Origin of the sequence: Priestia sp. YIM B13551 (assembly GCF_042787905.1) — a bacterium.
Lineage (GTDB): Bacteria > Bacillota > Bacilli > Bacillales > Bacillaceae_H > Priestia.
In genome coordinates, this window is record NZ_JBHZOX010000008.1 from 1 (window position 1) to 57,671 (window position 57,671).

The 57,671-nt window shown below is 38.0% G+C and carries 59 protein-coding genes and 1 pseudogene (1 of these 60 running past the window's edge); 23 read left to right on the forward strand and 37 right to left on the reverse strand.

Features of this window, described 5'->3' with window-relative positions; genetic code table 11:
* Positions 1 to 392 precede the first annotated feature (392 nt).
* The 4 genes from ACFX4N_RS25655 to ACFX4N_RS25670 all read right to left on the reverse strand — a co-directional run bounded on the left by ACFX4N_RS25655 (position 393) and on the right by ACFX4N_RS25670 (position 4,643).
* A complete protein-coding gene (locus ACFX4N_RS25655) occupies positions 393 to 1,169 on the reverse strand; it encodes an enoyl-CoA hydratase-related protein (RefSeq protein WP_013055341.1) in 777 nt (258 codons plus the stop codon).
* A gap of 35 nt (positions 1,170 to 1,204) precedes the next feature.
* Entirely contained in the window at positions 1,205 to 2,737 is a 1,533-nt protein-coding gene (locus ACFX4N_RS25660) for a fatty acid--CoA ligase family protein (protein WP_013055340.1), read from the reverse strand.
* A gap of 169 nt (positions 2,738 to 2,906) precedes the next feature.
* A complete protein-coding gene (gene lplA, locus ACFX4N_RS25665; protein ID WP_013055339.1) occupies positions 2,907 to 3,896 on the reverse strand; it encodes a lipoate--protein ligase in 990 nt (329 codons plus the stop codon).
* A 15-nt stretch (positions 3,897 to 3,911) separates the two neighbouring features.
* The gene (locus tag ACFX4N_RS25670) at positions 3,912 to 4,643 is read right to left on the reverse strand and encodes an MBL fold metallo-hydrolase (RefSeq protein WP_013055338.1); all 732 of its coding nucleotides are present in this window, start codon (positions 4,641 to 4,643) and stop codon (positions 3,912 to 3,914) included.
* 228 nt (positions 4,644 to 4,871) lie between these two features.
* Between ACFX4N_RS25670 and yhfH the strand changes: the two genes are divergently transcribed.
* Positions 4,872 to 5,003, forward strand: coding sequence for a protein YhfH (gene yhfH, locus ACFX4N_RS25675; protein WP_013055337.1), 132 nt, complete (start codon positions 4,872 to 4,874; stop codon positions 5,001 to 5,003).
* A 39-nt stretch (positions 5,004 to 5,042) separates the two neighbouring features.
* Here yhfH and ACFX4N_RS25680 read toward each other — a convergent pair whose 3' ends face one another.
* The 3 genes from ACFX4N_RS25680 to ACFX4N_RS25690 form a co-directional block, all read right to left on the reverse strand.
* Entirely contained in the window at positions 5,043 to 6,626 is a 1,584-nt protein-coding gene (locus ACFX4N_RS25680; RefSeq protein ID WP_029320813.1) for a response regulator, read from the reverse strand.
* Complete coding sequence (locus ACFX4N_RS25685; RefSeq protein ID WP_055991721.1) at positions 6,604 to 8,424, reverse strand: cache domain-containing sensor histidine kinase; 1,821 nt, start codon at positions 8,422 to 8,424, stop codon at positions 6,604 to 6,606. The genes ACFX4N_RS25680 and ACFX4N_RS25685 overlap by 23 nt, the downstream gene beginning before the upstream one ends.
* 149 nt (positions 8,425 to 8,573) lie before the next feature.
* A complete protein-coding gene (locus ACFX4N_RS25690) occupies positions 8,574 to 9,863 on the reverse strand; it encodes an ABC transporter substrate-binding protein (RefSeq protein ID WP_377263287.1) in 1,290 nt (429 codons plus the stop codon).
* Between the two features lie 281 nt (positions 9,864 to 10,144).
* Between ACFX4N_RS25690 and ACFX4N_RS25695 the strand changes: the two genes are divergently transcribed.
* Entirely contained in the window at positions 10,145 to 12,316 is a 2,172-nt protein-coding gene (locus ACFX4N_RS25695; RefSeq protein ID WP_192101069.1) for a peptidoglycan D,D-transpeptidase FtsI family protein, read from the forward strand.
* 52 nt (positions 12,317 to 12,368) lie between these two features.
* On the opposite strand, the gene ACFX4N_RS25700 is transcribed toward ACFX4N_RS25695, so the two are convergent.
* The 5 genes from ACFX4N_RS25700 to ACFX4N_RS25720 form a co-directional block, all read right to left on the reverse strand.
* Entirely contained in the window at positions 12,369 to 12,938 is a 570-nt protein-coding gene (locus tag ACFX4N_RS25700; RefSeq protein ID WP_013081690.1) for a TetR/AcrR family transcriptional regulator, read from the reverse strand.
* Between the two features lie 162 nt (positions 12,939 to 13,100).
* Complete coding sequence (gene hemY, locus ACFX4N_RS25705; protein ID WP_013055331.1) at positions 13,101 to 14,522, reverse strand: protoporphyrinogen oxidase; 1,422 nt, start codon at positions 14,520 to 14,522, stop codon at positions 13,101 to 13,103.
* 137 nt (positions 14,523 to 14,659) lie between these two features.
* Positions 14,660 to 15,592 carry a ferrochelatase gene (gene hemH, locus ACFX4N_RS25710; RefSeq protein WP_013055330.1) on the reverse strand — a complete coding sequence of 311 codons (933 nt, stop codon included), beginning with the start codon at positions 15,590 to 15,592 and terminating at the stop codon, positions 14,660 to 14,662.
* Positions 15,593 to 15,689: 97 nt separating this feature from the next.
* Positions 15,690 to 16,733: a uroporphyrinogen decarboxylase gene (hemE, locus tag ACFX4N_RS25715; protein WP_013055329.1), complete on the reverse strand. Its 1,044-nt coding sequence runs from the start codon at positions 16,731 to 16,733 to the stop codon at positions 15,690 to 15,692.
* 196 nt (positions 16,734 to 16,929) lie between these two features.
* The gene (locus ACFX4N_RS25720; protein WP_192101068.1) at positions 16,930 to 19,059 is read right to left on the reverse strand and encodes a transglycosylase domain-containing protein; all 2,130 of its coding nucleotides are present in this window, start codon (positions 19,057 to 19,059) and stop codon (positions 16,930 to 16,932) included.
* A gap of 185 nt (positions 19,060 to 19,244) precedes the next feature.
* On the opposite strand from ACFX4N_RS25720, the gene ACFX4N_RS25725 reads away from it, so the two are divergent.
* Together ACFX4N_RS25725 and ACFX4N_RS25730 are read left to right on the forward strand one after the other, a co-directional pair.
* The gene (locus ACFX4N_RS25725; protein ID WP_013055327.1) at positions 19,245 to 19,751 is read left to right on the forward strand and encodes an antibiotic biosynthesis monooxygenase family protein; all 507 of its coding nucleotides are present in this window, start codon (positions 19,245 to 19,247) and stop codon (positions 19,749 to 19,751) included.
* An 83-nt stretch (positions 19,752 to 19,834) separates the two neighbouring features.
* Complete coding sequence (locus tag ACFX4N_RS25730) at positions 19,835 to 21,223, forward strand: hypothetical protein (RefSeq protein ID WP_053486805.1); 1,389 nt, start codon at positions 19,835 to 19,837, stop codon at positions 21,221 to 21,223.
* Here ACFX4N_RS25730 and ACFX4N_RS25735 read toward each other — a convergent pair.
* Positions 21,192 to 21,368 carry a hypothetical protein gene (locus ACFX4N_RS25735; protein WP_179863816.1) on the reverse strand — a complete coding sequence of 59 codons (177 nt, stop codon included), beginning with the start codon at positions 21,366 to 21,368 and terminating at the stop codon, positions 21,192 to 21,194. The genes ACFX4N_RS25730 and ACFX4N_RS25735 overlap by 32 nt on opposite strands.
* 140 nt (positions 21,369 to 21,508) lie before the next feature.
* Positions 21,509 to 22,174, reverse strand: coding sequence for a phosphatase PAP2 family protein (locus tag ACFX4N_RS25740; RefSeq protein WP_013055325.1), 666 nt, complete (start codon positions 22,172 to 22,174; stop codon positions 21,509 to 21,511).
* A gap of 224 nt (positions 22,175 to 22,398) precedes the next feature.
* Here ACFX4N_RS25740 and ACFX4N_RS25745 point away from each other — a divergent pair, with 224 nt between their 5' ends.
* Together ACFX4N_RS25745 and ACFX4N_RS25750 are read left to right on the forward strand one after the other, a co-directional pair.
* Positions 22,399 to 23,607, forward strand: coding sequence for a M20 family metallopeptidase (locus tag ACFX4N_RS25745; protein WP_340643119.1), 1,209 nt, complete (start codon positions 22,399 to 22,401; stop codon positions 23,605 to 23,607).
* Positions 23,608 to 23,720: 113 nt separating this feature from the next.
* On the forward strand, positions 23,721 to 24,440 hold the full coding sequence (locus ACFX4N_RS25750) for an EcsC family protein (RefSeq protein ID WP_013055323.1): 720 nt from the start codon (positions 23,721 to 23,723) through the stop codon (positions 24,438 to 24,440).
* A 36-nt stretch (positions 24,441 to 24,476) separates the two neighbouring features.
* On the opposite strand, the gene ACFX4N_RS25755 is transcribed toward ACFX4N_RS25750, so the two are convergent.
* Both ACFX4N_RS25755 and ACFX4N_RS25760 read right to left on the reverse strand, forming a co-directional pair.
* A complete protein-coding gene (locus ACFX4N_RS25755; protein ID WP_057275192.1) occupies positions 24,477 to 25,682 on the reverse strand; it encodes an ABC transporter permease in 1,206 nt (401 codons plus the stop codon).
* A complete protein-coding gene (locus ACFX4N_RS25760; RefSeq protein ID WP_192101067.1) occupies positions 25,675 to 26,418 on the reverse strand; it encodes an ABC transporter ATP-binding protein in 744 nt (247 codons plus the stop codon). The genes ACFX4N_RS25755 and ACFX4N_RS25760 overlap by 8 nt, the downstream gene beginning before the upstream one ends.
* A 689-nt stretch (positions 26,419 to 27,107) precedes the next feature.
* Here ACFX4N_RS25760 and ACFX4N_RS25765 point away from each other — a divergent pair.
* Positions 27,108 to 27,542, forward strand: coding sequence for an HIT family protein (locus ACFX4N_RS25765; protein ID WP_192101066.1), 435 nt, complete (start codon positions 27,108 to 27,110; stop codon positions 27,540 to 27,542).
* A gap of 102 nt (positions 27,543 to 27,644) precedes the next feature.
* Here ACFX4N_RS25765 and ACFX4N_RS25770 read toward each other — a convergent pair whose 3' ends face one another.
* The 3 genes from ACFX4N_RS25770 to ACFX4N_RS25780 all read right to left on the reverse strand — a co-directional run bounded on the left by ACFX4N_RS25770 (position 27,645) and on the right by ACFX4N_RS25780 (position 30,859).
* The gene (locus tag ACFX4N_RS25770; RefSeq protein WP_057274994.1) at positions 27,645 to 29,540 is read right to left on the reverse strand and encodes an acyltransferase family protein; all 1,896 of its coding nucleotides are present in this window, start codon (positions 29,538 to 29,540) and stop codon (positions 27,645 to 27,647) included.
* Between the two features lie 303 nt (positions 29,541 to 29,843).
* The gene (locus ACFX4N_RS25775; RefSeq protein ID WP_013055318.1) at positions 29,844 to 30,287 is read right to left on the reverse strand and encodes a GNAT family N-acetyltransferase; all 444 of its coding nucleotides are present in this window, start codon (positions 30,285 to 30,287) and stop codon (positions 29,844 to 29,846) included.
* 17 nt (positions 30,288 to 30,304) lie between these two features.
* On the reverse strand, positions 30,305 to 30,859 hold the full coding sequence (locus tag ACFX4N_RS25780; RefSeq protein WP_025752934.1) for a PadR family transcriptional regulator: 555 nt from the start codon (positions 30,857 to 30,859) through the stop codon (positions 30,305 to 30,307).
* Between the two features lie 253 nt (positions 30,860 to 31,112).
* Between ACFX4N_RS25780 and serC the strand changes: the two genes are divergently transcribed.
* Both serC and ACFX4N_RS25790 read left to right on the forward strand, forming a co-directional pair.
* Entirely contained in the window at positions 31,113 to 32,210 is a 1,098-nt protein-coding gene (gene serC / locus ACFX4N_RS25785; RefSeq protein ID WP_013055316.1) for a 3-phosphoserine/phosphohydroxythreonine transaminase, read from the forward strand.
* Positions 32,211 to 32,334: 124 nt separating this feature from the next.
* Positions 32,335 to 32,865, forward strand: coding sequence for a tryptophan transporter (locus ACFX4N_RS25790; RefSeq protein WP_029320787.1), 531 nt, complete (start codon positions 32,335 to 32,337; stop codon positions 32,863 to 32,865).
* A gap of 257 nt (positions 32,866 to 33,122) precedes the next feature.
* On the opposite strand, the gene yhzF is transcribed toward ACFX4N_RS25790, so the two are convergent.
* Entirely contained in the window at positions 33,123 to 33,341 is a 219-nt protein-coding gene (yhzF, locus tag ACFX4N_RS31115; protein ID WP_473964686.1) for a membrane protein YhzF, read from the reverse strand.
* A 73-nt stretch (positions 33,342 to 33,414) separates the two neighbouring features.
* Between yhzF and ACFX4N_RS25795 the strand changes: the two genes are divergently transcribed.
* Positions 33,415 to 33,810 carry a YtxH domain-containing protein gene (locus tag ACFX4N_RS25795; RefSeq protein ID WP_013055314.1) on the forward strand — a complete coding sequence of 132 codons (396 nt, stop codon included), beginning with the start codon at positions 33,415 to 33,417 and terminating at the stop codon, positions 33,808 to 33,810.
* 113 nt (positions 33,811 to 33,923) lie between these two features.
* A complete protein-coding gene (locus ACFX4N_RS25800; RefSeq protein ID WP_014461677.1) occupies positions 33,924 to 34,520 on the forward strand; it encodes an HTH-type transcriptional regulator Hpr in 597 nt (198 codons plus the stop codon).
* 3 nt (positions 34,521 to 34,523) lie between these two features.
* Here the strand turns inward: ACFX4N_RS25800 and ACFX4N_RS25805 are convergent, their stop codons facing one another.
* The gene (locus tag ACFX4N_RS25805) at positions 34,524 to 34,868 is read right to left on the reverse strand and encodes a DUF1878 family protein (protein WP_013055313.1); all 345 of its coding nucleotides are present in this window, start codon (positions 34,866 to 34,868) and stop codon (positions 34,524 to 34,526) included.
* A gap of 476 nt (positions 34,869 to 35,344) precedes the next feature.
* Between ACFX4N_RS25805 and ACFX4N_RS25810 the strand changes: the two genes are divergently transcribed.
* Positions 35,345 to 35,524, forward strand: a complete 180-nt coding sequence (locus ACFX4N_RS25810; RefSeq protein WP_013055312.1) for a hypothetical protein — start codon at positions 35,345 to 35,347, stop codon at positions 35,522 to 35,524.
* Between the two features lie 35 nt (positions 35,525 to 35,559).
* Here ACFX4N_RS25810 and ACFX4N_RS25815 read toward each other — a convergent pair whose 3' ends face one another.
* Together ACFX4N_RS25815 and ACFX4N_RS25820 are read right to left on the reverse strand one after the other, a co-directional pair.
* The gene (locus tag ACFX4N_RS25815) at positions 35,560 to 35,655 is read right to left on the reverse strand and encodes a YjcZ family sporulation protein (RefSeq protein WP_016762974.1); all 96 of its coding nucleotides are present in this window, start codon (positions 35,653 to 35,655) and stop codon (positions 35,560 to 35,562) included.
* Positions 35,656 to 35,691: 36 nt separating this feature from the next.
* Positions 35,692 to 35,781, reverse strand: coding sequence for a YjcZ family sporulation protein (locus ACFX4N_RS25820; protein ID WP_078081447.1), 90 nt, complete (start codon positions 35,779 to 35,781; stop codon positions 35,692 to 35,694).
* A 307-nt stretch (positions 35,782 to 36,088) separates the two neighbouring features.
* Here ACFX4N_RS25820 and ACFX4N_RS25825 point away from each other — a divergent pair, with 307 nt between their 5' ends.
* Complete coding sequence (locus tag ACFX4N_RS25825) at positions 36,089 to 37,012, forward strand: peptidylprolyl isomerase (protein ID WP_057274992.1); 924 nt, start codon at positions 36,089 to 36,091, stop codon at positions 37,010 to 37,012.
* 42 nt (positions 37,013 to 37,054) lie between these two features.
* Here ACFX4N_RS25825 and ACFX4N_RS25830 read toward each other — a convergent pair whose 3' ends face one another.
* The 5 genes and pseudogenes from ACFX4N_RS25830 to ACFX4N_RS25850 form a co-directional block, all read right to left on the reverse strand.
* Entirely contained in the window at positions 37,055 to 37,237 is a 183-nt protein-coding gene (locus tag ACFX4N_RS25830; protein WP_013055310.1) for a sporulation YhaL family protein, read from the reverse strand.
* A gap of 65 nt (positions 37,238 to 37,302) precedes the next feature.
* Positions 37,303 to 38,244: a 3'-5' exoribonuclease YhaM gene (gene yhaM / locus ACFX4N_RS25835; RefSeq protein WP_013055309.1), complete on the reverse strand. Its 942-nt coding sequence runs from the start codon at positions 38,242 to 38,244 to the stop codon at positions 37,303 to 37,305.
* Positions 38,245 to 38,375: 131 nt separating this feature from the next.
* Positions 38,376 to 38,589: pseudogene (locus tag ACFX4N_RS25840) on the reverse strand (hypothetical protein).
* Positions 38,590 to 38,737: 148 nt separating this feature from the next.
* Positions 38,738 to 39,991 (reverse strand): ABC transporter permease, encoded by a 1,254-nt coding sequence (locus ACFX4N_RS25845; protein ID WP_192101064.1) that lies wholly within the window; start codon positions 39,989 to 39,991, stop codon positions 38,738 to 38,740.
* Positions 39,984 to 40,883 (reverse strand): ABC transporter ATP-binding protein, encoded by a 900-nt coding sequence (locus ACFX4N_RS25850; RefSeq protein ID WP_029320779.1) that lies wholly within the window; start codon positions 40,881 to 40,883, stop codon positions 39,984 to 39,986. The genes ACFX4N_RS25845 and ACFX4N_RS25850 overlap by 8 nt, the downstream gene beginning before the upstream one ends.
* Positions 40,884 to 41,024: 141 nt before the next feature.
* On the opposite strand from ACFX4N_RS25850, the gene ACFX4N_RS25855 reads away from it, so the two are divergent.
* Complete coding sequence (locus tag ACFX4N_RS25855; RefSeq protein ID WP_192101063.1) at positions 41,025 to 41,210, forward strand: YhzD family protein; 186 nt, start codon at positions 41,025 to 41,027, stop codon at positions 41,208 to 41,210.
* Between the two features lie 40 nt (positions 41,211 to 41,250).
* Here ACFX4N_RS25855 and ACFX4N_RS25860 read toward each other — a convergent pair whose 3' ends face one another.
* From ACFX4N_RS25860 to ACFX4N_RS25890, 7 genes are all read right to left on the reverse strand, one after another.
* Complete coding sequence (locus ACFX4N_RS25860; protein WP_013055305.1) at positions 41,251 to 41,523, reverse strand: HU family DNA-binding protein; 273 nt, start codon at positions 41,521 to 41,523, stop codon at positions 41,251 to 41,253.
* A 112-nt stretch (positions 41,524 to 41,635) separates the two neighbouring features.
* On the reverse strand, positions 41,636 to 42,439 hold the full coding sequence (locus tag ACFX4N_RS25865; protein WP_057274991.1) for an enoyl-CoA hydratase: 804 nt from the start codon (positions 42,437 to 42,439) through the stop codon (positions 41,636 to 41,638).
* 5 nt (positions 42,440 to 42,444) lie between these two features.
* Entirely contained in the window at positions 42,445 to 44,058 is a 1,614-nt protein-coding gene (locus ACFX4N_RS25870; RefSeq protein WP_377263295.1) for a long-chain fatty acid--CoA ligase, read from the reverse strand.
* Between the two features lie 115 nt (positions 44,059 to 44,173).
* The gene (locus ACFX4N_RS25875; protein WP_170943847.1) at positions 44,174 to 45,676 is read right to left on the reverse strand and encodes a coproporphyrinogen III oxidase; all 1,503 of its coding nucleotides are present in this window, start codon (positions 45,674 to 45,676) and stop codon (positions 44,174 to 44,176) included.
* A 130-nt stretch (positions 45,677 to 45,806) separates the two neighbouring features.
* Positions 45,807 to 45,965, reverse strand: a complete 159-nt coding sequence (locus tag ACFX4N_RS25880; protein WP_013055301.1) for a hypothetical protein — start codon at positions 45,963 to 45,965, stop codon at positions 45,807 to 45,809.
* Positions 45,966 to 46,115: 150 nt separating this feature from the next.
* A complete protein-coding gene (locus ACFX4N_RS25885) occupies positions 46,116 to 46,994 on the reverse strand; it encodes a Cof-type HAD-IIB family hydrolase (protein ID WP_013055300.1) in 879 nt (292 codons plus the stop codon).
* Positions 46,995 to 47,174: 180 nt separating this feature from the next.
* Positions 47,175 to 47,525 carry a YlbF/YmcA family competence regulator gene (locus ACFX4N_RS25890; protein WP_013055299.1) on the reverse strand — a complete coding sequence of 117 codons (351 nt, stop codon included), beginning with the start codon at positions 47,523 to 47,525 and terminating at the stop codon, positions 47,175 to 47,177.
* Between the two features lie 187 nt (positions 47,526 to 47,712).
* On the opposite strand from ACFX4N_RS25890, the gene ACFX4N_RS25895 reads away from it, so the two are divergent.
* The 7 genes from ACFX4N_RS25895 to ACFX4N_RS25925 all read left to right on the forward strand — a co-directional run bounded on the left by ACFX4N_RS25895 (position 47,713) and on the right by ACFX4N_RS25925 (position 55,103).
* On the forward strand, positions 47,713 to 49,059 hold the full coding sequence (locus ACFX4N_RS25895; RefSeq protein WP_057274988.1) for a YheC/YheD family endospore coat-associated protein: 1,347 nt from the start codon (positions 47,713 to 47,715) through the stop codon (positions 49,057 to 49,059).
* Positions 49,056 to 50,135 carry a YheC/YheD family endospore coat-associated protein gene (locus ACFX4N_RS25900; RefSeq protein ID WP_057274987.1) on the forward strand — a complete coding sequence of 360 codons (1,080 nt, stop codon included), beginning with the start codon at positions 49,056 to 49,058 and terminating at the stop codon, positions 50,133 to 50,135. The genes ACFX4N_RS25895 and ACFX4N_RS25900 overlap by 4 nt, the downstream gene beginning before the upstream one ends.
* A gap of 4 nt (positions 50,136 to 50,139) precedes the next feature.
* On the forward strand, positions 50,140 to 51,489 hold the full coding sequence (locus ACFX4N_RS25905) for a YheC/YheD family endospore coat-associated protein (protein WP_057274986.1): 1,350 nt from the start codon (positions 50,140 to 50,142) through the stop codon (positions 51,487 to 51,489).
* Positions 51,486 to 52,646, forward strand: a complete 1,161-nt coding sequence (locus ACFX4N_RS25910) for a YheC/YheD family endospore coat-associated protein (protein ID WP_057274985.1) — start codon at positions 51,486 to 51,488, stop codon at positions 52,644 to 52,646. The genes ACFX4N_RS25905 and ACFX4N_RS25910 overlap by 4 nt, the downstream gene beginning before the upstream one ends.
* A gap of 66 nt (positions 52,647 to 52,712) precedes the next feature.
* A complete protein-coding gene (locus ACFX4N_RS25915; protein ID WP_013055294.1) occupies positions 52,713 to 52,922 on the forward strand; it encodes a YheE family protein in 210 nt (69 codons plus the stop codon).
* Between the two features lie 29 nt (positions 52,923 to 52,951).
* Positions 52,952 to 53,854: a PucR family transcriptional regulator gene (locus ACFX4N_RS25920; protein ID WP_057274984.1), complete on the forward strand. Its 903-nt coding sequence runs from the start codon at positions 52,952 to 52,954 to the stop codon at positions 53,852 to 53,854.
* Positions 53,855 to 53,993: 139 nt separating this feature from the next.
* Complete coding sequence (locus ACFX4N_RS25925) at positions 53,994 to 55,103, forward strand: ABC transporter ATP-binding protein (protein WP_013055292.1); 1,110 nt, start codon at positions 53,994 to 53,996, stop codon at positions 55,101 to 55,103.
* Positions 55,104 to 55,127: 24 nt separating this feature from the next.
* Here ACFX4N_RS25925 and ACFX4N_RS25930 read toward each other — a convergent pair whose 3' ends face one another.
* Entirely contained in the window at positions 55,128 to 55,292 is a 165-nt protein-coding gene (locus tag ACFX4N_RS25930) for a hypothetical protein (RefSeq protein ID WP_013055291.1), read from the reverse strand.
* A gap of 371 nt (positions 55,293 to 55,663) precedes the next feature.
* Here ACFX4N_RS25930 and ACFX4N_RS25935 point away from each other — a divergent pair, with 371 nt between their 5' ends.
* A complete protein-coding gene (locus tag ACFX4N_RS25935; RefSeq protein WP_013055290.1) occupies positions 55,664 to 55,882 on the forward strand; it encodes an alpha/beta-type small acid-soluble spore protein in 219 nt (72 codons plus the stop codon).
* A 65-nt stretch (positions 55,883 to 55,947) separates the two neighbouring features.
* On the opposite strand, the gene ACFX4N_RS25940 is transcribed toward ACFX4N_RS25935, so the two are convergent.
* A complete protein-coding gene (locus ACFX4N_RS25940; RefSeq protein ID WP_057274983.1) occupies positions 55,948 to 57,213 on the reverse strand; it encodes a hemolysin family protein in 1,266 nt (421 codons plus the stop codon).
* A gap of 184 nt (positions 57,214 to 57,397) precedes the next feature.
* Between ACFX4N_RS25940 and ACFX4N_RS25945 the strand changes: the two genes are divergently transcribed.
* A protein-coding gene (locus ACFX4N_RS25945; protein ID WP_192101062.1) for an NAD(P)-dependent oxidoreductase crosses the window boundary here: on the forward strand, positions 57,398 to 57,671 show its 5' end (the start). 347 nt of this gene lie beyond the right edge of the window; 274 of the gene's 621 nt are visible here — the first part of the coding sequence; its start codon is at positions 57,398 to 57,400; its stop codon lies beyond the right edge, outside the window.

Below are 57,671 nucleotides of genomic sequence, written 5' to 3' on the forward strand. Positions count from 1 at the left end.
TAAAAAATAAAAATTAACGTTGACGTTTGTCGCTTTGTTCAGTTTTCAAAGTTCAACCGCCGCTCTTAAGCGACTTTATCATCTTATCAAGTTATCAACGTAATGTCAACAACTTTTAAAAATTCTTTTTTCAGCTTCGTTGTTAACGGTATGTCTCAACGACGCTTTATAATAATAAAATATATTTCAACTAAAGTCAACGGTTTTTAAAGAAAAAATTAAAAACTATTATTTATAGATTTGAACAACGACTACTGCAACGTATTATAGTAAATATTATAGACAAAAGCCAGCTGTAACTTTGCCTTCTTTGTTCCTGCGCTTTTACATATTCTTTTTTATTATTCTTATAGAAGAAACTAAAAAAGAGCTGTCCATTAGACAGCCCTTTCTTATTTCCCTTTAAAACTAGGTCTTCTCTTCTCAGCAAATGCTTGAAGCGCCTCGAGACGATCTTCTGTCGGAATCGTTAACTCATATGCTTTTCGTTCAATTTGCAAACCAGTCTGCAAATCGGCCTTCATTCCTTCTTTGATAGCAAATTTTGCTTGCTGAAGTGCAATTGGCCCATTTTTCAATAAAAGAGAGATAAAAATATCTATTGTTTCTTCTATTTCATATCCGGGAGCCACCTTCGTTACTAGACCACATTCTTTCGCTTCTGATGCTGAGAGACGCTGAGCTGTTAAAATTAGTTCCATTGCTTTTGCTTCCCCAACTAACCGAGGGAGACGCTGTGTTCCTCCTGCGCCTGGTATGATCGCTAAGCTTGTTTCCGTTAAACCCATAAGCGCTTCGGTTGAAGCAATCCGGAAATCACATGCTAAAGCCAGCTCCATTCCTCCACCAAATGCATATCCATTGATGATTGCTATCGTTGGCTGAGGAAGCTGCTCTATCTTCGAAAACACTTCTCCTATTTTGTAAATATTGCGCTTTACTTCTTGATCAGAGAGGGTTTTACGTTCTTTTAAATCGGCCCCTACGCTAAAAGACTTTTCACCTGCCCCTTTAAACGTCACAACTCGAATATCTTTTTGAATACGAATTCCTTCAATTACTTCTTCCAATTCTTTAAGCATATCGTAATTAAAAGCATTCATCGCTTCCGGACGGTTCAGTATCAAATGGGCGACGTGTCCCTTCATTTCATAAGAAATAGATGACATCCTTTTACCACCTCCAACTTGGAATCGCTTTCATTTTATCGCTCCTGAGATACTTGTTGCTTCAGTGCACGCCGTAAAATTTTTCCCGTTGTATTTTTAGGGAGTTCTTTTAAAAATTCAATTTCACTTGGCACTTTATATTTAGCAAGGTGCTCTTTGCAGTAGGCAATAAGCTTCTCTTCCGTTATCTCTTGATTATTGCAAACCACGTAACACTTAACACATTCACCTAAAGAAGGATCAGGGACTCCGATAACAGCCACTTCTACAATATCTGGATGCGCATATAGCACTTCTTCTACTTCGCGAGGATAAACATTATATCCTCCTACAATAATTAAATCTTTTTTACGGTCAACGATATAAAAATAACCTTCCTTATCCATTCTTGCTAAGTCACCTGTATACAGCCAACCATCTCGGAGAGCATATTCCGTGTCTTCAGAAAGCTTATAATACCCTTTCATCACGTTAGGGCCTTTGACGATAAGTTCGCCAACTTGTCCTACTTCTACTTCTTCTCCTAGTTCGTTTACCACTTTATTTTCAACATTCATAATAGATGTGCCTATAGAACCGGCTTTTCTCTCTCGGTCAATCGGATTGAAACACGTCACAGGAGAAGCCTCAGATAAGCCATACCCTTCTGCTACCATTACCCCAAACTTACGTTCAAAATTGGTTAGAAGTGCCACCGGCATTGATGCCCCGCCTGATATACAAAGCCTTACCGTGTGAAAGTGCTCTTTTTTCCCTTTGTCATGCTGAAGTAAGAAATTATACATTGTGGGAACGCCGGCAAAAATAGTCGCTTGTCGATTTTGAATTAATTTAAATATAGAAGATGGACTGAATTTTGGTTCAATTAATATCGTTCCTCCATTCATTAAAGGCGCATTCAATGAAACAGTTAAACAAAATACGTGAAACATCGGCAAAGCAGCTACGACTCGGTCATTCCCATTTATACTTAAATAATCTGCTACGTCTTGGGCATTTGAATAAATATTCTTATGTGTAAGCATAGCTCCTTTTGGTTTTCCAGTCGTTCCTGACGTATACAGAATGATGGCCACATCTTCTTCTTTTAACTCAAGAAAATCATATGTAGCTTCCCCTCTGTTTACAACTTGGGAAAACGTGTGAAAATAAGAAGGTATATTTTCCACTGTATCTGTCGTTTCACATAAGATAACGTGTTCCAAAAATGGAGTGTTTCCAATGATTTTCTTTAAAATAGGGAGAAGTAAATCAACCGCAATAACTGCTTTTACATCTCCATCCTGAAGCATGTAGTTAATTTCATCCGCTGTGTAAATAGGATTAATGGGTATAACAGTAGCTCCTACTCGAAGAGCACCGTACAATCCAATAACAAAATGAGGCGAGTTGCCGACAATCAAAGCGATATGATCTCCTTTTTTTACACCTAATTGCTTCAGACCATTAGCAAACTTAGATACCGATGCATCAAGATTTGCATAAGATGTTTCTTGGTCCATAAAAACATATGCCGATTTTTGTGGAAATTGCTCAGCTGTTTTATGAAGCTGTGCTGACAAATTCATCTCATAACTTCCTCCTTTTAATAACGAATGAATGAACAACCATTCATTATTAAGTCATAATAATGTAAAAATTCTAACTTCTTCTATTCTATTATAATGTTACTGCTGTTCTATTGACAAGACTCATCTGTTTAAAAAGAAAAAAAGCCTGATGTAGCAGACTTTTTTCTTAATAGATTAATTCAACAAACTCTTCTTTTGTAATATTACCAAAATAATGTGGAATATCGATGTCTTCTAAGGCTTGTTCAATAGAAGCTTTTTCATAGCGAACACCTGTTAATTTTTCCTGTACTTCCTGGACATCCCCCACTCCAAAGAAATCTCCATAAATGGTGCAAGCATCGATTTTTCCTTTATTCACTTCTAAACGAACGTCAATTTGTCCCACAGGAAAGCGGTGAGAGTGCTGTAAGTTAAATTTAGGTGATTTTCCATAGTTCCAATCCCATGACTGATAGCGCTCTTTAGAAATTTGATGAATCGTTTCCCAATCTTTTTCCGTTAGTTTATATTCTGTTATATTTTCTTCTCCGTCAAAGATATACCGAAGCAGCATTTCTCTAAATTCTTCCACCGTTACTTTCTGTTCTAAAAATTCGCTGATATTTGCTACTCTATTTCGAATAGACTTAATGCCTTTGGATTCAATTTTATCTTTTTTTACTTTTAACGCTGATACGACGTTTTCAATCTCTGAATCAAAAAGAAGAGTTCCATGGCTGAACATTCTCCCTTTCGTTGAAAACTGAGCATTTCCAGAAATTTTCCGTCCTTCGGCCATTAAATCATTTCGTCCGCTTAACTCAGCATTAACTCCCAATTTCTTTAACGCTTCCACGACCGGCTCGGTAAACTTTTTAAAATTATGAAAGCTATTTCCATCGTCTTTCGTAATAAAGCTGAAGTTTAAATTTCCTTTATCATGATAAACGGCTCCGCCTCCAGATAGACGTCTCACTACATGAATTTGCTGATCTTCAACATATTTTGTATTAATCTCCTCAATGGTGTTCTGGTTTTTTCCAATAATAATAGAAGGTTCATTAATATAAAACAGCAGATATGTCTCATTAATGTCTAGATGCTTGAGCGCATATTCTTCAATTGCTAAGTTAATTCGGGGATCATAATTTTTTTGATTATCAATAAATAACATTCATTTTCCTCCTTGTTATTCCCATACATATCCTGATTCAGCTAACGTAAGCGTACCTCTATAATGAGCAGCGGCTTCCTCTACTAGCTGTTGATGTTCTCCGTAGTGCGGAAGGTGAGTAAGCATGAGGTGTTTGACACTTGCTTTTGAAGCAAGTGTACCGGCTTCTGTACTTGTCATGTGTCCAGCGCCTCTTCCATCTTGATTGGCATAAAAATTACATTCACAAATAAGAAGATCTGCTTCTTCTGAGAAGGAAACAAACTCTTCTAAATAACTAGAGTCCGCTGTGTACACGACAGTTTGATTGCCGGCGCTTATTCTCATGGCATAACAAACGACTGGATGTTTCGTTTTCATAAATTCGATGGTAAAAGGCCCAATTTCAAGTTTTTGACTCGGATCATACTCTACCCCTTTAGTAATTCCTTTATGAGTAAGTTTGTTGAAGCTTTCCTGATCATATGTATGTCCGTAAATAGAAAGTTCCTTAACAGCGTTTCCTAGATGAGTCTGAATGAGGCGTGCATATTGAAATACTCCGACATCAGCCACGTGATCATGATGATAATGAGATAAAATCATAGCATCTATTTCTTCTGGCTTTGCATATTTTTGCAGCTGAGCCAATGCACCGCTTCCACAATCAACAAGTAGCTGAAATCCATCGTGCTCCACTAAATAGCTAGAAGTAGCTTCTGAAACAGCGGGATATCCTCCCCAAAAACCAATAACAGTTATTTTCATTTCAATCACCCTTTCGTACTATTTTTATTAGGTTCAGTATACCCTACTTTTTTTTGAAAACTAACTGAAAGGCACTCGTTTCGGCCATTTTATCGAAATAACTCATTGTTATACAACAAATAACCACTTAGAATAGCAAAATAGGCTAAATTGTTATAAAACATAATTGACATTTTATCATCTGTTATAATACAATGTTAGTAACAAAAACAACGGAGGGGATTTAAAATGTTAGAAAAAATGACTGAATTTTTCAAAAGATTACCCAATAAAAAGTGCGTAGAATGCGGAAACGACATCGAGGAACAGCATGAATGCTACGGAAACAAATGTGATCACTGTCTAGATATCATGAAATAAAAAAAAGCTGAAACTGTTATAAAACAGTTTCAGCTTTTTTTATACGGTCAAACTGCGATACTCGTTTGGCGTAATGCCTTCTACTTTTTTAAACACTTTTCGAAAGTATTTATCATCATGATATCCAATCATATTCGCAATTTCATAGATTTTTAGTTCTTCATTTAGTAAAAGTGATTTGGCTTTATTCATTCTGACTTTCACCATATAATCTGAAATGTTTTCTTGAAATTCTTGCTTAAACTTTCTCGAAATGTATTCACGGCTTAGATAGAAACGTTCCGATATTTCTTGAAGCTTCACATCTCGATGAAAATTTTGCTGCAAATATTGTTCGATTTCATAAATAACGTCGCGATTGTTTTGCTTGCTATACCTTTTTACTACTTTTAAAAAGCGCTTTACTTCACGCTTCTTTCTCTCTACATACTTTGCTAGCTGAAACTGCCCATCTTGGTTATAGAAAAAAGAAAGAACATATTCAGGACCGTTATTTATCGTATAAGGAATGTGATATCTTTTTAACCAATGCTGGCTTAACAGCTGATATTCCTGCTCAAAATGCAGAATTTGCTTTAATGAGAGATAATTTTGCGCTTCAAAAGCTGTGATAATTTCGTTGAATACCGGCAAAAAGGCTTCAAACTTCCCGACTTGCAGCGCTTCTTCAATTTTACTGTTATAGTCCATCATATTTATTAATAAAGCACTTGCTAAAACGTCTTGCTTGCCGTAGACCTTCACTTTATTTCGATCAAGAACATTGCTTAATAAAAGCGAGTTTTTCGCATCTTCATAGGAGTTCATTAGCTGATCAATAGAAGAGACTTTGCACCCTCTTGCAATCCGACAGCTCACGTCTAACGTACGGCGAATTGCTGTATGTAAAGCCGTCAGCAAAGAGGTTATACGTTCAAAATCATTCCAAAATATAATGATAATTTCCCACTTATTTGATAAATAACGGAAGGCTACCCCATTTTCTTCTGCCATCAGCATTTCATTGATTACATTTAAAATTGAAAAATAGGCTAAATCCCGGTCACCGCCAAAAGAACGAATGATGGATTCATCTACACGTACAATCCCCACTTCATACTCTCTAGTCAGATGGAAACCAAACTCTTCATAGATTGATTGATTTAGCAAATAATTGTTCATTAACTGCGTCAGTTTTCGATCTCGATAAATCGGCTTCATTTCATTGATTAAACGATAGCTGCTATTATGGACTTTTCTGGACTCTTCTTCTTTCTTCCATTGGGTTACAGCTCGTACAAGGGTATCGTTTAAAATCGAAGGATCCACTGGCTTTAGAATATAATCCGTACTTCCAAAATGAATAGCTTTACGCATATAGTGGTAATCATCATACCCTGTTACCACAATCGTTTTACTAGAAGGCGAATTCTCTTTAATCCACTCCAACAAAGCAATTCCATCGATATTAGGCATCTTCATATCAGTAAAAATGATTTCCGGTCCTTGATCCTCGATAAGCGCAATCGCTTGCTCACCGCTATCAGCTTCTATCACATCTGTAATTTCATGCTCTTCCCACTGTCCAAGCAGCTTTATTCCTTCTCTTACATGCTCTTCATCATCCACGATTAATACTTTCATCACTATCCCTCTTTTCTTCAATTGTTGTTAGCTTTATGACAACGGTAAAATCGTGATTTTCTTGACTGCTAATTTGCATTGAAGCATGATCTCCATAGTAGATGCGAAGTCGTTCATAAATGTTTTGCAACCCAATATGCTCATCTGTTTGATTATACGATTGCTGAAGTCTCGTTTTTAATTGATTCAACTCTTGTTGCCCTATCCCTTTTCCGTTATCAGAAACAGTTAGAATCAGTTCTTCGCCGTTCAAACCCGCTGAAATCAACAGCTTTCCGCTTCCTGTGCGGGTTTCGAATCCATGCTTAAAAGAATTCTCAACAAGAGGCTGCAAAATCATTTTCGGTATTCGCATAAGCTCTGCCTCTTTTTCAATATTTAACTCATACTCAAACTTTGAACCAAACCGCTGCTTTTGCAGACTTAAAAAAGCTTTTACGTGATCGACTTCTTGCTTTAAGCTAACGATATCCTCTTTCATATTCATGCTGTAACGCATAATGTGCGAAAGTGAGGTTAATAAAGAATATACTTCAACTGCTTTATGCTTAAGAGCAAGAGTTCCAATCGATTGAAATGCGTTGTATAAAAAATGCGGATTAATTTGTGACTGCAGCACTTTTAGCTGCGTTGATTTATTTTCTAATTCCAATCGAAATTTACGTTCAATCAAGTCATTAATTGTTTCTACCATAGAGGTAAAATGCCTTCCTAAAACACCAAATTCATCGTTTCCAAGCGATTTAAACCGCACCTCAAATGATCCTTTTTCCACTTCTTTCATATTGCGAATCAATACGTTAATCGGCTGTGTAAAACGTACTGATATAAAAAGCGTAGCGATAACGAGCATACACAGAAATGGCAGGCCAATTAATACATTCATAAGTGCTGTCTTTCTTGCATCCTCATATAAAACACTGTAAGGAATTCGTTTCACAATGTACAAGTCCTCAAAGGGCTGTTTAAGCTTTTCATACATTAATACGCCTGAGAAGCTTTTATCCTCCCATTCCATGCTATGGTCTTTTTGAGAAGTGAGCGCCTTCACCCACGCGTAGTTTTCATTTTTTCCAATAACCTTTGAATCAGAGGAATACAAAACCTTCCCTTTATTGTTCATTAAATAAAAATCTTCTGACTCTTCATTATATAGACGCTGCGATATAGATTGAATTTGTGTCATATTAATGTCTAAAGATAGATAAGCTAACAACTTGTCTGATGGAATCTCATCAATCCGCTGATGAAAGCTAATAACTTGATTCGGCAGTGAATCAATTAACGTTGATAAATTATTGTAGCTATAAATTTCATGGGTAGGCTCAATCACAAGAAATTTATGATTTTTATTTAAATAAGAATAGTAAGGCTGAGTGTAAATATCATCGTACTTCCCTCTGCTGCTCACTTTCGAATTATAAGCTGTATATGAGTCATGCCCGTTTTCAATGTAAAGATGGAGTTGTTCAATCTCTGGACGAGTATTATATAAATAAAGAAGAGTTCGTGATATTTCCAGTTGATTGGCTCCTAAGTCACTTGATACACCTTCATCTAACACTTTAATAAATGGGTGGTAGCCGTACAGCCTTTTTGTAATATTAGCAATTTCATTTAAGTAATCGCTCAAATCATTGCTTCCATTTTTAATAACTTGATAGTTGGTAGAAATAAATCGGTTCTTAACCGTTTCTTTTGTGTATTGATACGTAAAAATCGTCGAAATTAAAAATGGAATAACCGTTGCGAATAAGAAAAACAAAATTAATTTCTTGCGTATGCTCCAGCCTTTCACAAATAACCTCCTTTGACTAATGTCATACATTATGACTATTATTATACATTAAAAGCGCTTTCAATTGACTATTATTTTTTCATAACTATGAATCTAACCAGCTATTTTTTCACACCAAAAAGTCCGCGTTTTCCACGCGGACTTTTTGGTTATTTTTTCATTTTTGCCCAAATTGTATCTAATTTCTTCATAAACTCTTCTTCTGTCATTTGCTTGCCTGCGTAAGACTGCATTGCTGCGCCGACTTCTTGAACCGTTCCTTCCGGATACTTAAACCAGTTCCAAGATAATGTTTTACCTTCTTCAGAGTATTTTAAGATATCATCAGATAAAGAATCGATTCCTTTTCCATCGATGTTTTTGAACGCTGGAATGAACTTGAACTTTTCAACTAAGAATTTTTGACCCTCTTTAGAAGAAACCATCCAATTTAAGAATTCCTTCGCTGCTTTTTTATCTGCATCTGGCGCATTTTTGTTCACTACCCAGTTATTTGGAACTCCGATTGCTAGTTTATCATTTTTCTTTGCATCGTTGCTGATTGGCATTGGAATAAAGCCCATTTTCATGTCCGGATTGATTTTCGTAATCATATTTACCGTCCAGTTACCTTGTTGCATCATTGCTGTTTCCCCAGAAGCAAATTGAGTAACTTGTGTATTGTAGTCTGTCGTTAGTGGATTTTTATTTCCATACTTTAACGTTAAATCGAACAGATTCATAAATTGCTTAAACGTTTCATTGCCTTCAAATTTTGCTTTTCCTTCGTTTAGACCTTTAATAAACGCATCTGGATCGTCTTGCTGTGCCATTGGAATATTAAATAAGTGGTTGCCTAGCACCCACCACTCGCCGTATCCATTAGAAAATGGCGTAATGCCTTTTGCTTTAAGCTTTTTAGTAGCTGCTTCTAATTCTGACAGCGTTTTAGGTAATTCTTTAATGCCTGCTTTTTCAAATAAATCTTTATTATAAATAAAACCATAACCTTCTAAGTTTAGCGGCTGACCATAAATTTTCCCGTCCATTGTCATCGGTTCTTTGGCGATATCATACAGATTATCTACCCACGGCTGATCAGATAAATCTTCTAATTTATCCTTCCACGTTTGCGCTTCTTGGAACCCTCCATTGTTAAAGATATCAGGTTCATTTCCAGAGGCAAACTGTGCTTTTAATGCTGCACCATAGTCCGCGCCTCCGCCGACTGTTTGGATGTTAAACTTTACGTTTGGATGTTCTTTTGTATATTCATCCGTTAATTCTTTCAGCTGATCTGCAATTTCCACTTTGAACTGGAACATATCAATAACAACTTGATCACCTGAGCCTGTTGATTTACTTGCTTTTGAATCCGTACCTGAGTTTGAACATGCTGTCGCAAATAAAAGTGATGTTGCTAGCACGCCAGACATTATTGAAAGCCTTTTCATTTTCATTCGTTTTGCCCCCCTTGATATCTATCTCTCTTTATTTTACCGATTCTAGGACATTTGAACAGGTAACAATATTGAACAACCGAGTGGAAAATATTGAACACCCCCCTTCAGCACCCTTCGACAGGTCTCTCTTCTTCCGCAAAAATTTCTATAAATTTTTTGTCTGTTTTATTCCACCTAATAACATTTATAGACAAAATTATGTTAATATGTAGAGTGATAGATTCATAAGAAAATTTATGAATTTTTTTAACTTGTATAAACAAAGTGAAGGGGTTTACATGAAAACTAAAAAGCGCAAAAAAACACATGTCTCATTTCGAATTAACTGGCTGTTTATTGTGGTTTTCCTGCTTTTTTCTGCACTCATTTTACGATTAGGCTTCGTACAGATCGTGTACGGAGAGAACTATAAACGAGAAGTTGAAAAAACAGAAGATGAAACGGTAGATTCACCGGTTCCTCGCGGAAAGATGCTAGACCGCTATGACCGCGTTATCGTGGATAATAAACCGTTGAACGCTGTCACGTACACGCGTTTGAAAGGCGTCACTCAAGAAGACAAGCTAAAAGTAGCTAAAAAGCTTGCCACTCTTATTGATGTTCCTGTTATAACAGACGTGTTTGGCAAATCGGATAAAAAGAAAGATAAAAATACGATTAAGCTAACAGAACGCGACTTAAAAGATTATTGGATTGCAACTCATCCAAAAGCAGCAGCGAAAAAAATTACCGCAGCGGATAAGCAAAAAGTAAAAGAAGGTCAACTTTCTGAAGATGATTTATATCCTCTTCAGCTGAAGCGCATCACAAAAAATGAACTTTTATCGGTGAAAGATGACCTTGAAGTGATTGCCATTAAAAGCAAGATGGAAGGCGGGTACGCGTTAACTGCTCAAATTATTAAAAGCGGCTTAACCGATAAAGAGCTTGCCGTTATTAGTGAGCAGCTGGGTGACTTACCGGGCGTCGATACGACAACTTACTGGGACCGTATGTATACATACGATGACTTACTTAGCACGCTGCTTGGTAAAATCACATCAGCAGATGAAGGATTGCCAAGCGAAAACTTGCAGTACTATTTATCACACGGCTACAGCCGTAACGACCGAGTTGGAAAAAGTTATTTAGAAAAGCAGTACGAAGACGTTCTTCGCGGTCAAAAAGCTCGCGTGCAAAACGTAACGGACCGCTCGGGCAACTTAGTGAGTCAAGAGACCGTTACAGAAGGTCAGCGCGGCAGTGACTTAATTTTAACAATTGATATGGAACTTCAAAAACAAGTCGAAGATGTTTTAACAAAAGCTGTGACATCCGGTGCTGCTGGTTCGCGATTAATGGATCGCGCGTTTGCTATTATGATGGACCCTCACACGGGAGACATTTTAGCGATGGGCGGAAAACAGCTTGTTACCGATAAGCAAACCGGAGCACGTAAAGTACAAGACTTTGCTCTTGGTAACATGACCACTTCTTATGAAGTGGGTTCCGCAGTTAAAGGAGCCACAGTTCTAGCAGGACTTGATTCAGGTGCTATTCAGCCTGGTACGGTTTTTTACGATGCGCCGCTGAAGTTTGCTGGAGGAACAATTAAAAAATCGTCTCACCCAATTGGAGCAACCGGGATTCAAAATGCTTTGGAACAATCATCAAACGTATTCATGTACCGTACGGTTATGAGCATGGCTGGTGAAACGTACCGTCCTGGCGGTAAACTTAACATTCCACCGTCTATCTTTAATAAGCTGCGCTCATACTATAGCCAGTTCGGGCTTGGAATTTCAACGGGCATCGACTTAGAAAACGAATCAACGGGTATTCGTAACAGCGTCACAAATGAACCAGGTAAAGCGCTGGATTTTGGTATTGGACAGTATGATACGTACACACCGCTTCAGCTTGTTCAGTACATCTCAACGATTGCTAACGGTGGATATCGCATGAAGCCACACTTAGTAAAAGAAATCCGCGAACCTGAGCTTGATAGCGAACTAAAAGGAAGTATTCAAAGTTCTGTTGAACCAGAAGTGTTAAACCGTATTACGATGGGCCAATCAGAAATTAACCTTGTCAAACAAGGATTTCGCCAAGTAGTTACAGGGTCACATGGTACAGGGCGTTTACTTAATACAGGAAAATACCGTCAGTATAATATTGCTGGTAAGTCTGGTACCGCGGAAACCTTTAATAAAGGCGTAAGCGTTCGTAACTCTACATTCGTTTCATACGCGCCTTATGATAACCCGGAAGTAGCAGTAGCGGTTGTTATTCCTTCTGCTTATGTAGCCGGTACATCTAACACGTTAAGTAAAACTGTTACCGGTGACGTGATAAAAGCTTACTTCGATCTTAAAAAAGAAGGCGAAAAAGAAGTAGAGCAAAAAGAAGAAGATGCAAAAACAGGAAATACAGAATTAACTGGCGTAAAAAAAGATGATAATGAACAATAAAAAAGGTCTCGTCATGAGACCTTTTTTGTTTTTTCTATGAAAAAAGCCCATCTCACTGAGACAGACCGCGTAAAAAGTATAGTTCAATTAATTCAGCAATTTTTTCTTCTGAAAGCGGCTCATGCCGTTTTTCCCAATCATAGACGAGTGCAATGTACATTTTAAATAGTAAAAAAGCTGTGAGCTCCGGGTTGCACGGTTTGATTTCTTTTTTAGAAATCGCAATTTCGATTTTGTTTTTTATATAAGTCAAAATCTCTTCTTCTACTCGCACCAGCACTTCTTGCACTGCTGTAGTGCCTAACTGCTGTTCCTGTACCAGCTTCAGCATGAGCTGATGCTCAGTGCGGAATTCTAAGATTCGAAAAATGGCTGCTTGGGCATTTTCAAAAAAAGGACGGTTGCTATCAATGACAGTTTCAGCTGCATCTGTCATTTCTCGAATCATTCGTGTAACAATTTCATCGAATAACTCTTCTTTGTTTTTAAAAAAAGTATAAATCGTTCCTTTTCCGACATTTGCAAGCTTCGCCACTTGCTCCATAGTCGTTGCTTTATATCCAAACAGCGCAAATGATTTTGACGCTGCATCCACAACTGATTGCTTTCGGTCTATAGCCACGTTATCCCCTTCTTTCTGACCAAATGAATATTTCAGTCAACAAGTACGGTTTTACTATAGCATAAGTTTCTTTTGCTTTTCAACCACAATCTCTTCTCTTAGTATAACCTTTCTCTACAGGTAGTAGACAAAAAAGCGGAGCATTGATTCACCGCTCCACTTCTACAGTTGCTGCACATATTTAACTGCTTTTTTAGCCACATCTTCTCCTTGCTCTACACATTCTGGTATACCCAGACCTTCGTATGAGCTTCCCGCTACATAAAGACCGGCCAGCTCTTTTTCAAGCTGTTCGTTCATCGTATCTAGCATATCGTGATGTCCGACCGTATATTGAGGCATTGACTGCTTCCATCTCGTTACCGCGTAAAATTCAGGCTCAGCAGAAATGGTGATGAGCTTCTTCAAATCCTCCAGGACAATTTTGAAAATTTCATCGTCAGGCTGATCCACCACAGCTTCATCCCCGGTTCGTCCAACTAAACATCTCAGCAGCACTTTTCCTTCCGGAACCGCATGCGGCCACTTTTTATTTAGCCATGTGCACGCCGTAATCGTGTAATCGCTATTTCTTGAAACGGCGATGTTCATTGCATCTAGATTGTCTTGCAGCGCTTCTTGTGCAAAGGCTATCACAACAGTAGCTACTGAAGTGGAAGGCATATGCTTCAACGGCTCGAATATTTTATATTCCGAAAGCATAGACTGAGCAGCTGCATGAGGAGAAGTTACAATAACGCTGTCTGCTTTTATGACTTTCCCGCTATTTAACGATAATTCATATGTGGTATCTTCTTTATAAATTTTCTCTACTTTTATTCCTTTTGTAATAATATCAGGATCTATTGCTTTTTCTACCCCATCTACTAGCGATTGAAGACCTTCTTTTAATGTTAAAAAGACACTATTTTTTTTAAACTCCGAATCATCACCGTGCTGTGGGTGAATTTCTTTTAGCTTTTTCATTCCAACAATTAAGCTTCTGTACTTATGTTCAGCATGCAAAAACTGTGGAAATGTTGATCTTAAACTCAAACGATCAACGTCTCCTGCGTAAATTCCTGATAATAGAGGCTCAATTAAATTTTCAACAACTTCATCACCAAACCGTCTTCTAAAAAATACGCCTAGCGAACGGTCATCCTGATTTTTTGTCTTCGGTATAAAAAAATCAGCTGCTGCGCGCAGCTTGCCAACAGGTGAAAATAACCCTGTTGTGATAAAAGGAGATAACTTGGTTGGTATCCCCATTACAGCACCATCAGGCAGCGCATGCGGTGTATCTTTTACTAGAATATAGGATTTTCCCTTTTCATTTCCGACTAGCTCCCTACCTAACCCTACTTCTTTTGCAAGTTTTGTAGCAGCTAGCTTACGCGCTAAAAATGAATCAGGACCTTTTTCAAATAAATACCCGTCTCGTTTGACCGTTTGAATTTTTCCACCAAGCCGATGCGTCGCTTCTATTAGTTGAAGATCAATTGGCAGCTGATGATCCTTTATTTTTTTTTGCAAATAATAGGCAGCTGAAAGACCTGTTATTCCTCCACCGATGATGACAACCTTTTTTCGTCTATCCGTCATGTTATCATCGCCTTTTCTGTAAAATTCAATATAAAGAGAAGCGATTATGGAAATCCATAGCTCGCTTCTTACTTTTCTTTATATTGATTATAAGTTACTTTTCGTCCCTATTCAATGTACAAAGAATCTATACTGACTTAACGGGCAATCTGTTTTAACACAACTGTAGCTAATCCATCAATAAATTCAGGCTGTGCATTGGGCATTTCAGGGCGGTAATAATCAGCCCCAATTTCATCCGTCACCACTTTACATTCATAGTCGTTATCATAAAGAACTTCTAAGTGGTCTGCGATAAATCCAACCGGAGTATACACGAACGATGTATAACCTTTTTCTTCATGCAATTCTCTTGTTAAATCTTGGACATCAGGACCTATCCATGGCTCAGGCGTATTTCCAGCACTTTGCCAGCCAATTTCGTAATGTTCAATACCAGCTGCTTGTGCAATTAAATCCGCTGTTTCTTGAAGCTGATTTGGATATGGATCTCCTGCTGCAATAATTTTTTCCGGCAAGCTATGCGCAGAAACAATCAACACGGCTTTTTGGCGTTTCTCTTCGTCTATTAAATCAAACGTTTGTTTAACACGTGTAGCCCAGTACTGAATGAACTTTGGCTCACTGTACCAGCTTTCTACTGAATGAATGATTGGTCCTCCTAATTTTTCAGCCGTTTCTTTGGCGCGCCCATTATAGGATTTTACGCTAAACGTTGAAAAATGAGGTGCAAGCACAATGCTGACCGCTTCTTTAATTCCGTCTTTATGCATGGCTTCTACTGCATCTTCAACAAACGGTTCAATATGTTTTAAGCCAAGATACGCTTTAAATTCAATTTCATCCTGCACTTCATTCAAGCGCTTTTCCAGACTTTCCATTTGCTGTTGCGTAATTTTTGCAAGAGGTGAAATGCCCCCGATTGCTTCGTAGCGGTTTTGTAAATCTTCTAAGGCTTCCGGTGAAGGTTTACGTCCGCGGCGGATATGTGTATAGTAACGTTCAATATCTTCTTCTTTATATGGCGTTCCATATGCCATTACAAGTAATCCCATTACTTTTTTACTCATGTGTTCGACACCTCTTTGTTAGATTCAATACTTGTCTTCATTTTGCCATGAATAAAAAGAAAAATTCAAAGTTTAGCGCTCCAAATTATTTGACAATTTATTGTCTATTCGCAGAATATTCATGAATAAAGGTTGTTAAACGCTTCAACGTTTCCGGCTGAACCTGTGGAAAAACGCCGTGCCCCAAGTTAAAGATGTAACCAGGACTGGCCATCCCTTTATCTAATATTTCTGTTACACGTTCTTCAATAACTTCCCATGGAGCTAACAAAATAGCAGGATCTAAGTTTCCTTGCAGTGTTTTTGTTAAGCCTAATGCACGTGCTTCATCCAGCTGTGTTCTCCAATCTAAACCCACTACATCCAGCGGCAGATCATGCCATTCTTTTGCCAAATGACTTGCCCCTACTCCAAACATAATGAGCGGTACATTTTTTTCACGTAAAGAGGTGAAAATTCGCTCCATAACAGGTTTTATAAAGTAACGATAATCCGCTACATTTAAAGCACCTACCCATGAATCAAAGATTTGAATGGCTTTTGCCCCAGCGTCAATTTGCGCTTTTACATATGTAATCGTCATATCTGCTAACTTATCCATTAGTGCAAACCATGCTTTAGGTTCCGTATACATAAATGCTTTTGTTTTATTGTAATTTTTTGAAGGTCCTCCTTCAATCATATAGCTTGCCACTGTAAAAGGAGCACCCGCAAAGCCAATTAGAGGTACGTTTAACTGTTCTGTTGTTAACAGCTTAATGGTATCTAATACATACGGAACATCTTCTTCCGGCGTAATTTCTCCTAGTTTTTCTACATCGCTTAAAGATTGAATTGGATTAGAAATTACGGGACCAATTCCTGACTTGATTTCAACATCCACTCCAATTGAAGGAAGCGGTGACATTATATCTTTATATAAAATAGCTGCATCCACTCCGTACTGTTCAACGGGCAGGCGTGTTACGTATGCCCCAAGCTCCGGCTGATGAGTGATTTCAAATAAAGAGTACTTCTCTTTTAGCTTTCGGTATTCCGGCTGTGAACGCCCTGCTTGGCGCATATACCAAACCGGAACATGATCCGTTTTTTCCCCTCTACAGGCTTTTAAAAAAGTATCGTTAAACGTTCCTTGACTCATAATTTCCACCTTTCTCGATTGTCTTCCATCCGTATTTTCTTCGATTAGACAGACAATAATCAGCAAAGGAACATACCGGTTCCTCTACTGATTAAAGTTTCACGTTATATTCTCTACTTGTCACTATACCCATTTCTTTACGACTTGTATAGCCACCTGCTAAAAATGTCAAAAATTCGCCCTACTCTTCCTTTTTTTATTGAAAAAGAGCAGGTGTTACTTCGTTGGATTTTTTTCCTTTTTGTTTTGTTTGGGAATTGTAAGGAACTACATAATAAGTAGGACTGTCGAGCAGATTCACACGCTCTTTTTCAAACGCTCCTTTTCCCTTCACTTTACCAATTACTTCGGCTTTATCTCCTTTTTTCTCATAAACATAATAAACAGCTCTTTTATCAGGTGAAGGTGTCCACGATAAATTTACCGTTAGCAAACCAAATGGATGAAATGTTAATTCTTGTTTTAAGTCTTTAACTTGCTCTAAGCGTATTGGTTTTGGCAAATCTTTAACGCCTGCTGGCTTTTGAAATGCAGCTTCGTCGTAACCAGCTCTTGTGAGAATGTCTTTAAATAATAGAGTCGGATAAGAACTTCCTTTTGTTAAATAATGCTGGTCATTTGTAGAATCATATCCCATCCACACGCTTCCTACAACATCTGGCGTATATCCAACGAACCAAGCATCCCTTGTGGCTCCTTTAACATTCGTATACGAAGTAGACCCTGTTTTTCCTGCTAACTCTCCTTTAAACTCTCCTTTTTTTGCCGTTCCTTCTTTAACAACTCCTTGAAGCATTTTTGTCATATACCAAGCCGTTTGTTTTGAAAATGCTTTGTGAGTGTCGGGAACAGCTTTTGCAATTACTTTTCCGTCTTGATCTTTTATTTCTTGAATAAAGTACGGTTGGATATTTTCTCCGTTTTCAGCAAATGCCCGGTACGCTCCTGCTAATTGAAGCGGTGTAATTCCTTCCTTTAATCCTCCAAGAGCAATCGCAAGCCCTTTATCTTCTAAAGGAATTCCTAGCTTTGTGAGGTACTGCTTACTTGTTTCAACTCCTAGCTGATTCAATGTCCAGACAGCAGCTGCGTTTTTAGAATCTTTTAGGGCATCGTACATCGTTACCTTTTCAGCATATTGGCCGTCTACATTTTTAGGTGTGTATCCCCCGTAGCTTGTAAGCTTGTCTTGCAGCAAAGAATAAGGCTTGAATTGACCTTCTTCTAACGCAGGGCCATATACTGCAATAGGTTTCATCGTAGAACCTGGCTGTCTTTTGACATTTACGCGATTGAGCGATTTTTGTACATAATCTCGTCCTCCCATAACAGATAAAACTCCTCCGCTTTTGTTATCGACTAATACAAAAGCACCTTGGGCACTGTTATCTGTACCTGGAAAATAACGATTTTCTTTCATCAGCTCGTAGGCGGCTTCTTGTACTTTTGTACTCATCGGTACTTTGACCGTATAACCGCCGCGCAGAAGCTCATTGCTCGAAATGCTGTATTTCTTCTCTGCTTCTTGAATAACCATATCGATATAGGTTAAATATGCTGGGTTTTTAGCCTGTTCCTTTACGTTCAACCCCAGCGTTCTTCCTTGCAAACGGACATTTTTTTCAGCTGATAAATAACCTGCTTTTTGCATGGCATTTAACACAACATTTCTACGTTCTATACTTTTTTCTGGATGTAAAATAGGAGAATAAGAATTCGGTGCTTTTGGCAGTGCAGCAAGCAGTGCACCTTCTTCTACCGTTAATTCGGAGACATCTTTATTGAAGTAAAGCTTGGATGCAGCTTGGATTCCATAGGCTCCGTGTCCAAAGTATATTTGGTTCAAATACATTTCAAGCAGTTTTTGCTTACTGTAACGCTGCTCCAAGTTAATGGCCACCACTACTTCTTTTGTTTTTCTAAGCAGCGTTTTATCATTAGATAAAAACACATTTTTAGCCAGCTGCTGTGTTAAAGTACTTCCTCCTTCAACACTTCCTCCAGCCAATATATCTCGGTATAATGCTCGGCCAATAGATTTAAAATCGATTCCGTGGTGTTCATAAAAACGAACGTCTTCAATTGAAATAAATGCTTGTTGCACATGCTTTGGAATCTTATCAATTGAAACCAAGTCCCGATTTTTCACATAGAGCTTTGTTAATTCGTCTCCATTTTCGTCCACTAACCTCGTAGCCGAGTCCATGATGATCTTTTTCTCATCAATTACATAGTTTCCAAGAAACAAGATGATAATATATCCAATCAGTCCTAATAGAAAAATTCCAACTAAGGCAGCAATTGCGTATAAGCCTTTTTTGTACATCGTGCCACCCCTTTTCTTTCGCTAAACTTTTGATAATATGGAAAACAACTTCATCAATGTTTTACTTTACCATCTTCATTAGAAGTTCACAATTTTTGAATTTTTGTGTGTAAAATTTTATAATTTTAGTATGATTTACAATTGTAAATTGTATGCAATTCCCAATTAGAAAGGAAGTATAATCCATGAAGATCTTTATTACTTACGGAACAGGCCCTTACCTTCAGAAGTTGATCGACGAACATCCGAGTGAACGTTTGTTACTGCTTCACAAAGATGACGATCAATTTGCACTAGTCCACGAAACAGATGGAGATACAATTTTTAAAGAAGGACATGCTTATGAAGTATTAGATGCTTCTGGAGATCTTGCAGATAGCGGATTTGCTGTACTAAATAATATTTCAGTTACAGATGAAGGCCGTCCTTTGTTTGAACAGCGATTTAGCCAACGAGCTCGTTTAATTGAAAATGAAGCAGGCTTCTCAGCTATTCGTGTGCTTCGTCCACTGCAAAATGACACATACATTATCTTTACAGGATGGAAAGATGAAAGTTCATTTAGCGATTGGCAGTCTTCAAAAGCCTATAATGAAGCACACAAAAAACGCGGTACGTCAGAAGGCGTGGATCAACAGCCATCGATTTTCTCTCGCCCTTCTTATGTGACCTCATACCACGTAGTTAAATAAGCAAACATCCTCCTAGTAGGCGAGTATCACAATAGGCACAAACGTCATATTGTATACTACATCACCTATTGGGAGGAATTTTTATGGGCATAGAGCTTGGAGCTCTTCATTGGATGTATGTCCTTTTTATCGCCTTCATTATCGGCTTTATGATTATGCGGCGAGATACGAGTATCCTTTGTATACTCGGGATTTTTTTGCTTTCCTTAACGGCTACCTCTTCGTTAAGCCACTCCGTCAGCGCTGTTTTTTCCAGCTTCATTTATGCCATTACAGAACTGCTTCCTACCATTTTAATTATTTCAATCATTGTATCCATGAGTAAAGTCTTAATGGCTACAGGAATAAATGAATCGATGATTTCACCTTTTGCTCGCCTCATTAAAACGCCTGCTCTTGCCTATTGGGTTATTGGATTAGTTATGATGACCATCTCCTATTTTTTCTGGCCTTCTCCAGCCGTTGCTTTACTTGGAGCCGTGCTTTTACCAGTGGCCATCCGCGTAGGGCTTCCAGCTATAGGCGTAGCTGTAGCGATGAATTTATTCGGCCACGGCGTTGCGCTTTCAGGAGACTTTGTTATTCAAGCTGCTCCTAAGATAACAGCTGACGCAGCAGGTCTTCCAGTTCACGAGGTGGTTCAAGCAAGCGTCCCTCTGGTCATTGTGATGGGAGTTGTTACGACACTCTCTGCTTTTTACTTTTTAAAACAAGATATGAAGCACAATAGAATTCACGTTCAACCGACAATGTTAACAAACAGTTCTTCTGTCCAATCCACACCTCTTTCTTCTTCAGTACGCCGGGCTTTAGCCATTATAGTTCCCCTTTTCTTTGCTATAGACGTATGGGCAATGTTCGCCCTTCATTTACAGGGAGGAGATGCGACTGCTCTCGTTGGCGGCACAGCCCTGTTTATTTTAGTGGTGGTTTCACTTATTGCTCACAAAGGAAAAGGTCTCGAACAAACAACTTCCTACTTGATTGAAGGCTTGCAGTTTGGTTTTAAAGTATTCGGTCCCGTTATTCCCATTGCAGCTTTTTTCTATTTAGGAGATGCTGGATTCACAACAATCATTGGTGACTTTCTTCCGAAAGGATCACATGGACTTGTAAATGACCTAGGCGTTGCGCTTGCTTCCACTGTGCCGTTAACCGCACAGGTTGCTACTGTAACGATAACTGCTCTAGGAGCTATTACCGGATTAGACGGTTCAGGCTTTTCAGGCATTTCACTTGTAGGCTCTGTCTCTCATTTATTTGCATCTGCTTTAGGATCGGGCGCTGCCACCCTAACTGCTTTAGGGCAAATTGCTGCGATTTGGGTTGGGGGAGGCACGTTGATTCCATGGGCATTGATTCCAGCTGCTGCAATTTGCGGAGTCAGTCCGTTTGAACTCGCCAGACGTAATTTAAAACCTGTAGCGATTGGATTGGTCGTTACAACAATTGTCGCGATGTTCTTAGTTTAAACAAAAGGGGCTGGGACATAACGAAATGAATTCCATCCAAAGACGAACAAGCTGGATATATAATCTGGACAGCTTGCTCGACCGCAGTTGATTTCCGTTCAAGGCTTCGCTTTCCGCGAGAGTCTTCGCCTTGCCCTCCAATCAACTGCTAGAAGCAACGAAACAGATAAAATCTATGTTCACTGTAACAAAAAGAAACGAACCACTAATCGAACAGTTTGATTAGTGGTTCGTTTTTCACTTCGGCTATACTACTTTTTCCCAGACTCCATATGTATATATTTTTTACATGCCTTTTGGAAACTCTTTTTCCGCTGAAGGCCTTACATACGCATAAACAAGCGTATAGAAGAAAATGCCTACAATAAGCCACATAATCCCTAAGCTGTAGCCAGCTAAGACATCTGTTAAAAAATGTTCTCTTAATAGAATACGGCTCACACCTATTAATAAAACGATTAAAGTAATTGCAAGCTGATACCGCTTGGCTACCTTTTGACTGTTCATATGCTTTGTGAGAAAAAAGATAATCAGACCGTAGATAAGGATTCCCATCATCGCATGGCCGCTTGGAAAACTGTAGCCTTCGATGCCTTGAAGAGGACGTCCTCGTTCTACCGCATCTTTAACTGCTTTATTAATAATATCACCGCTTAAAATAAGTAAAAATGCTGATATCATACCGATATAGTCCTTTTTGAAAAATAAAAAAACGAGAAGTACAGCTAAAAGAACCATAATCATCACTTTTGAAGCTAAAAAAGACAAGCCATGAAAAACAGATGACGATGACTGAAGAATAGTGCTGTCATCTATAGCTGAAACAAGCCAGTGGTCTCCTTGAAAAGAATCTGTCGACACAACAAACAACACTCCTAAAAAAACAAGACCTGCAACCCCAAACATCCACATCAATTTTTTGTACAGGGATACAGTTTGTGAATCTACCATATCGTTACCTCCTATTATCTCATGAGAAAATTGGTAAAAAACTCATTCTTTATCCCTATTCCTCACCTTATGTATCTATTATGTATATAAAATATTTCATGATTCAATTACTTTTTTCAATAATAACGCTTACATTCTTTTCTTTTTAATAGATAATGATATAATGATTAAAATGTCAAAAAATTCAAAACTTTATTCAACTTATACAGAAAGGATATGGTCACGTGAATTCCAAGCTACATACTTTACTTGAAGAAAAATTTGATGAAATGGTTCAAATCCGCCGATATCTGCATCAGTATCCAGAACCGTCTTTTAAAGAATTTCAAACCGCTGCCTACATTCGATCTTTTTATGACAAAATCGGTATTTCTTACCGAGCAAATGTAGGAGGAAATGGTATTGTAGCAAGCATTCAAGGAGGAAACCCTGGTCCTACTGTAGCTTTGAGAGCCGACTTTGATGCCCTTCCTATTCAAGATGAAAAAGATGTACCATATCAATCAACTGTTCCGGGTGTGATGCATGCGTGTGGTCACGATGGTCATACGGCTACTCTTTTAGTCCTTGCTAAAGCGCTTTTTGAAATAAGAGATTCTCTCCATGGTAAAATCGTCTTCATTCATCAGCACGCCGAAGAGTACGCTCCCGGAGGCGCCAAGTCCATGATTGAAGACGGATGCTTAGACGGTGTGGACGCGATATTTGGAACACATTTATGGTCATTAACTCCGACTGGTGTGGTTCAATATCGAACGGGTCCTATTATGGCTGCTGCTGATCGCTTTGAAATTACGATCAAAGGAGCAGGCGGACACGGTGCACAGCCCCACAAAACAAAAGATTCAATCGTCATCGCCTCTCAGCTTGTTGTTAATTTACAGCAAATTGTAAGTAGACGTGTAAACCCAATTGATTCAGCGGTTGTGAGCATAGGTTCTTTTGTAGCGGAAAATGCATTTAATATTATTGCTGATTCTGCTCGACTAATTGGAACGGTAAGAACATTTAATGAAGATGTGCGAAATGATGTCGAAAAAGAAATCGAACGAATTGTCCAAGGTACATGCTTAACAGCTGATGCTTCTTATGAACTGAGTTATACTCGCGGCTATCCTTCCGTCGTCAACCATCCGGAAGAAACGGCCTTTCTTGCTTCTGCTGCTTCTCAAATCAATGAAGTTCATACAGTCGAAGAAACGGAGCCTCACATGACTGGGGAAGATTTCTCTTATTATTTGCAGCATATTAAAGGAACGTTCTTTTTTACAGGAGCTCAGCCAGAAGGTGTAGATGCTCCGTATCCTCATCATCATCCTAAATTTGATTTTAACGAAAAAGCAATGCTTATCGCAGCTAAAACGCTTGGTACGGCTGCTGTTGAGTATTTAAGAGAACAAGCTCCTTCTAAAAACGTAATAAAAGCGAATTAATCATTCAGCAAGCATTCGTACGGATAAGCAGACGAGTGCTTGTTGTTTTATTTTAGGAACCTTTTTCTCACTTAAAACGTAGTATTTATATCGACTGAAATGAGGTGATTTTTTTGAATACGTATGAAGAAAAAGTGTTACAAGAAGCTGAACATTGGAAATTCAGCATGTTGAAACGACCTTCTAAATTTCAACGGACCGCAAAATCTTTACAACTTAAAATAAATGAAAAAATCCCTGCTAAAGTCCATAAGATTATGACTGAAAGCATAAAAAAAATGGTGGAAACCACGCTTGTTGGGTCCGATTTCACCACTAAAAAAAGAGATGTCAGCGGTCTTTCGTTTGAAGAAAAAGAGAAAAGAATTTTGGAGCTCATACCTAAGTACAAAAAAACTGCTGCTGTAGAAGGAGCTGGTACTGGTGCAGGCGGTATCCTTTTAGGTGCAGCAGATTTCCCGCTTCTTCTTTCCATAAAAATGAAGTGCTTATTTGACATTGCCGCTACGTATGGTTTTGATGTAAAAGAAAAAGAAGAACGCATTTATATGCTGTATATTTTTCATCTTGCCTTTTGCAGCGACGACCATAGAACGAAGCTGCTCGAAGTAGTAGAAAACTGGGAAGAAAAAAAAGAGGAACTTCTTGAGCTTGATTGGAAAGCTTTTCAACAAGAATACCGCGATTACATTGATGTTGTAAAAATGTTTCAGCTTATGCCGGGAATTGGAGCTGTTATAGGTGCATATGCTAATTATCAGCTTCTTGACCATCTCACAAAAGTAGCAATGAACGTCTATCGCTTCCGTATATTATCTTCGTCTCCAAAGTAGTCTAAAAACGTAAAAAAGCTCCATTCGGAGCTTTTTTTACGTTAATTTTTTATTTACATATGCATTTACAAATAAGTGAATAAATATAGCACCTGCTGCCACGGAAAGCAGTGCAGCAACTATATTAGAAAAAGCCACCGCTATGGCGAGCACAAGAATTTGTACATACAGCGCTTTTTTCCATACGTCCAAAAATGCCTTTTTCCGTTCTTTAGCTTCAACCGGATAAAGAGAAAGCCATAAAATCTGTTTGTGCTGCTTCCAAAGCGGGAGTAATTGAAAACCCGTCATGTATACAACAAATAAAACAACCACTATATTGCCGTATTGAAACGGAGCAGCTACAATTAAAAATCCGCCAATGACAGTTAAGCGAACGAGCAAACTTAAATAATCTCCTGATCGCAAAAATGTTCTGGTGTACAAGTAATGGTAAGTGGCACTTTGACGAAATGGAATACGTGCTAATAGCCAATCTAAATATCTACGGCGTTTGATTCGCTCTTTCACCTGAGGAACGTCCGTAAATAAATTAGCTAATCGATAAAAATAGCCCATGCGCTTTTCTTCTAAGTCAATTAGCTTTTCCCATTTGATCGGCTTTCTTTTTGTAAGGGAGCGATAATAAATGGCTAGCGCAATCATAATCACCGCTACGACTCCTGTAAACAATACGTATGCATGCGAAAATAAGAAGTACGTAAAAACTGCGTTCAAGAAAAACCTGACGATATAATCTGTCCACTTCGCCCACTTTTCTTCAAACCATACAGCCCACCAAGACATGCCTAAGTTTACAACTTTCAAGATGAGTAATAGCAGAAAAAACACAAAAACGTTTGAGTAAGAATCATGCATTACCTTTACGTGAAGAGGTGCTGCTGCACCAGTTGCAAATAATAAAATATAAAGCTGAATCGTAAAGGTAAACCAAAAAGATTTTTTAAAATAAGGCTGCAGCTTCGTCTCCAAAGGAAGTAAAAAGACTAAATCAGGTCGTTTTAAAAACGTTTGAATTTGACCCATGGTTAAAATCAATCCCATAAGTATCGCAATCACTACAGCCGAAGGAAACGCAGGTGTTAATGTACTCAACCACTGTTGATAATAGTAGGCCAAACCGCCAATCGCAAAAATTAACACTAATTTAATGTGGTCATTTAAGATATATTTTGTATATCTTCTTACATCCACTAAATACTGCTGAAACCGTTGCTTCCATAATGCATCAATCTTACTCATAGCCTTCTTCCTTTGTTAATTCAATATAAATTTCATCAAGAGTAGCATTGCGCATCTGAAATTCTTCTTGAAGGTCTTTAAGCGTTCCTTGCGCTCTTACTTCTCCGTTATGTAAAATAACAAATTTATCGCAGTAGCGTTCCGCGGTCGCCAAAATGTGTGTGGACATTAAAATGCCTGCACCTTGCTTTTTCATATCCGTCATCAAATCAAGTAAAGATTGAATACCAAGCGGATCTAAACCTAAAAAAGGTTCATCAATAATATAAAGATACGGCTGAACCAAAAAAGCGCACATTATCATAACCTTCTGCTTCATTCCTTTTGAAAAATGCGCAGGGAACCATTTTAACTTCCGGTCTAAACGAAATTCTTTTAAAAGCGGCTGCAGACGTGCTTCATATGTTTGAGGCTCAAGTCCATAAGCCATAGCTGTCATATCTAAATGTTCTTTTAATGTTAATTCATCGTATAGCACAGGAGTTTCTGGAATAAACGTAAACTGACTTCGATAACCTGTTGGGTCTTGTTGAAAGGTTTTATTATTAATGGATACACTTCCTTTTTTTGCTTCCATTAATCCAATGATATGTTTAATCGTTGTACTTTTGCCGGCCCCGTTTAACCCGATTAACCCGACTAATTCACCTGCATTTACATCAAACGATACATCTTTTAAGACGGGAGTTTTTGTATATCCCCCTGTAATATTGTTAATTTGCAATAAAGAACCCATCACGATCTCCTTTTATTTGTTCTTTTTTGTCTTCAAGCGCAAGCGCTATTTGCTCTATTGTACCAAATCTTTTTCTTCCTCACATTGTTTTCAATTTTTTCGGTTAATTTTTCCAGAATATAATCGAAATATCGGGACATTCTATATAGGGAAGAAGGAAAACAAGTTATTGATTACAACCAATCATTACAAAGCTTCTTACATTTGGGATGAGGTGTCTACAGCAGGCATATTTCAGAAAACCTTATTGTAAATCGATGTATGTTTGATTCATAAGGGGATGGTAGTCATGAACGTAGTAAGAATATATATAATGGGTAGACAATAATGTTCATTTATTACTGTGTAAATGAGGTGTTTGTCAAAGACCAAGAACGATTTCGTTCACATTGTATATTTTTTAGCTCAATGCTTAAATGAGGTGTTTGTTAAAGAGAATATACTTTTTCAAGTTACTGTTTCATTAGGCAATGCAATTACGTAAATGAGGTGTTCCTTAAAGATCATATGCTGCATTAAAAGCTATTTTTTCCTTCTTCACATGACGGGATGCATAATCGTTTGCATCCCGTTTTTGTGTATAAAATGCCAGTAGCTATTTCTTGCCTGCTGATTGCATTTCTACTTTGTGGTAAAATAAACGTACATGTATACCCATACATTTATATTGGTAACGGAAGGTGAACATAATGAGCACACATGATGAAAATTGTATTTTTTGCAAAATTATTCGCGGTGAAATCCCAGGTGCAAAAGTATTTGAAAATGAACATGTATTAGCTTTTTTAGACATTAGTCAAGTAACAAAAGGTCATACGCTGGTGATTCCAAAAGTACATAAAAAAGACATTCACGAACTAACGCCGGAAATTGCGCGCAATTTGTTTGAAGTGGTTCCTCAAATCGCAAATGCAATTAAAAAAACATACAGCCCAATCGGCTTAAACATCTTAAATAATAATGGTGAAAAAGCTGGTCAATCCGTGTTTCATTATCATATGCACATTATTCCTCGCTATGGGGAAGGGGATGGATTCGGTGCTGTATGGAAAGAGCATACAAGCGAATACACGCCTGAAAAACTTCAAGAAATCGCTGGCAATATTTCTTCTCGCCTTTCTTGAAACAAAAAAAGCTTACACATGTAAGCTTTTTTTGTTTTATCTATTCATTTGACACATGTTTAATCAGTTTGTGATATAAAACATCGTACGGCTTTTCACTTATTATGAACGACTTTCCGCCTTAACTTCTAAATTCATACGTTCTTCAATCAATTTTGTTAATGCTCTTGATCCTTCAGGTACCAAGTGGACACCATCTGATGTAAAGTATTCAGGGTGCTTAGAAGCCTCTGAGTACCAATCTACGAGCGTGACGTGACCAAACTTTTCAGAGGCAGCTTTCAAGTTCTTGTTCACCGTGCTTTCCCACGAACGAGGAACGCGCGTATTCACTAAGTAAACGTCCGCGTGTGAAAAAGCTTTTACCAGTTGTTCAAGTTCTTCATTTGTAAAATAGCCGTTTGTTCCTAACTCAATAATCACTGCGCTGTTCGGATTATTAAATGCTTGATAGCTAGGAGTTAGCTGCAGTGCTTCATTGAGCTGCCTTCCTACTTTTCCGTCAATCGTAATACTAAGCGGCATCTCTTTAAGATTTGGAGCAATATCCAGCATGACCGAGTCTCCAATCGCAAGAACATCTCTGTAAGAATTCGGCTGCTGTTTTTCTTTGGCATCAGATTTTTCTTCCGCGGAACTCTTTTCCGCGTTCTCTGCTTTTTTATCATCCGCTTTGTTCTTGTCTTTGACAGAAGTTGAAGCATTTTCTTTATGATTCGTTTGAATTTTAACCTCTGTCTCTTTTGCTGTCGTTTCATCCTTTTGCTGCGTACTAATAGCAAAGCTTGTCATATCCGCTGTAAACAGCGCCAAAAAGAAAATGAGACTGCCCAAAACCGCTTGTCTCGAACGAGAGAGATTACGCCATTTAAAAAGCTCTCTCGGATGGTAGTGCCGGAAATAATAGCGAAAGCCGCGTGTGCGGATAGGCACTTCGATGTAACGGTAAGAAAGTTCAGCAATGATAAATGTAAGGCCTACTTGTAACAGCGCATGCCAATAGACCGGGCGGCCAATCTCGGATACAGGTGTTGTAAGAACAATAACCGGATAATGCCACAAATAGATACCGTATGATCTAGTACCAAGCCAGCGAAGCGGTTTAAACGACAGAGCTTTTCCTAAAAAACTACTAGGATGACTAATCGTTGCAACCAGTACAGCAGCGTTTAAACAAATCAGCAGCATTCCACCTTGATAAAGAAAAGATGCATGAGTATACTCATCAACGCTCCATACGCAGAGAATAAATATAAAGAAACTCACTATACTTACCGCGTTTAATACTTGCTTGCCTACGGCTGGAAGATTTTTTGATGACAAACGATACATCGGCCAGACAAATGCAAGTAAACAGCCGATTAAAAGGGCAAACAGCCGAGTATCGGTTCCATAATAAATGCGGCTAGGATCTCCTCCTGGCTCATATAAAAAAGACATTAGAATAGCTGAGGCCATTACTCCAGCTAAAATGAATAGAGAAAGAATTCCTCTCTTTTTGATAAATTTTAAACCCAACAATAAAACAAGTGGCCACACAATATAAAACTGCTCTTCAATAGCAAGTGACCATAAGTTCTTTAATGGTGACGGTGACCCAAAACTATCAAAATATGAAACTTTATGAAAAATAAACCACCAGTTACTCATATAAAAAATAGACGATAATGCATCGCCTCGTAGCGTTGTTAACAATGGTCGGTTAAATAAAATAACCCAAGCTGCAGTTAATACGACCATCACATACACAGCTGGAAGAAGTCTTCTCGTTCGGCTGATCCAAAAATGCTTCAAATTTTTCAAAGGATTTTCCCAAGATTGCACCAGTAAAATCGAGGTAATTAAATACCCTGATAATACAAAGAAAACGTCAACTCCTAGAAATCCTCCAGATGCCCATCCAAATCCTAAGTGATATGCAATGACAGACATAACAGCGAAAGCTCGAAGTCCATCCAAACTATATATATACCTATTTTTCTTTTCCTTTGCACTCATAAAAATGCCTCCAAGCAATATGTACAACAAATTTCTTTCCCAATCAATATTAAGAATATTACGTAATTGTTACATTTTTGTTACAAAAATCATTATATACAATATTATTACTTTCTTCAATATATCACTTACTTAAAATCAAAGAATAAGCAAAAAGAAACAAATTCATTATCTATCTTATTCATAAATTACTAATTTAGTAGTAGTCATATCGATTCTATCTGCGCAGTACTAAAGCCTAACATCTTTCTTTCACCTTACCCGTTTCAGAAATAGAAAAACTTCACACAATTGGTGAAGTTTCTAAGGTGTCTTTAGCATATCTACGTGGGGAAGCCCTTCATCTGAATAAATATCGGAAATAGGTCTAAAACCAAACGATTCATAAAATGTTTGAAGTCTGCTTTGAGCTTGAATTTTAATTGTCTTCTCGTGCAACTCATTCTCTAAAAAATCAATTCCTCTTGCTACTAGCTCTCTTCCGAGACCTGTACCGCGCTGTGCTTGTTTCACAATAATGCGCCCCAGAGAAGCCTCCCGATAGCTAATTCCTTTTGGTAAAACTCTAAGGTATGCGATAATTTTCTCATTCTCTTTTTTGAACAAGTGATAAGCAAGTTTGTCTTTTCCATCTACTTCTAAGTAAGCACACTTCTGTTCGACAACAAAAATAGCAGTGCGAACCTGTAGAATTTCATAAAGCTCATCGTTTGTCAGCTCTTGAAATGATTTTATGCACCAAGTCATGATCCGCTCACCTTTTCTTATTGTTCTTTTTCAATTAAATTCAGCGTACGTTCAAGCCAATTGATATAGCTTGTCTCCCGGTCTTGAGCGCGAGATAGCACCAAATAATGACCAAATTGAGGAGACGAAACGGTAATGTGATGATTAACTTGTTCCAAAAGATCATCCATTCGTTTCTTTAAAAAAGTTAGCTTCACTTTCCTGCTTGATAGTTGATTATCTATTTGTTGCTTTAACTCTTCTATTGACATGGATGAAGCAAAATAAGCTTTTAACATAAATTCATCTTTAGTTGTTTCAGGAATAGGATCAATTGTAGTGAGCCACTTGCTTAACTCGGCCCTTCCTTCTTCCGTTATCGAATACATCTTTTTTTCTAATTTCTTGCCTTGAATCACGGTTTCATAGCGAATAAATCCCTCTTCTGTTAATCGCTTTAACTCGGGATAAATCTGGCTGTGCTTAGCACTCCAAAAATTACCGACCTCTTCTTTAAAAAGTCTGGTAATGTCATACCCGCTGAGCTCCTTCTGATCTAAGAGCCCTAATATTGCATATTTTAATACTCTCATTCTGTTCCTCCACATTATTTCTTCCATCAGTATAGCATATAAACATTTCATTTACATGTTTGCCAAAACATGTTTGCGTATACTTTTTATTTATCTTTTTTCTATTATTTTCTCTTTACAGATTAATTTAAATTTTTGAAAAGTTACCTCCACAATCAATGGTTTTCATGATAGTATAATGATATTCTTTCTGACATCAGTCATTAGCCATTTTGTATGATGAGTGTTCGAACTAATTTGAGGAGGAATTAATGTGATTACGTTAAACAGAGCTTATAATTTTAATGCAGGTCCGTCTGCGCTTCCCCTACCTGTCTTACAACTTGCTCAAGAGGAGCTAGTTAATTTTAAAAATACGGGTATGTCTGTGATGGAATTATCACATCGCAGCAAAGAGTTTGAAGATGTATTAACACATGCTAAAGAAACACTCACGGAATTGCTTAATATTCCAGATACACATGAAATTTTATTCCTGCAGGGCGGAGCAAGCCTGCAATTCTCTATGATTCCAATGAACTTCTTAGCTCCCGATCAAGTCGGTGCATATGTACTAACTGGATCATGGTCAGAAAAAGCATTAAAAGAAGCAAAGAAACTTGGAAAAACAGCAGTGGTTGCTTCTACTAAAGAAGAGAACTACCGCTCTATTCCAGCTTTAGATGATGTAAAGCTTCCAAAAGAAGAGATTGGGTACTTGCATATCACGTCCAACAATACCATTTTTGGTACACAATGGGCTGACTATCCTTCTATTGAAGGAGTAGACTTAATTGCCGACATGTCAAGCGACATTCTTTGCCGTCAAATTGATGTATCTAAGTTCTCACTCATTTATGCTGGTGCTCAGAAAAACCTCGGACCATCTGGTGTCACGGTTGTCATTTTGAAGAAAGAATTGCTTAAACGTATTCCTGAAGGTTTACCAACAATGCTGAATTATGAGACACACGTAAAGAGCAACTCTCTTTACAACACTCCTCCAACGTTTGGCATTTATATGCTTTCACTTGTTTTAGATTGGATTAAAGAACAAGGTGGCGTTAAAGCAATTGAAGCCCAAAATCATAAAAAAGCTAAGTTACTCTATACAAGCATGGAACGTTCAAATGGTTTCTATACCCCTCACGCTACAGAGGAAAGCCGATCAATTATGAACGTAACGTTTACTTTACCAACCGATGAGTTAACGACTGCGTTTTTACAGCAAGCAAAAGAAAAAGGCTTCGTAGGATTAGCTGGACACCGTTCAATCGGCGGATGCCGCGCTTCTATTTACAATGCTGTACCGCTTGAAGCGTGTGAAGCTCTTGCCGTCTTTATGGATGAATTTGCACAGGCAAACGTATAATTGGCAGAATCAGCTGATTCTTTTTTCACATAAATATGTTATAATCAGTATGTAAATATATGCAATGGGCATAGACGCACTATTGGTATATTTCGAGCTTAGCTTAGAAGAGGAGAGATGAGAAATGAATACAAAAGTTTTAGTTTCTTTAGCGTTATTAGTCGGAATTGGAGCGGTTCTCCACACGGTGGTACCTCCTATTTTATTTGGAATGAAGCCAGATATGATGTTAACAATGATGTTTTTGGCAATCCTGTTGTTTCCTAGCGTAAAAAATGTTGGGTTAGTTGCCCTAACAACAGCAGCTATTTCTGCTTTAACAACAAGCTTTCCTGGCGGACAAATTGCAAACTTAGTTGATAAACCAATTACAGCATTTGTTTTCTTTGCATTATTTATGCTTGTGAAAAAAGCAACAGGCATTAAAACACCAGTTGCCGCTGCTTTAACAGCTGTTGGCACACTCGTATCAGGAACCGTATTCTTGTCAGCTGCCGCGCTAATCGTCGGCTTGCCGGGCGGAAACAGCGTCATGGCGCTTGTTGCTGCGGTTGTATTACCTGCAACAGTAGTAAATACAATCGTTATGGTCGTTATTTATCCAATTGTTCAATCCGTTCTAAAACGCACAAGCATCAAAGCAAAATTATCGTAACGTCAAGAGCCTGATTTAATTAAGAATCAGGCTCTTTTTTTACACCAAAAGCTAAGGCCCGCCAAAGCGTGGCGGACCTTTAGATAAAACGGTTCATTTATAGTATGTTGCTGATCTTTTAGAGACAGCCTAAAGTTCGACTCTTAACTTTTTGTTTAAAAAGAAATGGTACAGGATGCTTTTCACTTAAATTTCATTTGCAGCTCATACAATAGGTATGAAGACTTACTATGTAATAAAGGTTTAAGTTCCCCATCCTAGGTTACATAATAAAGTATAAGCGCCAATAAAAAACTCGCAAAAGCCACTGTCGCACATGTAAGAGACTTTTGTTTCAGCACATGTTTAGGTGGATATGATGCCGTTCTAGTCGTAAGGCTAAACCATTTAAAGGCAGCCAGAAAAAAACTCAGGCTAATCATCAAAAGAATGAATAAAGCTACCCCATGTTGATAACCTCCTTCTTTTGTATAAATCTATGCTATTTTTTTATGATTATGTCAGAAGGAAGTGTTAGCAATTACTTTACTATATAGGAGGAAATAAATAATGAGCAGAATGAAAAAACTAGCAGCTGGAGCAGCAATCGGAAGCACCGTAGCCGCTATTACAACGCTTCTTGTTACTCCATATTCAGGACGAGAACTTAAACAGCGTGTCAGCTCTCGAAAAGACCGAGTTAACGCTTCACAACAAGAGCTCTCAACAAAAATAAAAGCTGTTTCTCAACAAGTACAAATGACCGCCAGAGAAGGAAATACTATAGTGAAAAATATCGCAAGTGACCTTTCTACTACCCTTGGTCAGTTTAAAGAAGAAATTGTCCCTCATAAGGAATCCCTTCAGCATCATTTGAAAGAAATCCAAAATTCTTTGTCAAACCTAGAGGAACATGTACAGACAACTAAAAATCCCAATGAAAAAATTGACAAAAAAGAAGGTTAGAACGCCTTCTTTTTTAATTTTTTAAAATTTTGTAAATTTATATCTTTATAATTTTTTATTTTATTGGCATAATAGAAGATAAATAAAAAAAGAGACTAAGTAGGTGGGAGAAGATGAAAAAGACTAGTGATCAAGATTACAGTTTGAAAGAAGCACTTCTATTTAGCCAACGCATTGCCCAATTAAGTAAAGCCCTTTGGAAAACCGTAGAGAAGGATTGGCAGCAATGGATTAAGCCTTATGACCTTAATATTAACGAGCATCATATTTTATGGATTTCATATCATTTAAACGGGGCTTCCATTTCCGAAATTGCCAAGTTTGGAGTTATGCATGTTTCTACTGCATTTAACTTCTCCAAAAAACTAGAAGAACGAGGTTTACTTGAGTTTTCTAAAAAAGAAAGCGACAAGCGAAATACGTACATTCAGCTGACAGATAAAGGCGAGGCCATTTTATTAGATTTAATGGAACATTACGAACCTTCTAATAATTCAGTGTTCAGCGGCGCACTTCCGTTGCGCGACTTGTACGGCAAATTCCCTGAGTTTATGGAACTAATGACCGTCATCCGCAAAATTTACGGTGAAGATTTTATGGATATCTTCGAGCGATCTTTCCATCATATCGAAGAAGAATTCACTGAAGAAGATGGCAAGCTTGTCAAGAAAGATAAAGAGAACCACCAGGAGACTATTTCAAACTCTTAATGGTTAGTCCCTTATCCATTGAATAATTTCAAAAAATTCATTCATCACATCTTGATAAGAAGGTTGATAACGAAGCGATTCGACCGTCTCTCTAGGATTTAATTTATAATTCAGCATGCCAACAAATTGTGTAAGAAGCGGAACAAAGTCTGTTAGACCTTCCGCTTTTTGCTCAATATATTCGTTTTTTGTATCTTCACACAGAATTAAAATTTCCTCTACTTCCTTCTTTGTAAGCTGATTTCTTACCACTAAATCAATAAATGGTTTAGCTTCTTGTTCAGATGTCCCAGATAACAGTTTTATGTAATATTCTAAACGTGATACTCGAGATTCTAAAGTTTCCATCCGCTTCCCCTACTCCTTCAACGTTCATATACCTCTACTCCATATTGTACATGATTCATTCATGTTCTTCCAAATAATTCTTTCTTCGTCATTCACATTTCCTGTTTGAGTAGCACCTTATAAAGATTTTCATATACTGATTATGTACTCACTGCATATATTAATATAAATCCCTCTGTCCTTTTTAACAATCCTTTTGCACAATGGCTAATTGTTACTCATTTCTTATCCATTCACTTTGCTATTTCGTTTAAAACCTATTTCTCAACTTCTTAACTACCCTTTATAAAATAAAAACCGCATTTCTGTGTAAATACCTTTTGAAATTCTTTGCTCAACTGTATATATAACTATCTATTTTACCGCTTTTTTGGTAATGTTAATATAGATATTTGTAAATTCATACAAAGCTGTACTATATAAATGACTATAAGACTTTTTGTCTTCGTCACACTGATTTTGTTAGGGGGATTTTTATGTACATATTCTTTATTGTATTTGCACTATTCATTTTATTCTACATCAATGCACTAACAAATACATTGTGTATTCAAAAAGAAATTCCAGCTGAAAAACAGCCTAAAGTTTTTCGTACGATTAATGTATTAATTACCATTTTATTAGTTTCATCTTATATTGAAGTATCATTTACATAAAAAACGGTGAGATGTCTCACCGCTTTTTTATAGGCTTAGCAAAAACAGCTAGCTCCGATGATAACTAATAAGATGAATAATACGACTAATAGCGCAAATCCACTGCCGTATCCGCATCCGTAAGAACCCATATCTATCGCCCCTTTCCTTTTATATTCATCTGTTTCCTAGTGATAACATGCACAACCAACAATGACTAATAAGATAAACAGTACAACTAATAGTGCAAAACCGCCTCCATGTCCGCATCCGCTCATTTGAGCACCCCCTTTGTTTACTAATACTGCATCTTATGCATCAGCTCAAAAAACGTCTAGGCTTTTAGCCCAAACTCCATAATTTATTTCTCTTGCTTCTCGTTTGGAGATTACTCTGTGAGTTTGTCCACCATTTTGAAAACGCTTTATAAAAAAGCTATCATAAGCGTATAATCACTCCATGCTTAGTGGAAAATAAATGTAAATTTACGTGGTTTTAACTTCATTTGCTAACATCAGGAAATGTGATATAGTAAATCTTGAGTCAAGCTACATAAGTAAAAATGATGAGTAGGAGTGTTTACGTATGAAAAAAAGCTTAGTTGCACTAACAACGGCAGCCAGTCTCGTTGCTTTATCAGCATGCAGTGGGGGAAATGATGCTTCAAATGCAAACGATTCTTCAAAAGTAATTGTAGAAACAAAAGCAGGCAATATCACTCAAAGTGATTTGTATAAGCAAATGAAAGATACAATCGGACAAGACCAATTTAATACACTCGTACGAAGCGTTACCGAAGAAAAAGTATTGAGTAAAAAATATAAAGTAACGGATAAAGAGCTTGATCAGCAGCTGAACATTCTAAGAGAACAATACGGTGATCAGGTGGATTCAGTTATTAAGCAAAAAGGCGAAAAAGAAGTCAAAGATATGCTAAAAGTTGATATTCTCCGTGAAAAAGCTGCTACAGCAGGCATTAAAGTATCGGACAAAGAACTGAAAAAAGCCTATGATGAGTATAAAGCTCAAAAACCTCAAATTCGCGCAAGTCATATTTTAGTAAAAGACGAGAAAACAGCAAACGAAGTGGAAGCGAAAATCAAAAAAGGCGAGGACTTTGCTAGTCTGGCAAAAGAATATTCAACGGATCAGCAGTCTGCCGCTAACGGCGGGGATTTAGGCTACTTCGGTGAAGGCCAAATGGTTAAAGAATTTGAAGAAGCGGCTTACAAGCTGAAAAAAGGTGAAGTAAGTAAACCAATCAAAACAGAGTACGGCTACCATATCATTAAACTAGTCGATAAAAAGAAAGTAGAATCGTTTGAGAAAAAGAAACCCGAACTTGAGCAGCAAATCAAACGTTCAAAAGTAGATCAAGCAGAAGCAAACAAGAAGATTCAAAAAGAGCTTGATAAAGCAAAAGTAGAAGTGAAAGACAAAAATGTAAAACCAATTTTCGAAGAAGGTGCGACAGATAGTCAATCTGGCGTAGAAACTCCTCAGCAGTAATGCTAAGAGCCTGTCACTCATGTGACAGGCTCTTTTATATAATCAGATGGAATCGCTGTTGCGTCTTTCTTTTTCCACTTGCATTCTTTCGATGAAGACTTGTCCCTCTTTTTCAATAAACGAATCATCCACTTGCTTATCATGTTGTGCAGCACGAATCGCCATAAATCCACTAAAGAAAATGCCTGCTACAACTAAATAAATCCAAATTGGTAGTGTCACCATATATTGATCCCCCATCACAGTTATTTACAACCACTATATGCGAAGGAAGAAAGACTTATACCTTTTTAATCAATCGTTGGTTTATAAAATGAGCGATTATCAAGTGCAAAAATACGCTCTGTAAACTCACCGGGCTTCACTTTTGTTAATGCTCGGTCCAGCATATTCATTTTAGCGTCTACATTGTCAATCAAATGAAGCATCTCAGCCTCTTTAATTAACGGCTTTTTCGGACTTCCCCACTCTTCCTTACCGTGATGCGATAATACAAGGTGCTGAAGAAGCATAACCTCTTCTCCTTCGATCGCTAATTCTTCTGCCGCTTTTCCAATTTCATTCACCATAATCGAAATATGGCCAAGCAGGTTCCCTTCGACTGTGTATATCGTCGAAACAGGACCTGAAAGTTCAAATACTTTGCCAAGGTCATGAAGAATAACTCCAGCGTACAGCAAGTCGCGGTTTAAGCTTGGATAAAGGGTTGAAAATGACTCAGCCAGCTTCAGCATAGACACCACATGGTAGGCAAGTCCCGATACAAACTCATGGTGATTTTTAGTTGCTGCCGGATATTCTAGAAATTCCGTTTGATATTTTTTAAACAAATGGCGAGTAATGCGCTGGACATTCGAATTTTTCATTTCGAATATACTCTTTGTAATATGTTCGACCATTTCTTCTTGAGATAAAGGCGCCACTTCTAAAAAGTCAGATGTGCGCACTCCGTCCTGCGGCTGTGCAGGACGAATGTTGCGTATTTTCAGCTGGTTGCGCCCGCGGTAATTCATTACTTCTCCAGCAGCTCGCACAATCTTTTGAGCAGCATAATTTTCCTCGTCATCTGGGGAAGCATCCCACAGCTTGGCTTCAATATCACCTGTTTTATCCTGCAGGATTACCGTTAAAAATGGCTTTCCATTGCTTGCAATTCCTCTCGTTGAGGATTTAATTAAAAAATAAAGATCAACTTGCTCTCCTACTTCGTATTGAGCAATTCCTTTTGTCATGATCTTTTCCTCCTTACTACTTCATTCTATGTATTTGATAGCAAAGCTCTTATCGCTTCGTCCGCTTATTTACAGCTCTTTACATTTCATTTTACCATCGCTTGGCACCGAATGCACGGGTAGACGCTTTTTCATACAAGATGAGATTGCGACATAACAAAATCAATGCAATCTAAAGACGAACAAATTGGATAAAGGAGCTGAACTGCTTGAGACACCGCTGTTGATTTCCGTGCAAGACTTCGCTTTCCGCGGGAGGGCACTGAGCCTCCTCGTCGCTTCCGCTCCTGCGGGGGTCTCACCTATTCCGCTTTTCCCGCAGGAGTCTTCGTCTTGCTCTCCAATACACAGCTAGAAGCAGCCACATATATGAAAACTATGGTCACCATAGCAATAAAAAAATCCGAACGAGTTGGATTCTCCATCAAGAATCTAGGTTGTTCGTTCGGATCTTCCTTCAACTAAACTACTTTTGTCTCAGCCTCTCACTTCTTTATGTTTCTTTTTTCGTTAGCTGCAGCGCCTTTTTAATATCTTTAAAAGAGGTAGATTGCCCATACATAAGGACTCCTCCCTTATACACACGGGCACCAAATATAGCTAAAGCAGTAATCGTCACAACTAAAATCCCTATCGATACACCCACTTCCCATACAGGAACATTTAACATACCTACACGCAAAAACATAATCATCGGAGCAAAAAACGGGATAAAAGATGTGACCGTAATGATTGTGGTTTCAGGATCACCAAGTCCAAACATAGCAATTAAAAAAGCGGCCACAATCACAAGGGTCATAGGCGTAATCATTTGCTGTACATCTTCAATACGGCTCACAAGAGAACCTAAAAAAGCCGCGAGCGTAGCAAAAAGGAAGTACCCCAATATGAAAAAGACAAATGCATACACGAATGTAGTCAGCGGAACATCATTAAATCCGAGATAAGAAAAGATACCGTTATGATTTGTTTCCACACTGGCTTTTAACGATGTGTAGCCCACGCTCAGTATCACTGCAAGCTGCGTTAAGCTGAGCAGTGCAATTCCAATGATTTTAGCAAACATTTGTGTAATAGGTGATACGCTCGATACAAGGATCTCCATAACGCGGGATGATTTTTCAGTAGCTACTTCCATCGCAATCATGCTCCCATACATGATAACGGCAAAATAAATAACAAACAGCAGCACATACACAAGACCTCTTGCTTGATTTAGCTCTTGTTCTGTTTTGGCATTTTCAACTAACGCTTTCTTTTTAAATGAAACAGGGCTGTAAAGCTGATCAATTTGCTTTTCTTCTAAACCGATTTTTACTGTAGCCATAGCCACTTTTGTTTGCTGTACCGCCTGTTCTAAGGTAGAAGAAAGGTTTGATTCGGCCAAAGAGTTAGCTTTGTACACAGCTTGAGGCAGCTGCTTATCGTTTAAAGATAAAAGTAAATAGCTATCGAGCTCCCCGCTTTCTACCGCTTGTTTTGCCTTAGACTCAGACGTAAATTCTTTTAAATGAATGTCTTTATCCATGACATTTACATTTTGTTTGAACAAAGTATATACGCTTTCCACGTCATAGATGACACCCACATTTGTTCCATTATCGTCTGAATTAAAAACGTCGATAATTTTCTCCATATTTGTAAGAGCAACTAGAATAAGAGCAGTAATAATCGTCGTAATAATAAAAGATTTTGTTTTTAATTTATTAAGATATGTATGAAAGACAATGACCCAAAATTTATTCATAGGAAGCACCTACCTTTTCAATGAAAATATCATTTAATGAAGGCTCTTCCACTGCGAATTTAGATACAAATGAAAAGTGTTTAAGTTCTTGAAAAATGAGTTGTGATACGGATTCATGTTGAATTTGAACAATCATGCCTTCAACCGTTTTTTTTACCTTTACAACGCCTTCAAGCTCTGTAATTCTCTCAAACGGACCTTTTCCGTGTACAATGACGTTTTTCTTTCCAAATGAACGTTTGATCTCCGGGAGCCTTCCATACACTACAGGCGTGCCATGATGCATAATACATAAATATTCACAAAGTTCTTCCACATGTTCCATTCGATGACTTGAAAAAACAATCGTCGTTCCGCGTTTTTTCAAATCAAGCACCGCTTCTTTTAATACCTCTACGTTTACAGGATCTAAGCCGCTAAAAGGTTCGTCTAAAATAAGCAGCTCGGGTCGATGAATAACGGAGGCAATAAATTGAATTTTTTGCTGATTCCCTTTGGATAGCTCTTCTACTTTTTTGGAAGCATATTGAGGAATATTAAATCGAGACAACCAGTGTTCCATTTCTTGCAGCACGTTCGCTTTTTTCATTCCGCGCAACCGTCCAAGATATACGAGCTGATCTTTGACTTTTAATTTCGGATACAGTCCCCTTTCTTCTGGAAGGTAGCCAACTAGATGACTTCTACTGTAAGTTAAAGATTTATCATTCCATTGGATGTGACCTGAGGTTGGTTCAATGAGCCCTAAAATCATTCGAAACGTCGTCGTTTTGCCAGCACCGTTTGCACCTAAAAAACCAAACACTTCACCTTTTGGAATTTGCAAGGATAGCTCGTTTACAGCTGTAAATTCACCGTACCTTTTTGAAACTTCACGGATAGAAAGAGACATTTAATTCCTCCTTTGTAAATAAACCTATGTTTATTGTATGGAAAAAAATGATATCTGTAAACCTTAGCAGGATTTAGAGGAATAGGACGAGAAATATGTTGAATACGCTTACAATTATACTATAAGAGGAGAGTAGATTTTATGAGTACTTACACATTAACCGCTTTTGAAAAGACTGGAGAAAAATTAATAGATGAAAGTTTTGAAGCAGCTTCTGAGACAGAAGCAAAGACTATCGGCACCAAGAAGTTAGAAGAGCTTTCCTATTTAGAAAAAACATATCGATGCGTTAGCTCTAGCGGAAAACTTGTATTGTTTCATCGTTAATACAAAACGCCGGAAAGTTTTAGCTTTCCGGCGTTTTATATTACTTTACAGCTTCTTTTAGTTCTTTACCAGCTTTAAATGCCGGTACTTTTGATGCTGGAATTTGCATTTCTTCACCCGTTTGAGGGTTACGGCCTGTACGAGCAGCACGCTCGCGTACTTCAAATGTACCGAAGCCGATTAACTGAATTTTTTCACCTTCACCTAGCGTTGATGAAATTGTTTCTAGTAATGCATCAACTGCTTTAGATGCATCTGCTTTTGTTAACTCTGATTTTGTTGCCACTGCGTTTACTAAATCTGTTTTGTTCATTTCCAATCACCTCATTAGTTTCTACATTATCTTGTGTTACCACTGTTTTGCAACTTTTAAACATGCTCTATCAATATGATAGACAAAAATATTGGCTTTTAAACTAGTTCACTTAATTTTCGGAAATATCTTTTTCACTTTGATTAAAAACAGGCGCTCGCTTTTCCAGAAACGCACGTACACCTTCCTTATGATCCGAACTTTGGCTCATAGCAAACTGACTTCTTTTCTCAAGCGCAAGCACTTGCTTTAATTGTGAAACAGATGTCTCCACATAAATTCGCTTTGTTTCCTTCAAAGCACGTGAAGGTTTTTTTAGCCAATATGAGAGATAGTCTTCTACATGCTTCGCCAAATCTCCTTCTTTTATTTCATCAATTATGCCAAATTGATGAGCTTCCTCTGCTTTTAATGTCTTTCCTTCCCAAATTAGCTGTTTTGCACGATGAGCACCGATGCGCTTTTCTAGTAAAAAGTGACCGCCTCCGTCTGGAATTAGAGCAATGCCGATAAAGTTCATGGCAATTTTTGTGTGTCTTTCTGCAATAATATAATCAGAAGCAAGCGCGATGCTCAGCCCTAGCCCTGCTGCCGCACCGTGCAGTACACTTATCGTCATTTGAGGGAGGCTGTATAAAGTCAGCACGGCTTCATTAATCAAATCCATTACCTGCTCAAAACGTTTTGATTGTGAAGGTGACATCATCATATTAATATCTCCGCCTGCTGAAAATACTTTTCCGTTTCCTTTTACTATTAAAAAGTCGGCTTCACTTTCTTCGACAACTTTTAAACATTGAATAAACTGCTCTAGCACTTCTTCGTTTAATGCATTTAACGCATCCGGCCTGTTAAACGAAATTGTGGCGATACGCTCTTGCAAAACTAGTTCTACTACTTTTAATTCGACGGTCATCTTACTCACCCTTTCTGATAATGATTGAGGACTTGTTCACGAAGCGTACGTTTTAAGAACTTTCCTACCGTTGTCTTCGGGATCTCATCCATAAATAAAATGTCATCTGGAAGCCACCATTTCGCGAACTGCGGCGCTAAAAATTCCAGCAGCTCTTCTGACGAAACGATGCCTTTGTATGCATCTTTTAACACGACACAAGCAACTGGACGCTCTTGCCACATCTTATGAGGGACTGCTATGACACAGGCTTCGAAAACAGCTTCATGGGCAATAAGCGCGTTTTCTAGATCAACCGATGAAATCCATTCTCCTCCGCTTTTAATTAAATCTTTTGTTCGGTCTACGATTTTGATCGTTCCCTCTTCGTCAACCGTCACAATATCTCCGGTATACAGCCAGCCGTCTTTAAACGTATCTTCTGTTCTTTTATCCTTGTAATATTCAGAAGCTACCCATGGGCCCTTTAGTAATAGCTCACCCATTTCCACTCCATCCCAAGCAATTTCTCCATTTTGACCTATTACTTTCATTTCAACGCCAGGAACTAAGAAACCTTGCTTCGCTTTTACGTTGAGCTGATACTCAAAGTCTTCGCTGTACTGATAGCTTTTTAAACGGGAGACGGTCACCACAGGGCTTGTTTCCGTCATTCCGTATGCATGCATAAATTCAATTTGATATTTTTCCTGAAATTCTCGAATGACGCTTTTTGGAGCCGCTGATCCGCCACATAAAATAGCTCGCAAACTATCGACTGCGTAAGGCCTTTTTTCTATCTCTTGTAAAAAGTTTAACCAAACGGTAGGTACTGCTGCAGCCAGAGTTACTTTCTCTTGTTCAATCAGAGAAGCAATCGTCTCTGAAGTACAAAAAGCACCCGGCAGCACGAGCTTTGTTCCAAACCAAACGGCAGCAAAAGGAATTCCCCATGCGTTCACGTGAAACATTGGAACGATAGGCATAGCGGTATCTGCTTCTGATAATCCAGCACTATCAGCAAGCCCTAGCGCCATACAGTGCAGATAAATAGCTCGATGAGAATATACAACGCCCTTTGGCTCTCCTGTAGTAGCAGAGGTATAACAAAGGCCTGCTGGTTCTTCTTCGTTTAAATCTTGAACAAAGGAATGCGATGCATGCCCTTGCTGAATCCAATTTTCGTAATGATAAACTGGCAAGTCTGTTTCTGGCAGCTTATCTTCATCTGACATAATGATATAGGCTTCAACATGTGGAAGCTTTTGATGAATGCTTTCGAATAAAGGTAAAAAGCATTCATCAAGTAAAATGACTTTATCGCGTGCATGGTTAATGATGTATACAATTTGCTCAGAATCTAACCGGATATTAATTGTGTGAAGAACAGCGCCTATTCCCGGCACAGCAAAATAAGCTTCTAGATGTTTATGATGATTCCATGCAAACGTTCCGACTCTTTCTCCTCGCTTCACTCCAATTCGTTCTAGCATACTAGAGAGCTGCCGAGTCCGTTTTATTAACTGATTATAAGTTAAACGCTGAATTCCTTTTGAAGATTTAGAAACCACTTCTTTTTTACCAAACAGCTTTTCAGCTCTTTCCATCATAGATGTTACGGTTAACTGTACATTCATCATTAAGCGGCACCTCGCATCGCCATAATAAGAAAACGCTTACAACTTTTTTATATATTCAACAGATTCCGACATTTCCCTGCTGAAAATAAAAAAAGATCACTAAAAAGTGACCTTTTTATTTCCTAAACAATTCATCTAAAATCTTGAGTTTCTCTTGGGTGTAGTGCTCGAATCCATCGTTGTACGATTTTGGGTCTTTTGGATTCGCAAACCTTGTAATAATGCCTGTTTCTGGATGCACGAACTTACTGGATGCCCCGCATCCCAGACCAATAATCGTCTGCTTTTCTTCCATGATCATAATATTGTACAGGCTCTCTTGACCAGGGAATGAATATCCAACGTTCTCTAAATTACCTAAAATATTTTTTTGGCGATATAAATAATAAGGTTCATACCCTTGTTCTTGAGTCCACTCAGTCGCTAAATCCATCATTTTACCAATTTCATAGCGATCTGCCACTTTGTATTTCCGTTTATTTTGAGTCATTTCAGACGCGCGTTTAAACGATAGCGTATGAACAGTTAAAGATTCAGGAAGCAATTTTTTAGATTCGTCTAGCGTATGCTGAAATTCTTCTACACCTTCATTTGGAAGACCAATAATTAAATCCATGTTAATGTTATTCATCCCCATTTTTCGAGAAAGATGAAATTTATCAATAGTTTCTTCAACCGTATGATGACGTCCAATAGCTTTTAAGGTTTCTTGAATATAAGACTGCGGATTTACACTAATCCGGTCAATATTCCATTTGTTCAAAACAGCTAGCTTTTCTTCCGTAATCGTATCGGGTCTTCCTGCTTCTACCGTAATTTCACGGATATTTTGTACATCCGGGAACGATTCATACATCTCTTCATACAGCATATCCATTTCTTCAGCGGTAATGCTCGTTGGTGTGCCTCCGCCATAATAGACGGTTGTAATCTTGACGTTATTGTCTTTTAGCCATTTTCCTACTTCACGCATCTCATAATGCAAGCCGCCTAAAAATGACGTAACGGATCCTTGACGTCCGTTAATCGCATAGGCTGGGAATGTACAGTATGCACACTTCGTCGGACAAAACGGAATGCCTATATAAATGCTTACCTCGTTCTTTAACTCATGTAAATCGGGAATAGCTGCTAGTTGACGATCCACAATATGCTGCATTAAATTAATTTTGTCATCGGTGATTAAATATTCTTCCTTTAGCTCACGATGCGCTTGTTCTTTACTTTTGCCTGACTGCAGTTTCATATGAAGCAGCTTCGTCGGACGTATACCAGTTAAAATACCCCATTTTTGAACAATGCTTGTATACTCCTGTAGTACAGATAAGTAGACGCGAAGCACCACATTTTTTATTTGCTTAAATTTTTCTTTTTCTGTTTCATACGGCGTAAACGATTTAGCAAGCTCTTCTGTAAACACCTTGTCCGTTTCAGCGTCATGCAGCACTGCTTTCGCATAAATTTCTTCATGAACTTTTAGCTCTACTTCGACCTTCAGCTGAGCTTCGTTATCATCCTCAAAGGAGACGTTGCTTTCTTCAAAAAACAAATCTGAAATTCGGTGAAGCGGACGTAAAAAACGCTCATCTTCTATACCTTTTATATAAATGTTCAATATAATCACCTTTCAAATCAATTCTATCTAAGTAATCAGTTTACAAAACCTACGTATGTCCGGTCAAGGTGCTCAGCTCAAGGGAATGCGCAGACAGGAAACAAACGGAAAAAGAGATTGAGCCATAACTACATTAATTCAATCTAAAGACGAACAAATGAGACACATGAGCTGAACCGCTTGTTACACTTTGTTGATTTCCGTGCAAGGTTTTGCTTTCCGCGAGCGGCCGATGAGCCTTCTCGTCGCTTGCGCTTTTCCCGCAGAAGCCTTCGCCTTGCCCTCCAATCAACAGCTAGAAGCACCTACATATATGAAACCTACGTTCACCCTACCAATAAAAAAACCCGAACGAATTGGATTCTCTATCAAGAATCTCGATTCATCGTTCGGATCTTCCTTCGGCTAAACTGCTTTTGTCCTAGCCACTTTTTTCCTTTATTTATTTTAAACGAAAGCTGTCAATTTGATGAAGATAACCAAGGCGCTGCTGCTTTCTAAATAATTCTTTCACCATATAGGCTACACCATTTTCATTATTAGAACGAGTAACCCAATCCGCAAGCATTTTTAATTCTGTTGGTGAATTGCCCATGGCCACACCCATTCCTGCATGTTCAATCGTTTCTAAATCATCATAGCAATTTCCAATTGCTACTACGTCTTCCATTGGTATTCCTAGACGATTTGCTACATAACGAACGCCGGCAGCTTTTGTGGCTCCTTTTGGCGTAATATAACATCTATTTTCATTTGGATACGAAAACCATTCAATATCCGGAACTGCACTAGCAATTGTTTGCTCGGCGTATTCTTTTTCTCTACGATCTGCAAAATACACTTCTATTTTTGGCGTAGAAACAGGTTCATCACGAAGCGTATCTCCTAATGAATCTACGAACTGCACGGGATAAAAGAGCGGTTCTCCCGTTTTTAACACGCTTTTAGCTACAATATTATTGGGAAGCTTTACACGATTTCCAATTGAAAACCTTTCATGTAAAATGCGGACATGACAATTAAAATTTTCAAAAAGCTGAATGAGATTAAATGTTTTTTCCTCGCTAATTCTCTTATCTAGTATCGGTTTGTCTATCGATGTTCCGATAAAGGCACCGCTATGAGTAATTAGCATTGCTGGATGAACTTTAAGTGACCGAGCAATTTTTTTAGCAGACGGAAAATGCCTGTTTGTTACTAACGTAACGTAAACCCCTTTATTTTTCACGAATTGAATTGCGTCTTTCGTTTCTTTTGTAACGCGCCCTTGGCTATTTAAAATGGTTCCATCAATATTCAACGCTAGCAATCGATAAGCCATATGAGAACCCCTTCTTTCATAGATGTCTAATCCGTTAGGATACGGTTATAAATGACCTTTTCATGATAGTCGGCATGTGTAGCCTTGTTACTAAGCTTATGAGCAGAACAGCACAATTAGAAGGAATTTCCGCATAAAAAAAAGAGGAAAAGATTTCTCTTTTCCTCTATCCTCTATCTCTTATTCAGCCGCACCGTAAAGTTCTTCAAGTGGCTTCATGATAATTTTGTTTAATTCACCAATTACCATGCTCATACGTTGCTCAGCTTCCATTAGCTTCGCGATATTTTGATCTTGTTGAACGATTGCAACTGTTTGTTGAGCTTGCTGAACTTCTTCTTCAGTGATTTCTTGGCCCATCATTTGCTTTTGTTGCAGCTCCATTTGCATTGTACGGAAACGCTCAAATAATTGTTTTGAACCTTGATCAGCGTTTACTGCTGCATATAAGTTTTTTAAGTTTGTGTAATCGTCGCTTTGACGAATTGCTTTTTCTAAATCATTTGCTACATCATGTAAGTTTACAGACACGTTAAGTTCCTCCTAATTAAGTTCTATAATTTCTTGACTTCCCTAACTATAACAAATTATTATATAAAATTCAGCTTAAGACCTTTATTTTCTCAGAAAACGATAAATTCTCTTCACAGATTGGGCTAATTCCTCATAGTATATATCAGCATTCGCCTACTAAAGGAAAGAAAAAGAGGATTCGTTTATGAATACTTTTACCATTTCTCTAAAACCACTAGAGAACCATATGAGCAGCGACATTTACATTAGTTCTGCTCTGTTCTCCCGTGTGAAGTGCAAGCACGAGTTTACGTTAACAGTAGGCTCCATCACGAAAGAAGTCAAAGCCACCGTTTTTCAGCATCGAGAATGCTGTTTCATGATGTCAGAAGCTCTATTTACAGACTTTCGCTTTCCCTATGAAACGCATCAGCTGAGAGGCATTTATGAAGAGAACACGTTTAGGTTGGGACCCGTAATTAGCATCGTAACAGAAGTTCGAGAAGATGAAGAACTCTTTGGCTCCATTTCTGTATTTTGTAAGGAATTTGTTCAAGCTTGCAAGGAGTTAGGGTGTTTTTGCTATGTGAGCAAATTAAGCGACGTGAAGTCATTATCCCCTAAAGGATATGTTTATCGCGCTGATCGATGGGTTTATTCAGACGTTCCCTTTCCTGGAATCGTACACAATCGGATTCATGCCAGGAAAACGGAGCAAACCGCTGATTTTCAAACCTTTAAAACATTTTTAAAAGAACATGACGTTCCTTTCTTTAACGCACGCTACTTAAATAAATGGACGGTTTTTCAACAGCTTAAAGACGTCGTACACTTGCTTCCATATTTGCCAAAAACGTATCAGCTTCGTTCACGTCAAGATCTTCTTGACGCTTTGGAACTTCATGACGATGTTTTTTTGAAGCCTGTTCATGGTAGCCAAGGAAAAAACATTTTTAAAATTTCCAAAAAAGAGAAATATATTTTAGACTATACAACGTTTACGCAGACGTATGAAAAAGAATATGAATCTCTTTATGACTTATTTGAAACGCTTTATAGTCAATTAAAAAGGCAAGGATTCCTCATCCAAGAAGGAATTTCACTGCAGACATACAAACAGTGCCCTTTTGATTTCCGCATTCTCTGTCATAAAAAAGACGACTTGACGTGGAAAATCACGTCCATTGTCACACGTGTATCAAAACCCGGCAATTTCGTCTCAAATCTTGCCCGTGGAGGAGATATTCATCCTCCTCAGCAAGTGTTAACTCAGCTCTATGATTCAAAAACTACGCGCCATATCCTTTCACTTTTAAAAGAGATTGCGATTGAAATTTGCACGCAGCTTTCTCATCCGTCTGAACTTTATGCAGAATTCGGTATTGATTTAGCGATTGATCAAGAAGGAAAGCCTTGGATTATTGAAGTAAATGTCAAACCTTCCAAACAATCCGATTCAAGCGCTTTCTCCGTCCGTCCATCAACAAAAGCACTGCTTGATTATTGTCTGCATGCAACGAATTTTCAATTTCCCAAGGAGGATTTACGATGATTTCATTAGGCTTTTTAACGATTCACCCACAGCAAGAAGTGGAGTACGTGACCGAAATTGCTAAACATGCTTCTGAGTTTTCGATTGAAATATACCGTTTTACTCCTTTTAACATTCATCCTAACACCGAAAATATTGAAGGCTTCCGCTACGATTTACAACAAAAGAAATGGATAGAAGATTCCTTCTTACTTCCTTCGTTTATTTACGATCGCTGCTTTTATCGAAAAGACTCTCTGTCTAAAAAGGCTCGCCCTATTGTAAACTGGCTTAAACAGCGGGAAGATGTTACATTTTTAGGCCATGGATTACCCAATAAGCTAGATGTCTATGAAGTAATTAAAAAAGATAGCTATTTATCTTCATATATTCCTCCTACCACTCCAATCGAAAGTGTAGAGCAACTTGTTCAGCTGCTTCGAACAAACGATAGCCTAATGATTAAACCTGCCAACGGCTCACAAGGTAAAGGGATTGTGAAATTAAGACAGCGCGGACGTGAAATTGAAGCTTCTTATCAACAAAATGACATTGTAAACACCATTCTATTTTCCTCTTTTCAGGAGTTTAAGAACTGGTTTACGAAAACGACCCGTGATGTACTGTATATTGCTCAGCCCCATATTTCATTTTTCCCTTATGAACGCACTCCTTTTGATATAAGACTGCTATTACAAAAAGGAAACGATGGTGCTTGGAAAGAAATTGGAAGAGGAATTAGACAAGGTGAACGGGACTCCATCGTAACAAATGTAAGTTCAGGAGCATCTATTGTACCCTTTGAGAACTTGCTGCCTCGCATCCCTCGCGTTCATCGTCAATATGTAATGGATGAAATCAACACCATTTGTAAAACGATTCCGTCCGTACTGGAAAATCACTTTCCTTCTCTTTTTGAATTAGGTATTGATTTATGTATCTCGAGAGACTTCAGCATCTGGATTCTAGATTTAAATTCGAAACCGGGAAGAAAAATAGTAATGGAGACAGCACCTGAACAAAAAGAAGTCATGTATAAAAATGTCCTGTCTTACTGCGTCTATTTAGCTAACACACTATCGTATCGTAAGGAGTAATGCTATGAAAAAAACTCTTACTCGCCTTGTTGTAGTAGAGCAGCTAGGCTGCGATCTTTCTGTTCCTGCATCTCTTTACAAAGACTCCTTGAAACAAGCAGCTTTTGGAACAATGACAGCTCCATGCCTTATACAATCTTCAGAACGTGAAGAAATTCAGATTTCAGCTGAGCTAATGACAAAACTTCAAATTCCTTTCGCCCATATGATGCAACCTATTATTGTGAATGAGACCATTCACTTAGGACCTTTAATCGGTGTGCTATCCGCTGGTTTTACTGGTTCTCTGCTGCGGCCAATTGGAAAGCGTTCCCTTCACTTAGCTAAACTTCTTTCTACTGCAAGTATAACAGGGGGACTGCCTTTTATTTTTGGAACTCATCATATCAACTGGGAAACCGGGACCATAAACGGCTATTTTTATGAAGAAAGCGGCTGGACACAGCATGAAATCCCGCTTCCTAACGTTGTATATAATCGTTTGCCAAATCGAAAAACAGAGGGGTTAGCTTCTTTTAAGTTCATTAAAGAAAAGATGATGACTGATTACGGCATTCCATTTTTTAATCCTGATTTTTTCAACAAGTGGGAAATTCATGAGCTTTTAAAACTGAACGAGCAGACAGCCTATTTGTTACCTTACACAGTTGAAAGTCCTTCGTGTGAGCAAATAAAAAAACTTCTGCTTCTTCATCAAACCGTTTATTTAAAACCGAAAAACGGAAGCTTAGGCCGCGGCATTTATACCCTATCTTTTAAGGATTCCATGTACACGCTGACTTACAAAGGAGAAAAAGGTCTTCATGTTCAAGAAAAAGAAACCTTAGAGGATCTATTATCAGAATTTGAATATTTACTTACTAATCCCTCCTACATTGCTCAGCAAGGTATTTCATTAATCAAAAAAGAAAAGCGCTGTGTAGACTTTCGCGTGCATACGAATAAAGACGGGAATAACCAATGGGTGCTTACTGCTTTAGCTGCTAAAGTAGCCGGTCCCAACAGCATCACTACGCATCTTGATTACGGCGGAGAAATTGAAGCTACAGCCAAAATATTCACCAACCCTTCTTACAAGAAAGAAATTGAAAATAAGCTAAAAGATGCCGCTATCTCAATTAGTCATGTGCTTGAACAGGAGTTGAACGGATTAATTGGAGAGCTTGGATTCGATTTTGGAGTGGATTATCAAGGAAATGTATGGCTGTTTGAAGCTAACTCTAAGCCCGGTCGCTCTATTTTTTCACACCCTGCCTTACGAAAAGCAGATCAACAAACTAGAAAACTTTCTCTAGAATATGCGATTTACTTATCTGGATACTATCTAAATACACCTGAAGGCATCAGCATATGATTACAATTTACTATCACAAAGAAAAGCAGCAGTGGTTTCATCATAACCCTTCAGCATCTTACACATGGGGAGTTCAAGAAATTGAACTTCCCTTTACTCAAAACATTTCTTCTACTCAAGCTTTTCTTCGTTTAAAAGGAGAAAAAGTCGGTCCTATTGTGGGAGTTTTAACGAACAAAGCTGTTTTGGAAAAACTGAATGTAAAACAGCGCCCTTTATTAGAACTCTTACATCATACCCTGCAAGAAAAAGGCGGGCTTCTTGCTTTATTCGCTGAAGAAACAATGTCTCATCACTTCTTTGAAGGGTATTGCTTTGACGGTGCAAAAAAGCAGTGGATCAAAACAACTTTACCGCTGCCAAACGTTATATATAATCGTTATCCAGGAAGAAAATCAGAAATCAAGAAGCTGACATCTTTACATCAAAAAATTAAAGGCAAGCACATCCCATTTTTTAATTCCGCTTTTTTTTCAAAATGGAAAGTATATCAATTATTTTCAAAGGATCCACTACTATCTTCTCACCTTCCTAAAACCTATCGTTTAACACCAGAAATTGATATTGCTAAGCTTCTGCAAAAACACTCTTCCCTTTACTTTAAGCCTATTAACAGCAGTAAAGGTGCTGGAATTTTTCGATTATCTTCCCATAAGCATACGATTATTTACCAAGATCATAAACGCAAAGAAGAATTTTCTTCTTTAAAAGCAATTGACCTTCCCAGGTCTGCTTATCTCATTCAAGAAGCGATTGAGACGCAACCATTCAAAGACAGGCGCTATGACTTACGTATTTTAGCGCATCACAAAGATAGCCGATATGTTATTAGCGGCGTCGGTATTCGACATAGTCCCTATCAATCCATTACAACACATACTTTAAACGGCGGAAGCATTTCACCTTTTCAAGATCTTGAAGATGAAGTAGATACTTCCTTTCTTTCGTCTTTTGTAAATACGTGCGGGCAAGTCCTTCAAAAGTCCTTCCCTCTAGTTGAAGAATTTTCTCTTGATATGGCAAAGTCAGCTCAAGGGCAGTATTATTTGTTTGAAGTGAATGCAAAACCGATGATTTTTGATGAAACAGATATTCAAACGCAAGGTGCTAAACACATATGCAACATATTTTACAAATTAACAAAATTTTTAGATTAAATGATTTTTCATCTCCTTTTCTCATGGTAAGCTTATAATAACTAATTGAGAAAGGAGATTTTCTTTATGGTTTCACACTTTCAGGTTAAACCACTGTATCAAAATAATCGAATGCCAGGCTGGCACATCTCGTTTTATATGAATCGGGTTTATTATGAGGCTGATTATTTAAAAGATGGACAAATTGTATGGAAAACTGCGCTTTCTAATCAAATAGATGAAACACAATTAATTGATTATATTCATGAGCTTATGCTTTTTCACGTTTATGAATAGTAAGCTTTCACCGAAGGGAACGAGCACAGATGAAACAGCTGCACACACTATTTGGGGATAAAATGATTAAGGCTAAAATCCCTTCTCAATTTGAACGTTACAAATGGTTTTCATGTGATGAAGGCTTCATTGGAATTGAACACACGGCTTTATCTCAAAAAGAGCAGGCGTTACTTTCTGCTTTTTTAACTCCTTATGATGAGAAAGTTTCTTTACTGACGCCAGAGCAATTGTATTGGTCAAACCTGTTATTTGAAGCACCTGAAAAAGTCATTCACTCTCATCATACGCACCATTCTTTTCGCTTCACCCAGTTTTTAATTAAACGTTTGTTTGAACAAAAAATAGAGTTTGAAAATGCGCTTCATGCCTTGTATTCTACCTCTGTTACTGTGCTGTGGATTGATAAACAATCAGGTATCGTTATCGAAACCTTTGATGATCCTAATGACTTAACTGAAAATTTATCAGATTCTATCGAGGTGCTATGTCATGATTTTGAAACTTCGATTCAGTTCTTTGAAGGACAAATTCACTTTTTTCCGTCTTCACCGCGATTAATTTTTGAGCGTGAAAAGAAATGGTTTTATCAAATTAAGCATACAGTCGAACAAAACCATGTTATCCATTTTACCGACGTTTTACCCCATTTGGTTCTGCAAGAGTCTTCAGAGGCAATCCAAAATCATATGATACATTTACTTGACTTAGTAAAAGATGATGGAGATCTTTTAGAAACGATTAAAGTTTATTTAGAATGTAATTTAAACGTATCTCTTGCTGCTAAGAAATTGTACATGCATCGCAACAGCTTGCAGTATAGAATTGAGAAGTTTATTGATCGCACACACCTTGATATCAAACACTTCACAGGAGCTGTGTCTGCTTACTTAGCCATTCTTGCTTTAAAAAATTCGCAAGATGGAAAATAAAATGAAAGGGTTTTCGTAAATAATGCACGAAAACTCTTTCTTTTTTTTGTGCATGTTTCCCATTTACCGTTTCATTAAAAAAAATTACACTAGAATTAAGAAAACGGTTTCATAGAGTACATACAAGGGGGAAATGGAAATGGCTGAATTACGTTTAGAACATATTTATAAAATGTATGATAAAGATGTGACGGCGGTAAAAGATTTTAACCTTCACATTCAAGATAAAGAATTTATTGTATTTGTTGGGCCTTCCGGCTGCGGGAAATCGACAACGCTTCGTATGGTTGCAGGGCTAGAGGAAATTTCCAAAGGTGATTTTTATATTGACAGCAAGCGTGTAAATGACGTTGCTCCAAAAGATCGCGATATTGCAATGGTATTCCAAAACTACGCATTGTATCCGCATATGAGCGTATATGACAACATGGCTTTTGGCTTAAAACTTCGTAAATTACCAAAAGATGAAATCGACCGCCGCGTAAAAGATGCCGCTCGTATTTTAGGACTTGAGCAATACTTAGAGCGCAAACCAAAGGCATTATCCGGCGGACAGCGTCAGCGTGTAGCTCTAGGTCGTGCAATCGTTCGTGATGCTAAAGTCTTCTTAATGGACGAACCTTTATCAAACTTAGACGCGAAATTACGTGTGCAAATGCGCTCTGAAATTGCGAAGCTTCACCAGCGTTTGGGTACAACGACAATTTACGTAACGCATGACCAAACCGAAGCAATGACAATGGCTTCTCGTTTAGTTGTTATGAAAGATGGGATTATCCAGCAGGTTGGTACACCAAAAGAAGTATATGAAAAACCTGAAAATGTATTTGTAGGCGGGTTTATTGGTTCTCCTGCTATGAACTTCTTAACCGGAACGTTAAAAGACGGAAAGGTTCAAGTAGGCGATTCTCTTCTTGCAGTTCCGGAAGGTAAAATGAAAATACTGCGCGAGCAAGGATATTTAAACAAACAAATTATTTTAGGCATCCGTCCTGAAGATTTCCATGATGAGCCTGTATTTATTGAATCTTCACCTGGCACAAAAGTTACAATCAAAGTCGATGTATCCGAGTTAATGGGAGCTGAAACCATGCTTTATTCTAAACTTGGCGGACAAGATTTTGTAGCACGCGTAGATTCAAGAACAGATATTAAACCGCTTCAGTCTCTAGACTTAGCATTAGATATGAACAAAGCGCATTTCTTTGATGCAGAATCTGAACAGCGCATCCGTGCTGAACACGAATAAAAAAAGACCCCTAGGGGTCTTTTTTTATTCCTGTATTTGCTTCAATTCTTCACTGTGACAAGTAGAGCAGTAAAAGAGATGAATACATTGGTGATTTGCTAAATCACTAGGATAACCATTTTCTACTTTTAACTGATCGATTTCCATGTAAGCACTGTAATCATCAAAATAATCGCTGACTTTTCCCATATCTCCCAGCACTCCTCCACATGTTTTGCACGTCATTTGTACATCACTAAACCCATTACATAAGGAACAAATCGACATCCGCACACCTCGCTTTACCTGATCAATATGTACCTATAATATGCACGGAATAAAACTCTCTTACTCTTTATCAAACTCCACACAAAAATTTCTATAAATTACCAATAAATTTCTATGTATATGTTTTTTTTCCTTTCGCCATAATACTAGTAACAACCGAGCACAACAGCTCGCAAACATTGAGTTACGCCGCGGTAGGCAAGCAGATCTAATCGATGCATCTGCTCGGCTGGTTCAACTCCAGCTAACTCAACCATTACAATCTATTTTATCTAACGAGGAGATGAATACACATGGCAAATTATCAAAACGCATCAAACAGAAATTCATCAAACAAGTTAGTAGCGCCTGGTGCTCAAGCTGCTATCGATCAAATGAAGTTCGAAATCGCTAGTGAGTTTGGTGTAAACTTAGGACCAGATGCAACAGCTCGTGCGAACGGATCTGTTGGTGGCGAAATCACAAAACGTTTAGTACAATTAGCTGAGCAAAACCTAGGCGGCAAGTACTAATATTAACTAATTTCATATTATGGCTTTAGCGCTCCAAGATTTCTTGGAGCGCTTTCTAGTTTCTTTTAATCAGCTTCCTCGTTCTTATTCGCAAATGATTTTACGGAAACTTTGCGAATACGTCGATTTTCTACTTCCTTAATGGTAAACAATATCTCTTCATATGAGAAAAAGTCTCCTTTAGCAGGAATATGATCAAACTGCTCATATATCCATCCCCCTAAGGTATGGCACGTACTGTCAGGAGAACTAACCGCTATATAGGTTAAAAATTCATCAATAGGGATGTCGGCGTTAAATTCGTACTCCTTTTCTCCTATCCGGTGTACATACTTAACAGCTTCATCATGTTCATCCCAAATCTCTCCTACAATTTCTTCTAATATATCCTCTAAGGTCACAAGACCGGCCGTTCCCCCAAACTCATCAACTACAATTGCCATGTGAACCTTACTTTTTTGGAGCTCTGGCAATAGAACAGATATTTTCATGGATTCTACTACAAAAATAGGTTGTCTCAACAAATCACGAATAGAAATCTTTTTTCTTTGGACTAAACAGGTTAAAAATTCTCTTTCTGATAAAATGCCAATAATATTATCAATATGATCTTCATATACAGGCACTCTCGAATATCTCTCTTCAAGAAACATTTGACAAACCGAATCAATATCGGCATTTACGTCAACTGCTGTGACATCTATTCTAGGTTTTAAAATTTGCCCCACCACAATGTCATTAAAATTGAGTGAACGATGAACTAGCTCTTTTTCAATATTATTAATCGTTCCTTCTTCTTCGCTTAAATCTACCATGACTTTAATTTCATCTTCTGTAATCGTTGGTGTAGGAGCAGACGCTACCAAGTGAGAAGTTCCTTTTTTTACCTGTAAAAATAAGAAGGAAATCGGGGTTAACAATTTAATAATAATAAATAACAAGGAAGAAATCATCAGCGCAAAAGATTCGGCATGCTCTTTAGCTAACGATTTTGGCAAGACTTCACCAAAAATCAAAATGATGATGGTCATAACGATGATACTAATCACAAGTGCTAGGTTTCCTTTAAACATATCGAGGGCAATTTTAGCTGCCAAAGAGGACGCAGCAATGTTTACGACAATATTTCCTACTAAAATTGTCGATAGCGTCTGCTCAAAGTGTTCAGCAATATGCAGCGCTTTTTTACTTCCCCGATATTTTTTCTCAGCGTAATGTTTTAAACGAATTTTATTTACGCTTGAAAAGGCTGTCTCAGCAGATGAAAAGAAAGCTGATAACATAAGCAAAACGACTAATATCATCATTTGATTCAGAGGCAAGTCTCCCAAAAGACATTCACTCTCCTATTTTTTGATTTTTCTGTCTTTTTATCATATCAAATTTTTTTGTTGTTGAATATTTCATTCATCAACTTTGTATTACTTTATGCTACGCATGCTTTTTATTATGAATAAGTATACAGATTGTATATCCTAAAGAATAGATACTATCTTTTATAGAGGGGTGTAGCCAATGAAAATTTTACTATTAGGCTCTACAGGGCGAGTTGGACAGTCTTTATTAAAAATGATGCTAAAAGATGAAAACGACGTTACTGTACTTGTTAGAGACCGCACTAAGCTACAGGTTAGTCATCCAAACCTACATATCTTACAAGGCGATGTACTTCATCAAGAAAATACCAACTTTGCCCTCAAGCACCAAGATATCGTAGTCAGCGCGTTAAATACAGATGGTGCAGAGACGATTTCAAAAAGTATGCCGCTTATTATAAACAGCATGAAGT

Coding starts and splice junctions, on each gene's coding strand:
- ACFX4N_RS25695 (WP_192101069.1), top strand. CDS start 10,145: ATGAAAACTAAAAAGCGCAAAAAAACACATGTCTCATTTCGAATTAAC.
- ACFX4N_RS25760 (WP_192101067.1), bottom strand. CDS start 26,418: ATGGGTTCTTTATTGCAAATTAACAATATTACAGGGGGATATACAAAA.
- ACFX4N_RS25820 (WP_078081447.1), bottom strand. CDS start 35,781: ATGAGCGGATGCGGACATGGAGGCGGTTTTGCACTATTAGTTGTACTG.
- ACFX4N_RS25915 (WP_013055294.1), top strand. CDS start 52,713: ATGGTTTCACACTTTCAGGTTAAACCACTGTATCAAAATAATCGAATG.
- ACFX4N_RS25870 (WP_377263295.1), bottom strand. CDS start 44,058: ATGATGAATGTACAGTTAACCGTAACATCTATGATGGAAAGAGCTGAA.
- ACFX4N_RS25660 (WP_013055340.1), bottom strand. CDS start 2,737: ATGAATTTGTCAGCACAGCTTCATAAAACAGCTGAGCAATTTCCACAA.
- ACFX4N_RS25680 (WP_029320813.1), bottom strand. CDS start 6,626: ATGAAAGTATTAATCGTGGATGATGAAGAGCATGTAAGAGAAGGAATA.
- yhfH (WP_013055337.1), top strand. CDS start 4,872: ATGTTAGAAAAAATGACTGAATTTTTCAAAAGATTACCCAATAAAAAG.
- ACFX4N_RS25925 (WP_013055292.1), top strand. CDS start 53,994: ATGGCTGAATTACGTTTAGAACATATTTATAAAATGTATGATAAAGAT.
- ACFX4N_RS25885 (WP_013055300.1), bottom strand. CDS start 46,994: ATGGCTTATCGATTGCTAGCGTTGAATATTGATGGAACCATTTTAAAT.
- hemY (WP_013055331.1), bottom strand. CDS start 14,522: ATGACGGATAGACGAAAAAAGGTTGTCATCATCGGTGGAGGAATAACA.
- ACFX4N_RS25795 (WP_013055314.1), top strand. CDS start 33,415: ATGAGCAGAATGAAAAAACTAGCAGCTGGAGCAGCAATCGGAAGCACC.
- ACFX4N_RS25865 (WP_057274991.1), bottom strand. CDS start 42,439: ATGACCGTCGAATTAAAAGTAGTAGAACTAGTTTTGCAAGAGCGTATC.
- ACFX4N_RS25845 (WP_192101064.1), bottom strand. CDS start 39,991: ATGAATAAATTTTGGGTCATTGTCTTTCATACATATCTTAATAAATTA.
- ACFX4N_RS25725 (WP_013055327.1), top strand. CDS start 19,245: ATGAAGATCTTTATTACTTACGGAACAGGCCCTTACCTTCAGAAGTTG.
- ACFX4N_RS25730 (WP_053486805.1), top strand. CDS start 19,835: ATGGGCATAGAGCTTGGAGCTCTTCATTGGATGTATGTCCTTTTTATC.
- yhaM (WP_013055309.1), bottom strand. CDS start 38,244: ATGACAAAAGGAATTGCTCAATACGAAGTAGGAGAGCAAGTTGATCTT.
- ACFX4N_RS25825 (WP_057274992.1), top strand. CDS start 36,089: ATGAAAAAAAGCTTAGTTGCACTAACAACGGCAGCCAGTCTCGTTGCT.
- lplA (WP_013055339.1), bottom strand. CDS start 3,896: ATGTTATTTATTGATAATCAAAAAAATTATGATCCCCGAATTAACTTA.
- ACFX4N_RS25805 (WP_013055313.1), bottom strand. CDS start 34,868: ATGGAAACTTTAGAATCTCGAGTATCACGTTTAGAATATTACATAAAA.
- ACFX4N_RS25850 (WP_029320779.1), bottom strand. CDS start 40,883: ATGTCTCTTTCTATCCGTGAAGTTTCAAAAAGGTACGGTGAATTTACA.
- ACFX4N_RS25920 (WP_057274984.1), top strand. CDS start 52,952: ATGAAACAGCTGCACACACTATTTGGGGATAAAATGATTAAGGCTAAA.
- ACFX4N_RS25830 (WP_013055310.1), bottom strand. CDS start 37,237: ATGGTGACACTACCAATTTGGATTTATTTAGTTGTAGCAGGCATTTTC.
- ACFX4N_RS25720 (WP_192101068.1), bottom strand. CDS start 19,059: ATGTACAAAAAAGGCTTATACGCAATTGCTGCCTTAGTTGGAATTTTT.
- ACFX4N_RS25755 (WP_057275192.1), bottom strand. CDS start 25,682: ATGAGTAAGATTGATGCATTATGGAAGCAACGGTTTCAGCAGTATTTA.
- ACFX4N_RS25780 (WP_025752934.1), bottom strand. CDS start 30,859: ATGAGAGTATTAAAATATGCAATATTAGGGCTCTTAGATCAGAAGGAG.
- ACFX4N_RS25740 (WP_013055325.1), bottom strand. CDS start 22,174: ATGGTAGATTCACAAACTGTATCCCTGTACAAAAAATTGATGTGGATG.
- ACFX4N_RS25770 (WP_057274994.1), bottom strand. CDS start 29,540: ATGAGTGCAAAGGAAAAGAAAAATAGGTATATATATAGTTTGGATGGA.
- hemH (WP_013055330.1), bottom strand. CDS start 15,592: ATGAGTAAAAAAGTAATGGGATTACTTGTAATGGCATATGGAACGCCA.
- ACFX4N_RS25855 (WP_192101063.1), top strand. CDS start 41,025: ATGAGTACTTACACATTAACCGCTTTTGAAAAGACTGGAGAAAAATTA.
- ACFX4N_RS25895 (WP_057274988.1), top strand. CDS start 47,713: ATGAATACTTTTACCATTTCTCTAAAACCACTAGAGAACCATATGAGC.
- ACFX4N_RS25930 (WP_013055291.1), bottom strand. CDS start 55,292: ATGGGAAAAGTCAGCGATTATTTTGATGATTACAGTGCTTACATGGAA.
- ACFX4N_RS25765 (WP_192101066.1), top strand. CDS start 27,108: ATGAGCACACATGATGAAAATTGTATTTTTTGCAAAATTATTCGCGGT.
- ACFX4N_RS25910 (WP_057274985.1), top strand. CDS start 51,486: ATGATTACAATTTACTATCACAAAGAAAAGCAGCAGTGGTTTCATCAT.
- ACFX4N_RS25775 (WP_013055318.1), bottom strand. CDS start 30,287: ATGACTTGGTGCATAAAATCATTTCAAGAGCTGACAAACGATGAGCTT.
- ACFX4N_RS25670 (WP_013055338.1), bottom strand. CDS start 4,643: ATGAAAATAACTGTTATTGGTTTTTGGGGAGGATATCCCGCTGTTTCA.
- ACFX4N_RS25935 (WP_013055290.1), top strand. CDS start 55,664: ATGGCAAATTATCAAAACGCATCAAACAGAAATTCATCAAACAAGTTA.
- ACFX4N_RS25655 (WP_013055341.1), bottom strand. CDS start 1,169: ATGTCATCTATTTCTTATGAAATGAAGGGACACGTCGCCCATTTGATA.
- ACFX4N_RS25860 (WP_013055305.1), bottom strand. CDS start 41,523: ATGAACAAAACAGATTTAGTAAACGCAGTGGCAACAAAATCAGAGTTA.
- ACFX4N_RS25810 (WP_013055312.1), top strand. CDS start 35,345: ATGTACATATTCTTTATTGTATTTGCACTATTCATTTTATTCTACATC.
- ACFX4N_RS25815 (WP_016762974.1), bottom strand. CDS start 35,655: ATGGGTTCTTACGGATGCGGATACGGCAGTGGATTTGCGCTATTAGTC.
- hemE (WP_013055329.1), bottom strand. CDS start 16,733: ATGAGTCAAGGAACGTTTAACGATACTTTTTTAAAAGCCTGTAGAGGG.
- ACFX4N_RS25900 (WP_057274987.1), top strand. CDS start 49,056: ATGATTTCATTAGGCTTTTTAACGATTCACCCACAGCAAGAAGTGGAG.
- ACFX4N_RS25800 (WP_014461677.1), top strand. CDS start 33,924: ATGAAAAAGACTAGTGATCAAGATTACAGTTTGAAAGAAGCACTTCTA.
- ACFX4N_RS25690 (WP_377263287.1), bottom strand. CDS start 9,863: ATGAAAATGAAAAGGCTTTCAATAATGTCTGGCGTGCTAGCAACATCA.
- ACFX4N_RS25905 (WP_057274986.1), top strand. CDS start 50,140: ATGAAAAAAACTCTTACTCGCCTTGTTGTAGTAGAGCAGCTAGGCTGC.
- ACFX4N_RS25790 (WP_029320787.1), top strand. CDS start 32,335: ATGAATACAAAAGTTTTAGTTTCTTTAGCGTTATTAGTCGGAATTGGA.